General features: G+C 69.1%; 48 protein-coding genes and 1 pseudogene (2 of these 49 cut by a window edge). 21 read left to right on the top strand and 28 right to left on the bottom strand.

Features of this window, described 5'->3' with window-relative positions; translation table 11 throughout:
• Positions 1-692 carry the start of a TonB-dependent receptor gene (locus tag D9R12_RS10195; RefSeq protein WP_122230228.1) on the bottom strand. The gene continues 2479 nt to the left of window position 1, outside the view, so the window shows 692 of its 3171 coding nt (coding positions 1-692); it begins with the start codon at positions 690-692; the stop codon falls past the left edge of the window.
• A gap of 414 nt (positions 693-1106) precedes the next feature.
• Between D9R12_RS10195 and hemL the strand changes: the two genes are divergently transcribed.
• Positions 1107-2393, top strand: a complete 1287-nt coding sequence (hemL, locus tag D9R12_RS10190) for a glutamate-1-semialdehyde 2,1-aminomutase (protein WP_122230226.1) — start codon at positions 1107-1109, stop codon at positions 2391-2393.
• A 209-nt stretch (positions 2394-2602) separates the two neighbouring features.
• The gene (locus D9R12_RS10185) at positions 2603-5362 is read left to right on the top strand and encodes a winged helix-turn-helix domain-containing protein (protein ID WP_122230224.1); all 2760 of its coding nucleotides are present in this window, start codon (positions 2603-2605) and stop codon (positions 5360-5362) included.
• 107 nt (positions 5363-5469) lie between these two features.
• On the opposite strand, the gene D9R12_RS10180 is transcribed toward D9R12_RS10185, so the two are convergent.
• The 5 genes from D9R12_RS10180 to D9R12_RS10160 form a co-directional block, all read right to left on the bottom strand.
• Positions 5470-6696, bottom strand: a complete 1227-nt coding sequence (locus D9R12_RS10180; protein ID WP_122230222.1) for a pyridoxal phosphate-dependent aminotransferase — start codon at positions 6694-6696, stop codon at positions 5470-5472.
• Between the two features lie 30 nt (positions 6697-6726).
• Entirely contained in the window at positions 6727-7230 is a 504-nt protein-coding gene (locus D9R12_RS10175) for a RidA family protein (RefSeq protein ID WP_122230220.1), read from the bottom strand.
• Between the two features lie 39 nt (positions 7231-7269).
• Positions 7270-7713 (bottom strand): c-type cytochrome, encoded by a 444-nt coding sequence (locus D9R12_RS10170; RefSeq protein ID WP_122230218.1) that lies wholly within the window; start codon positions 7711-7713, stop codon positions 7270-7272.
• Positions 7710-9296, bottom strand: coding sequence for a flavin monoamine oxidase family protein (locus tag D9R12_RS10165; RefSeq protein WP_122230216.1), 1587 nt, complete (start codon positions 9294-9296; stop codon positions 7710-7712). Before D9R12_RS10165 ends, D9R12_RS10170 begins: the two co-directional genes overlap by 4 nt.
• Positions 9297-9461: 165 nt before the next feature.
• A complete protein-coding gene (locus tag D9R12_RS10160) occupies positions 9462-12245 on the bottom strand; it encodes a TonB-dependent receptor plug domain-containing protein (protein WP_122230215.1) in 2784 nt (927 codons plus the stop codon).
• Between the two features lie 359 nt (positions 12246-12604).
• Here D9R12_RS10160 and D9R12_RS10155 point away from each other — a divergent pair, with 359 nt between their 5' ends.
• Together D9R12_RS10155 and D9R12_RS10150 are read left to right on the top strand one after the other, a co-directional pair.
• Positions 12605-13246, top strand: a complete 642-nt coding sequence (locus tag D9R12_RS10155) for an HAD-IA family hydrolase (protein WP_122230213.1) — start codon at positions 12605-12607, stop codon at positions 13244-13246.
• Positions 13247-13250: 4 nt separating this feature from the next.
• Positions 13251-14375, top strand: a complete 1125-nt coding sequence (locus tag D9R12_RS10150; RefSeq protein ID WP_122230211.1) for a trans-sulfuration enzyme family protein — start codon at positions 13251-13253, stop codon at positions 14373-14375.
• Positions 14376-14498: 123 nt separating this feature from the next.
• Here the strand turns inward: D9R12_RS10150 and D9R12_RS10145 are convergent, their stop codons facing one another.
• From D9R12_RS10145 to D9R12_RS16130, 5 genes are all read right to left on the bottom strand, one after another.
• The gene (locus D9R12_RS10145) at positions 14499-15077 is read right to left on the bottom strand and encodes a YceI family protein (RefSeq protein WP_014159506.1); all 579 of its coding nucleotides are present in this window, start codon (positions 15075-15077) and stop codon (positions 14499-14501) included.
• Positions 15078-15096: 19 nt separating this feature from the next.
• Positions 15097-15768, bottom strand: a complete 672-nt coding sequence (locus tag D9R12_RS10140) for an IS630 family transposase (protein WP_122230209.1) — start codon at positions 15766-15768, stop codon at positions 15097-15099.
• Positions 15768-16211, bottom strand: coding sequence for a helix-turn-helix domain-containing protein (locus tag D9R12_RS10135; RefSeq protein WP_122230207.1), 444 nt, complete (start codon positions 16209-16211; stop codon positions 15768-15770). The genes D9R12_RS10140 and D9R12_RS10135 overlap by 1 nt, the downstream gene beginning before the upstream one ends.
• Before the next feature lie 139 nt (positions 16212-16350).
• On the bottom strand, positions 16351-16941 hold the full coding sequence (locus D9R12_RS10130) for a malonic semialdehyde reductase (protein ID WP_014159505.1): 591 nt from the start codon (positions 16939-16941) through the stop codon (positions 16351-16353).
• 46 nt (positions 16942-16987) lie between these two features.
• Positions 16988-17110, bottom strand: a complete 123-nt coding sequence (locus tag D9R12_RS16130; protein WP_280518444.1) for a hypothetical protein — start codon at positions 17108-17110, stop codon at positions 16988-16990.
• Between D9R12_RS16130 and D9R12_RS10125 the strand changes: the two genes are divergently transcribed.
• Positions 17109-18062 (top strand): mitochondrial fission ELM1 family protein, encoded by a 954-nt coding sequence (locus D9R12_RS10125; protein WP_122230205.1) that lies wholly within the window; start codon positions 17109-17111, stop codon positions 18060-18062. The genes D9R12_RS16130 and D9R12_RS10125 overlap by 2 nt on opposite strands.
• 108 nt (positions 18063-18170) lie before the next feature.
• Here D9R12_RS10125 and glnE read toward each other — a convergent pair whose 3' ends face one another.
• The 12 genes from glnE to D9R12_RS10065 form a co-directional block, all read right to left on the bottom strand.
• A complete protein-coding gene (gene glnE, locus D9R12_RS10120) occupies positions 18171-20963 on the bottom strand; it encodes a bifunctional [glutamate--ammonia ligase]-adenylyl-L-tyrosine phosphorylase/[glutamate--ammonia-ligase] adenylyltransferase (RefSeq protein ID WP_122230203.1) in 2793 nt (930 codons plus the stop codon).
• A 181-nt stretch (positions 20964-21144) separates the two neighbouring features.
• Positions 21145-21861 carry a lipoyl(octanoyl) transferase LipB gene (gene lipB, locus D9R12_RS10115; protein ID WP_425479093.1) on the bottom strand — a complete coding sequence of 239 codons (717 nt, stop codon included), beginning with the start codon at positions 21859-21861 and terminating at the stop codon, positions 21145-21147.
• Positions 21849-22127 (bottom strand): DUF493 family protein, encoded by a 279-nt coding sequence (locus tag D9R12_RS10110; protein WP_014159501.1) that lies wholly within the window; start codon positions 22125-22127, stop codon positions 21849-21851. Before D9R12_RS10110 ends, lipB begins: the two co-directional genes overlap by 13 nt.
• 112 nt (positions 22128-22239) lie before the next feature.
• On the bottom strand, positions 22240-23226 hold the full coding sequence (locus tag D9R12_RS10105) for a CsgG/HfaB family protein (RefSeq protein ID WP_122230364.1): 987 nt from the start codon (positions 23224-23226) through the stop codon (positions 22240-22242).
• Positions 23227-23403: 177 nt separating this feature from the next.
• Positions 23404-24597 (bottom strand): D-alanyl-D-alanine carboxypeptidase family protein, encoded by a 1194-nt coding sequence (locus D9R12_RS10100; RefSeq protein WP_122230201.1) that lies wholly within the window; start codon positions 24595-24597, stop codon positions 23404-23406.
• A 94-nt stretch (positions 24598-24691) separates the two neighbouring features.
• Positions 24692-26074, bottom strand: a complete 1383-nt coding sequence (locus D9R12_RS10095; RefSeq protein ID WP_122230199.1) for a septal ring lytic transglycosylase RlpA family protein — start codon at positions 26072-26074, stop codon at positions 24692-24694.
• On the bottom strand, positions 26071-27228 hold the full coding sequence (gene mltB, locus D9R12_RS10090; protein WP_122230362.1) for a lytic murein transglycosylase B: 1158 nt from the start codon (positions 27226-27228) through the stop codon (positions 26071-26073). The genes D9R12_RS10095 and mltB overlap by 4 nt, the downstream gene beginning before the upstream one ends.
• A 113-nt stretch (positions 27229-27341) precedes the next feature.
• Positions 27342-28445, bottom strand: coding sequence for a rod shape-determining protein RodA (gene rodA / locus D9R12_RS10085; protein WP_122230197.1), 1104 nt, complete (start codon positions 28443-28445; stop codon positions 27342-27344).
• The gene (mrdA, locus tag D9R12_RS10080; RefSeq protein WP_122230195.1) at positions 28442-30523 is read right to left on the bottom strand and encodes a penicillin-binding protein 2; all 2082 of its coding nucleotides are present in this window, start codon (positions 30521-30523) and stop codon (positions 28442-28444) included. The genes rodA and mrdA overlap by 4 nt, the downstream gene beginning before the upstream one ends.
• A gap of 4 nt (positions 30524-30527) precedes the next feature.
• Positions 30528-31007, bottom strand: coding sequence for a rod shape-determining protein MreD (mreD, locus tag D9R12_RS10075; RefSeq protein ID WP_122230193.1), 480 nt, complete (start codon positions 31005-31007; stop codon positions 30528-30530).
• Positions 31004-32212: a rod shape-determining protein MreC gene (mreC, locus tag D9R12_RS10070; RefSeq protein ID WP_122230191.1), complete on the bottom strand. Its 1209-nt coding sequence runs from the start codon at positions 32210-32212 to the stop codon at positions 31004-31006. Before mreC ends, mreD begins: the two co-directional genes overlap by 4 nt.
• A 197-nt stretch (positions 32213-32409) precedes the next feature.
• On the bottom strand, positions 32410-33456 hold the full coding sequence (locus D9R12_RS10065) for a rod shape-determining protein (protein WP_014159492.1): 1047 nt from the start codon (positions 33454-33456) through the stop codon (positions 32410-32412).
• A gap of 292 nt (positions 33457-33748) precedes the next feature.
• Here D9R12_RS10065 and D9R12_RS10060 point away from each other — a divergent pair, with 292 nt between their 5' ends.
• The 3 genes from D9R12_RS10060 to D9R12_RS10050 all read left to right on the top strand — a co-directional run bounded on the left by D9R12_RS10060 (position 33749) and on the right by D9R12_RS10050 (position 37441).
• Positions 33749-34681 (top strand): carbohydrate kinase family protein, encoded by a 933-nt coding sequence (locus tag D9R12_RS10060; RefSeq protein ID WP_014159491.1) that lies wholly within the window; start codon positions 33749-33751, stop codon positions 34679-34681.
• 264 nt (positions 34682-34945) lie between these two features.
• The gene (locus D9R12_RS10055) at positions 34946-36448 is read left to right on the top strand and encodes a lipopolysaccharide biosynthesis protein (RefSeq protein ID WP_014159490.1); all 1503 of its coding nucleotides are present in this window, start codon (positions 34946-34948) and stop codon (positions 36446-36448) included.
• A gap of 3 nt (positions 36449-36451) precedes the next feature.
• Positions 36452-37441: a glycosyltransferase family 2 protein gene (locus D9R12_RS10050; RefSeq protein WP_014159489.1), complete on the top strand. Its 990-nt coding sequence runs from the start codon at positions 36452-36454 to the stop codon at positions 37439-37441.
• A gap of 28 nt (positions 37442-37469) precedes the next feature.
• Here D9R12_RS10050 and D9R12_RS10045 read toward each other — a convergent pair whose 3' ends face one another.
• The 5 genes from D9R12_RS10045 to flgA form a co-directional block, all read right to left on the bottom strand.
• The gene (locus tag D9R12_RS10045; protein ID WP_170159223.1) at positions 37470-38588 is read right to left on the bottom strand and encodes an OprO/OprP family phosphate-selective porin; all 1119 of its coding nucleotides are present in this window, start codon (positions 38586-38588) and stop codon (positions 37470-37472) included.
• A gap of 318 nt (positions 38589-38906) precedes the next feature.
• Positions 38907-39638 carry a hypothetical protein gene (locus D9R12_RS10040; RefSeq protein WP_122230188.1) on the bottom strand — a complete coding sequence of 244 codons (732 nt, stop codon included), beginning with the start codon at positions 39636-39638 and terminating at the stop codon, positions 38907-38909.
• 56 nt (positions 39639-39694) lie between these two features.
• Positions 39695-40042: a hypothetical protein gene (locus D9R12_RS10035; RefSeq protein WP_014159486.1), complete on the bottom strand. Its 348-nt coding sequence runs from the start codon at positions 40040-40042 to the stop codon at positions 39695-39697.
• 1 nt (position 40043) lies between these two features.
• Positions 40044-40355: a flagellar biosynthesis anti-sigma factor FlgM gene (flgM, locus tag D9R12_RS10030; RefSeq protein WP_014159485.1), complete on the bottom strand. Its 312-nt coding sequence runs from the start codon at positions 40353-40355 to the stop codon at positions 40044-40046.
• Between the two features lie 97 nt (positions 40356-40452).
• Positions 40453-41115, bottom strand: a complete 663-nt coding sequence (gene flgA / locus D9R12_RS10025; RefSeq protein ID WP_122230186.1) for a flagellar basal body P-ring formation chaperone FlgA — start codon at positions 41113-41115, stop codon at positions 40453-40455.
• A gap of 377 nt (positions 41116-41492) precedes the next feature.
• Here flgA and flgB point away from each other — a divergent pair, with 377 nt between their 5' ends.
• The 13 genes and pseudogenes from flgB to fliD all read left to right on the top strand — a co-directional run.
• Positions 41493-41870: a flagellar basal body rod protein FlgB gene (flgB, locus tag D9R12_RS10020; RefSeq protein ID WP_014159483.1), complete on the top strand. Its 378-nt coding sequence runs from the start codon at positions 41493-41495 to the stop codon at positions 41868-41870.
• A 13-nt stretch (positions 41871-41883) separates the two neighbouring features.
• The gene (gene flgC, locus D9R12_RS10015) at positions 41884-42291 is read left to right on the top strand and encodes a flagellar basal body rod protein FlgC (RefSeq protein WP_014159482.1); all 408 of its coding nucleotides are present in this window, start codon (positions 41884-41886) and stop codon (positions 42289-42291) included.
• 47 nt (positions 42292-42338) lie between these two features.
• Entirely contained in the window at positions 42339-43028 is a 690-nt protein-coding gene (locus D9R12_RS10010; protein ID WP_122230184.1) for a flagellar hook assembly protein FlgD, read from the top strand.
• Positions 43029-43077: 49 nt separating this feature from the next.
• Complete coding sequence (gene flgE, locus D9R12_RS10005) at positions 43078-44298, top strand: flagellar hook protein FlgE (protein WP_122230183.1); 1221 nt, start codon at positions 43078-43080, stop codon at positions 44296-44298.
• A 656-nt stretch (positions 44299-44954) separates the two neighbouring features.
• The gene (locus D9R12_RS10000) at positions 44955-45701 is read left to right on the top strand and encodes a flagellar basal body rod protein FlgF (RefSeq protein WP_122230181.1); all 747 of its coding nucleotides are present in this window, start codon (positions 44955-44957) and stop codon (positions 45699-45701) included.
• 31 nt (positions 45702-45732) lie between these two features.
• On the top strand, positions 45733-46518 hold the full coding sequence (gene flgG, locus D9R12_RS09995) for a flagellar basal-body rod protein FlgG (RefSeq protein WP_122230179.1): 786 nt from the start codon (positions 45733-45735) through the stop codon (positions 46516-46518).
• A gap of 5 nt (positions 46519-46523) precedes the next feature.
• A complete protein-coding gene (locus D9R12_RS09990; RefSeq protein WP_043290878.1) occupies positions 46524-47309 on the top strand; it encodes a flagellar basal body L-ring protein FlgH in 786 nt (261 codons plus the stop codon).
• 11 nt (positions 47310-47320) lie between these two features.
• The gene (locus tag D9R12_RS09985; protein WP_122230177.1) at positions 47321-48433 is read left to right on the top strand and encodes a flagellar basal body P-ring protein FlgI; all 1113 of its coding nucleotides are present in this window, start codon (positions 47321-47323) and stop codon (positions 48431-48433) included.
• A 2480-nt stretch (positions 48434-50913) separates the two neighbouring features.
• Positions 50914-51996: pseudogene (flgJ, locus tag D9R12_RS09970) on the top strand (flagellar assembly peptidoglycan hydrolase FlgJ); the annotation flags it as partial.
• Positions 51997-52117: 121 nt separating this feature from the next.
• Positions 52118-54013: a flagellar hook-associated protein FlgK gene (gene flgK, locus D9R12_RS09965; RefSeq protein WP_170159222.1), complete on the top strand. Its 1896-nt coding sequence runs from the start codon at positions 52118-52120 to the stop codon at positions 54011-54013.
• 12 nt (positions 54014-54025) lie between these two features.
• A complete protein-coding gene (flgL, locus tag D9R12_RS09960; protein WP_122230167.1) occupies positions 54026-55228 on the top strand; it encodes a flagellar hook-associated protein FlgL in 1203 nt (400 codons plus the stop codon).
• 501 nt (positions 55229-55729) lie between these two features.
• Positions 55730-56893 (top strand): flagellin, encoded by a 1164-nt coding sequence (locus tag D9R12_RS09955; RefSeq protein WP_014159471.1) that lies wholly within the window; start codon positions 55730-55732, stop codon positions 56891-56893.
• A 223-nt stretch (positions 56894-57116) separates the two neighbouring features.
• Positions 57117-57502 carry the 5' end (the start) of a flagellar filament capping protein FliD gene (gene fliD / locus D9R12_RS09950; RefSeq protein ID WP_014159470.1) on the top strand. 964 nt of this gene lie beyond the right edge of the window, so the window shows 386 of its 1350 coding nt (coding positions 1-386); it begins with the start codon at positions 57117-57119; its stop codon lies beyond the right edge, outside the window.

Genomic DNA, 57502 nt, shown 5'->3' with positions numbered 1-57502 from the left:
CCGCCATTGGAGCGGCCGTATTGCGCGCCGTAGCCGCCGGTGAAGATTTCCTGCTGGTCGATGGCACCGTACGGCAGGGTCAGGCCGCCGAGGTTGTTCTGCGTGTTGGTGGTGTTGAAGCCGTTGAGGTAATAGGCGTTTTCCGAGGCGGCCGAACCACCGAAGCTGGGCAGCGAGCCGCCCAGCGGGCCGTTGTCGAAACCTCCGCTGTTGACCACCACGCCCGGTGCCAGCAGTGCGATGGCCTCGGCGCTGCGGCCGAGCGGCAGCTGCTGCAGCTGTTCGGAGGTGATGACGGTGCGGGTGTCGACGCTGCTGACGTCGATCGGCGAGATCATCCGTGTGCCCTTGACCGCCACCGCGCCCAGGGTGGTGGCGCCATCGGCCGACAGCCCCACCTCGGTGCCGGCACCGACCAGGATCGATACCCCATCGCGGGTATCCACCACGGCGCCGTCATGCTTGAGGGTGACCGTGTAGGTGCCCAGCGGCAGGCTGCTGAGCGAATAACGACCGCCTTCGACCTTGACCTCGCGCGAGAAGCCGCTGCTGCTTTCGACCAGTACCGTGTCGGCATCGCCGGCGCCGCTGACGGTGCCGAAGATCCGGCCCGTGGTGGACTGGGCGTGGGCGGCGCTGATGGCCACCGTCAAGGCAAGCGCCAAGGCGCTCCTGCGGATCAGTCGATTCATGCTGTTTTTATTCCCCAAGTTAGGTCGGCATGCTGAGAGATGCGTCGTTTCACCCCTGAGAACGACGCTGGATGACACGGTGCAGAGCCTGTGCGCCGCTGGCCAATGGCCGTTATTGATGAGCTCATGCAGCGACATGCGCCATGGATGCTAGGGAACGGGCAGGATCGGCGACAGCCTTTCGACGGGTAGGTCCCGGCTGGATGGGTAGGTCGGGTCTGCGCCGGTGGCCCTGGCGGGCGGCAACCGCGACAATGGGCAGGTCTGGGGCGCCGAAAGACTGGTCGCCAGCCTTCAGGATCCAGATACGGTCGATGTGGCCGGTGGCCCTGTCATGCCGACCTCGCAACTGGCGTCCGACGCCTGGCCCGCCTCTTCCGGACCCGCCCCTCCGCTCAAGCACAGGATCCTTCGATGCAGCACGCCCGCTCCCACGACCTTTTCGCCCGCGCCCAGGCGCTGATCCCCGGCGGGGTCAACTCGCCGGTGCGCGCGTTCAAGTCGGTGGGCGGCGAGCCGTTCTTCGTCCAGCGCGCCGATGGGGCGTATCTGTTCGACGTGGACGGCAACCGCTACATCGACTACGTGGGCTCGTGGGGGCCGATGATCGTCGGCCACAACCATCCGCACGTGCGCGAAGCGGTGGCCAGGGCAATCGGCGACGGGCTGTCCTTCGGCGCGCCCTGCCCGGCCGAGGTCACCATGGCCGAAACCATCACCGGCCTGGTGCCGTCCTGCCAGATGGTGCGCATGGTCAACTCCGGCACCGAGGCCACCCTCTCGGCGATCCGCCTGGCGCGCGGGGCCACCGGGCGCCAGCGCATCGTCAAGTTCGAAGGCTGCTACCACGGCCACGGCGATTCGTTCCTGGTCAAGGCCGGCAGCGGCATGCTGACCCTGGGCGTGCCGACCTCGCCGGGCGTGCCCGCGGGCCTGAGCGCGCTGACCGCCACCCTGAGCTACAACGACTTCGACGGCGCCACGGCACTGTTCGATGAGATCGGTCGCGAGATCGCCGCGGTCATCATCGAGCCGGTGGTCGGCAACGCCAACTGCATCCCGCCGCGGGCAGGCTACCTGCAGCACCTGCGCGCGCTGTGCAGCCAGCATGGCGCCGTGCTGATCTTCGATGAGGTGATGACCGGCTTCCGGGTCGCGCTTGGGGGGGCGCAGGCGCACTACGGGATCACCCCGGACCTGACCACCTTCGGCAAGATCATCGGCGGCGGCATGCCGGTGGGTGCCTATGGCGGCCGCGCCGAGCTGATGCGCCAGATCGCCCCGGCCGGGCCGATCTACCAGGCCGGCACCCTGTCGGGCAATCCGGTGGCCATGGCCGCCGGCCTGGCAATGCTGGAGCTGGTCCAGGCGCCGGGCTTCCACGCGCGCCTCACCGCTGCCACGGCCAGCCTGTGCGCCGGGCTGGAAGCGGCTGCGGCCCAGGCCGGCGTGGCGCTCACCACCAACCAGGTGGGGGGGATGTTCGGCCTGTTCTTCACCGACCAGAAGGTGGAGACCTACGCCCAGGCCACCGCCTGCGACACGGCCGCGTTCAACCGGTTCTTCCACGCCATGCTCGAGCGCGGGGTGTTCCTGGCGCCGTCGGCCTACGAGGCCGGATTTACCTCCAGTTCACATGATGAAACGGTCATTGCGGCGACCTTGGAGGCAGCACGCGCGGCGTTCCTGGCCATCGCCTGACCCGGCGCGGCGCGACCGGTCACATGGCACGGGCTTGGCAAGTGACCGCTTGGTGACATAACGTAACGGTCAGGTACCTAGGGACAGGTATGGGCGGGGGCCCTGTCACAGCATCCGAGCGGCGCGGCGCCTGATGGCGCACTGGCTTGCGTGCTCGACGTCCTGGCTCGATCTTCTTCGAGAAGATCGGCCCGTCAGCGGAGACGCACGTGCCTGCTGCAAAACCCGTCGCACTGATCGGACCGCGTCCCCTCGCCCTGCGCGAAGGGGCCATCGCGGCGGACTGGATCCTGCCGGACAAGCTCGAGCCGCCGCGCCTGCACGTGGACGCGGTATCGCGCGCGCGCCTGCTCGAGACCCTCGATGCCGGCATCGCCCTGCCGCTGACCCTGCTGCTGGCGCCACCGGGCTTCGGCAAGACCACCCTGCTGGCGCAGTGGCACGCGCACCTGCTGGCGACCGGCCAGGCCCAGGTCGCCTGGCTGTCGCTGGACGAGGGCGATGCCGAACCGGCGCGCCTGCTCGCCTACCTGGCGCTGACGCTGGGACTGGGCGCCTTCGACAACAGCACCTTGCCGCTGGGCCTGGCCCACTGGCGCGAACTGGACACCGCCACCACCCGCACCGCACTGCTGCGCGCGGTCCGCTGCGCGCAGCAGCCGCTGGTGCTGATCCTGGACGACTACGACCGCGCCGCCTGCCCGGCCGCCGACGAAATCATCACCCTGCTGGTCGAACACGGCGGCCCGCTGCTGCACGTGCTGGTGGCCACCCGCCGCGCACCGGCACTGCCACTGGCGCGCCTGGACGTGCACGGTGCGCTGCAGCGCGTGGACGCCACGCAGCTGGCGCTGGACAGCGGCGAAACCCAGGCCGTGCTGGGCGCGACCTCTTCGCAGCACGACGCCCGCCGCCTGCGCGAAAAGACCGAAGGCTGGCCGGTGGCCGTGCGCCTGGCGGCGCTGTGGATCTCCGGCGATGGGCGCCGCAGCGAGGACGTGGCCCGGTTTTCCGGACGCACCGCCGGACTGGCCGCCTATCTGGCCGAACAGGTGGTCAGCGACCTGGCCCCGGCGCTGCGCGCGTTCCTGCTGGAGACCGCGGTACTGGAGCGCTTCAACGCGGCCCTGGCCGATGCGGTGCGCCAGCGCCGGGACAGCGGCCAGCTGCTGGCCGGCCTGGGCCACTTCCATGGCCTGCTGGTGCCGCTGGACGATGACCAGGAATGGTTTCGCTACCACCCGTTGTTCGCCGAGTTCCTGCATCAGCAGCTTGATCGCCAGTCGCCCGGCCTGGTCGGCGGCCTGCACCAGCGCGCGGCGCGCTGGTGCGCCGAGCACGGTCACCTGCCCGAAGCGGTGCGCCACGCACTGGCCGCGCACGATGTGCCGCTGGCGGCCGACTGCATCGGCCAGGCTGGCAGCTGGCAGATGCTGCTGCGGCACGGCACCGCCTCGGTGGCCGCGCTGCTGCGCCAGTTCGATCCGCGCCTGGTGCGTGACACGCCGGCGCTCAACCTGACCCAGGCCTACCTGCACATGCGCCTGGGCGAGTTCAGCCATGCCCAGACGCTGCTGGAGCGCTTCCGCGATTTCCCGGAAAGCCAGCGCGCGCCGCTGGAACGCGACTACGTGGTGGTGGTGGCGCTGCTGCGCGGCCTGCTGGACCAGATCTGCGGCAACGCGCGCGGCATCGCCCAGCTGTCGGCGCAGGCGCGGGCACTGGATGAGGACGACCACCTGGGCCGCGGCACGCTGCTGTGCATCTGCGCGACCACGGCGCTGGGCCGTGGCGACTTCCCCGCCGCCCAGGCGCTGGCGCAGGACGCTGCCGAGGTCATGACCCGCAGCCAGACCCCGGCCACTGTGGGTTATGCCCTGGTCCACCTGGGCCAGGGCCAGTTCTACCGCGGCGCCCTGGACCAGGCCGAAGCGAGCTACCGCCGCGCCCTGCAACTGGCCCATTGCGCAGATGCCGCCGATGCCACGCTGGTCGCTGCCTGCCGCTGCCTGCTGGCCCAGTTGCAGGCCGAGCACGGCCGCTACGACGAAGCTTCCGACCTGCTCGACGGTGCACTGGACACCCTGGAACGCGGCGACGGCTGGGTCGATGCCTACGTGGCCGGCTACGCCACCGCGCTGACCCTGGCCCGCCAGCGCGACCGCAGCGGGCGTTCGGCGCACGCGCTGCTGGCCCGCATCGATGCCCTGGCCGCGCGCCGGCACCTGGTCCGCCTGGCCGAGCTGGCCGCCGCCTGGCGCCTGGACCTGCTGCTGGACCTGCCCGGCAGCCACGCCACCGACGCGATGATCGCCCGCTGCGGCGGCGAAGCCGCATTCGACCACGCCCTGGCCAGTGGCCACGGCTGGCGCCAGGCCCATGCGCTGGGCTTTGTCCTGGCGCGCTGGCACGCCCAGGCCGGACGCGCGGGCCAGGCGCTGGCGATCCTGCGCAAGCAGCAGCAGGCCGCCGAAGCGGCCGGCGACCAGTACCACCTGGGCCGCGTGCAGCTGCGACTGGCCCTGACCCTGCAGCAGCGTGGGCAGATGGAATCGATGCTGCCGCCGCTGCGCGCGGCGCTGGACCACATCGCCGGGACCCGCGCCTGGCAGGTGGCGCTGGAAGTGGGCTTGCCGGTCAAGGCGCTGCTGCGCAGTGCGCGTCAGCTGGACCCGCAGGCCGCCGCCGGCACCACCCGGGCGCTGACCATCCAGACCCTGCTGGACAAGCTGTCCTGTGAACAGGCACTGGTCACCGAACTGTTCAGCGAACGCGAGCTGGAAGTGCTGGCCGAGCTGGCCCTGGGCCATTCCAACAAGCAGATCGCCCGGCGTCTGGCGGTGTCGGAAAATACGGTCAAGTTCCATCTCAAGAACCTCTACCGCAAGCTGGAAGCGAGCACCCGCGAGGCCGCGCTTGGCATTGCCCTGCAGCGCGGCCTGATCGCCGCGGCCAGGCCACCGGCATGACCCGCGGCCCGGCGCGCCCGCCGAGCCGGCCAGCCGCGTAGGGCGGGTCTCGACCCGCCACCGCCTTGCCGCGTAGAGCGGGTCTCGACCCGCCACCGCCGTGCCGCTCAGGCGTAGGCGGTCACACTGCCGTCGCGGCGTTCGTCCTGCAGCATCGCGGTCTTGACCGGCAGCGGGCCGCGCTGGCCGGCCATCACCTTGGCGAAAGCGTCCTTGAAACGTGCCATTTCCGGCGCGGTGCCAACGGTGATGCGCGACCAGGTCGGCCACACCGGCCAGGCGCGACCGACGAACACCCCGTAGGTCGCCATGGCCTGCATGAACTCCGGTGCCGGGCGCTTGACATCGACCATGAAGCAGTTGCTCTCCGAGGTCGTGCACGCATGGCCCTGCGCGGTCAGCCAGGCGGTGACCTCGTCGCGCAGCACGGCGTTGGTGCGCTGGCGGGTGGGCACCAGCTGCGGATCGCGCAGGCTGGCAAGGCCGGCGGCCATGGCTGTCACCGGCAGCGCATTGATGCCGAAATAGGTCATCTTCTTGAGCAGGTCCGGACGCGCGGCGGCATAGCCCAGGCGGATGCCGGCCATGCCGTAGAGCTTGGAGAAGGTGCGCAGGACCACCACGTCCTGGCCCGCCGCAACCAGGTCCACGCCGCTGACCGCGCTCGGCGAGAGGTGGATGTAGGCCTCGTCCAGCACCAGGATGCTGCCCTTGGGCTTGTGCGCCAGCGCGTACTCGATGTCCTTGCGGGTGGTGATCGAACCGGTCGGGTTGTTGGGATTGCACAGGTAGAGCATGCCGGCGCCGGCATCGGCTGCGCACATGGCCTGCACGTCATGGCTGTAGTCGGCGCGCAGCGGGATCTTGTGGACCGGCGCCTTGGTCGACTCGGCCACCCGCCAGCCGGCTTCGAACGTGGGGTCGGCGGTGACCAGCGAGGCACTGGGTGAGGTGAAGGCCATCACCGTGTACTGCAGCGGCGGGGTGGAACCGACGTAGGGCACGATGTGCTCGGGCTTGAGGCCCAGCTGGGTGGCCAGTTCCTGGACCAGTTCCTGCGCCAGCTCACCCAGGTAGCGCCCGCCCTGCGGGGCGATGCCGTTGATCGCCTTCAGCGCGGCCTCGCTGGGACCGAGCGGATTTTCGTTGGCGTTGATCATCACCGGCGCCAGGCCCAGTGCGGCGGCGGCGTCAGGGTCCACCGCAAGGCGCGCCGGGCCGGCACGCTGGGCCAGGGCTGCGCCGGGCAGGGCCAGCAGCGGGGCGCCGACGCTGGCGCCGGCGGCAAGGGCGGAATTGCGCAGGAACTGGCGACGGGAGAAGGGCATGTTCATCGGACGACTCCGGTACGGGAAAGGGATCGATCAGGGACGCACGGCGATCACTTCGATCTCGATGCGCATGCCCGGATTGCCCAGCGCGGCGATCTGGAAGGCCGAGCGCGCCGGCAGGTTCATCTGCTTGGCGTCCTTGCCGAAGAACTGGGTGTAGCCCTCCATGAAGCCCTTGAAATCCATCTTGCCGCTGGTCTCCGGGCCGCCGACCAGGAAGGCCTGCATCTTGACCACGTCCTTCATCCCCAGGCCCATGCCTTCCAGCTGCTTCTGGATCTGGGTGAGCACGCTGATGGTCTGGGTCTTCATGTCGCCAAAGGCTTCCACCGAATCCTTGGGCGCCGCAGGATTGGTCACTGCCGGCACCTTGCCGCTGAGGTAGATGGTGGCCTTGCCGGCCGGTACTTCCACCGCCGCGGCAATCGGAAAATCGCTGCCGGGAATCGGCACGCGCACCACATCGGCGGCCTGGGCAGCCAGCGGCAGCAGCAGGGCGGTCAGCAGTGGGAGACGCAGGGAACGGGACAGGGCCATGGGAACTCCGTAAAGAAAGGTAATGGAAGAAGGCACAGCTCAATCTGCGGATGCGGTGGCCAGCGAGGCGCGCAGGGCCTTGACGTCCTGCTCGGTCACCACATCGTCGTACCGGTTGCCGAAGTGGGTGCGGACATACGTGGTCACTTCGGCCACCTGACGATCGCTGAGCATGCCAGCAAAACCGGGCATCGCGCCGTTGCCCGACAGCACCATCATCTCCACGTAGGGCGCGGCGGCCAGCTTGGGGTTGGCGGCCAGCGCGGGATATTCGCCCGCACCGCGCGCACCCTGGCCGTCAGGCATGTGGCAACCGGCACAGATGGTGGCATAGACCTGGGCGCCGTCGGCCTGCGCGAAGTCGCGGGTGTTGGCCAGGCCGGTGGCATCGGAGCTCTGCGCGCGCACCGGCGCGGCCAGCCAGGCCGGCCCGGCCAGCAGCGCGCTCGCCAGCGCGACCACGATCAGGACACGGGCGTTCATGCGCGGCCTCCGGTGGCCATCACCTTGGCATGCAGGCGGCCGATGACATCGTGCGCGGACAGGACCGCGCCCTCCTGCCAGGCCGGGATGTAGGAAATGTGCTCGCCGGCCATGGCGATGCGGCCGTCGATCTGGCAGGCCGCCTGGTAGTGCTGGGCGCGCAGGTCCTCGGTCCAGGTGCCAAAGCAACCGTGATTGCCCGGCACCCGGTGCCAGGCCACCGAGATGCCGTTGTCGAATTCCTTCGGGTACTGCGGGTGGATCTGGCTGCCATAGGCCACCGTGCGGCGCACACGTTCGGCCGGGCTGTGCGAGGTGAAGTCGAATGCATCCAGGCCCCAGACATAGGCGCCCAGCAGCACGCCCTTGCCCGGCGCATGGAAGCCGGTGCTGGGATAGCTGATGTTGCTGATCGGCAGGTTGGTGTAGCTGATGCCGCCGTAGATGGCCTCATCCTCTTCCCAGAAGCGGCGCTTGAACTGCAGCCCCACTTTCACCGAGGAGGCATAGGGCAGCTTGGTGATCGCATCGGCCATGGCCGGGCCGACCTTGACCGGGATGCGGCTGAGCACCGAGAACGGGATCGTGCATACGCACCAGTCGGCGGTGGCCGTGTGGGTGCTGCCCGGCGCACCGGTGTCTTCGTAGGTCACGGTGACGCCGTGCTCGTCCTGGTCGATGCCGGTGACCCTGGCGTTGTACTGGATCACGCCCGGGCCCAGCGCGCGCGCGAACGCCTTGCCGAGCTGGTCCATGCCGCCCACCGGCTGGAACATGCTGGTCTGCATTTCGATGTTGGTGCCGGCCGCCAGCTGCTTCCACAGGCGCGAGCGCAGCACGTCCTCCAGCGACAGCGGCGTCGACAGCTCCGGCTTGCCACCGAGGCCGCCGCCGGGGTATTTGGCATAGCCGCGGCGCAGGTTGCTGTCATCGCCCGCCACGTAGGCCATGTTGCGGTCCAGCGCGCCCCAGCTGCGCAGCGATTCCAGCAGCAGCTCCTGGTCCTGCTTGGTCACCTGCTGGTCCAGCGCACCCTGCGCGGTGGCCTTGGCCAGCAGCTCGGACACCTGGCCCTTGTAGTCGGCATCGATCTCGCGGAAGCGCTGCGGCTTGCCGCCGAAGGCCTCGGTGTTGTGCAGGAAGGCGTTGTAGTTGACCTGCACGAACGATTCCAGCGGCACGTTGAACTGCTTGCAGTAGGCCAGCACCGCGCGGTGGTGGTGCGGGATCCGCCACGGGCCCGGATTGATGTAGAGCCCTTCGTCGAAGCCGCAGTGCTGGGTTTGGCCGCCCAGCTCGGTATAGGTATCACCGCCGCGCAGGGTCCAGTTGCGCCCGCCCGGACGTGCGTTGTATTCGAGGATCCTGACCTGGTAGCCGGCCTTGCGCAGCTCGAAGGCGGTGGTCATGCCGGCCAGGCCCGCGCCCAGCACCAGCACGCTGGCGCCCCTGGGACTGCCCTCCAGCCGCACGGGCCCCTTGTAGCCGGATTCGGCGGCAAACCCCAGGCTGGTCATGGCCTGGTACATCATCGTGCCACCTGCGGCCAGGCCGATGCGGCCCAACAGCTGGCGACGACTCATTCCACTTCGGACACGGTCTTGCATTGCGTTTGATTGCCTTGTGATGGATGCCGGTGCGGGGGCGGAAAAATGCGGCGGACGGCGCCCTGACCGTCCACCGCAACCGAAGCACCTTGAGCTTGAGGAAAGCGCGCCGGCGCGGCCCGCGAGCCGGCGCCGGATCGATCAGAAGCGGTAGGTCAGCTTGGCGTAGTAGCGGGCGCCGAAGTAGCCGACCGGGCTGCCGGTCAGATACTCGTTGTTGCCGTTCTGGTAGTTGGCCACGTCGTAATCCCACACCGGCGAGGGGATCTTGTCCGGGTATTCGTTGAAGATATTGTCGCCACCCACGGCCAGGGTCCAGGCGTCATTGGGCTTGAAGCTCAGGTCGAAGCCGGTCAACGCCATCGTGCCGATCTCCTGCTTGTAATAGGCGCCGCCGTCGAGGGTGACCGTGTCCAGCTGGTCGGCAAACTGCTCATAGCCGCTCAGGCTGGCCACGGTGTACTGCGGCCCGTAGATGGACTCGCGCAAGGTCAGGCTGAACTTGTCCCAGTTGACGGTGGCGGCCAGGTTGACGCGGTACTTGGGGCTGTTGTGCTCGATGTCGGAGACGTTGGCGGCGGTGAACAGCGGGATGGTCTCGAAGCCCGGCGCGCGGCCGGCGCGGGTGACCTCGGTCTCGTTGTAGTTGGCCGCCAGCAGCCAGTCGATCGAGCCCCAGGCGAACTCGCTCATGTAGTTTGTCACCAGGTCCACGCCGGTGCTCTTGGTGTCCAGCACGTTGCTGAAGAAGCTCATATTGATGTTGGCGCGCGCGGTCTGGTCGAAGCTGCCGCCCGGCGCGCTGGGATCCATCGGGTCGCTGATGAAGCCACCAGCCACCAGCGCGTCACCGAGGATCTGGTTGTAGCTGTCGTCCGGGACGCCGTCGCCATCGGTGTCGGCCGGATCGGGCAGGTCGGCGTTCCAGCTGCCGGTGGTGCGGCCAGTCAGCGTGTCGGCCGCCTGGGCGGTGGAGTAGGCGAAGGAGCCGATGTAGGTACGGTCCTCGATCTTGATCTGGTAGGCGTCCAGGGTCATGGTCAGGTTCTGGATCGGGTTGAACACCAGTCCCAGGGAGATGTTTTCGCTGGTTTCCGGCTTCAGGCCGTTGCCGACCGTGGCCCCGGCCAGGGTCGCGGTGGCGCCGACCGGACTGACCTGGATGGCCGAGTAATAGTTCTCGCCCATGTTCGGCGCGCGGAAGCCGGTGCTGTAGGTGCCGCGCACGGCGAAGGTGTCGGTGAAGTCGTAGCGGGTGGTGATCTTGCCGACCGACTTGCTGCCGAAGTCGCTGTAGTCCTCATAGCGGCCGGCCAGGTCCACCAGCCAGTTCTCGGTCGGATTCAGCACCACATCGGCGAACACCGCGTAGTTGTGACGCGAATAGTCACCGGTGCCCAGCGGGTTGTAGCCAGGGAAGGACGAGGCGCCGGCGCCGTAGTACGAGGCCGGCTCGCCCGGTTCGATGCCGTATTCATCACGCCGGTACTCCACGCCGGCGTTGAAGAACAGCGGTGTGGACAGGCCGACGTCGAAGTCCTTGCTCACGCTCAGGTCCGTGGTCCACTGCGTGCTGTAGAAGGTGCCGTCGTAGAAGTCCTCGGGCGATGCACCAAAGTCGTTCCACAGGCTGAAATTCATTGAGTTCAGCGTGTAGACGTCCATTTCGTTGCGGCCGTAGGACGTGGATGCATCCCACGCCCAGCCGGCGAGGTCGCCCTTCAGGCCCAGGGTCAGCTCGTAGTCCTCCTCCTCGGAGGCCTCGGAAGGATTGAAGCCATACGGATACTTGTGCTCGCCGGGGTCGCTGACGTCGCCGTCGCCGTTGAAGTCGTGGCCGCCATCCTGGGAAGGACGCCGGTAGTTTTCTTCCGACTGGGCTTTCTTCTTGCCATAGCTGCCGACGGCGTAGAAGTCGATGCCGTTCTCGAAGCTGTAGCCGGAATTGAACAACAGCGCCTGGCGATGCACCTGCGGTGGGTTCAGCCAGCCGTTGAGCGCCGGGAAGCGGCTGTTGAGGATGGCGCCCTGGTCGTTGGCGATGCGGCTGAGCAGGTCGCCGCGGCCGTTAGCCGTCGCATACGCCTGGCAGGCGGCAATGTCGAGCAGGCAGTTGGCGTAGCTGGGATTGGAGAAGCGGTAGACCGACTTGCGGTTCTCGACCTCCAGGCTGATGTTGACGAAGCCGGTTTCGTTGCCCAGGCCGAGGTTGGCGCCCCAGGAATCAGTGCCGCCGCCGCCATCGGAATAGCCCGCGTAGCCGGCGTTCAGTTCGCCGCCGGAGGCGTCCTTCTTCAGGATGATGTTGATCACCCCGGCGATGGCGTCCGAACCGTACAGCGCCGCGGCGCCATCGGTCAGCACTTCGACATGGTCGATGGCCGACTGCGGGATGTAGGACAGGTCGGTGGCCATTTCGCCGTTGCCGGCCACGCCGAAGTTGGAGGTGACGTGGCGGCGCTTGCCGTTGACCAGGATCAGGGTGTGGTTGGCGGTCAGGCCACGCAGGGCCGCGTTCAGGGTCTGGCTGGCCATGTCGCCGCCGACCTGGGACGCGTTGTAGGAGGGAACCTGGTTGGCGATCGCGTTCTGCAGGTCGGGCGCGGCGGATTTCCTGAGCAGTTCGGCGCTGACCAGCTGGATCGGCGCCGGGCTGTCGGACACGGCCATGTTGGCCTTGCGGGTGCCGGTGGAGATCACCGAGACCGCATCGAGGGTCTTGGCCTGGTCCTCGGCGGCCGGAGCGACGGCGACTGGCGTCTCTGCGGGCGGGATTTCGGCGGCGGGGGTCTCGCCAGCCTGGGCCAGTTGTGCGGCGGTGGCCAGCAGCAGGACCGAGGACAGGCTGCGCAGCCCGGCCGACGAAGGGCGCAGCGAGGTGGCGACGGCGAGAGCGAGTGGACGGCGGGTGGGACGACTGCGCATGAGCTGGACTCCTGGCAAGGCGAAGCAAACAAGCGGTGAGATGGAGGCGAGGTAGTGGCCCGGATCCCCTGAACCGGCGTCCTGGGTGGACATGGCCAACGGTTCACCCAAACCTAACCTTCGTCACGCCCCAGGCCGCCATGCACGGCGGGTAGGTCCCGCCTTGCTGGGTAGGCAGACCGTCCACGGCGGCCGCAGCGCCGCCCACCCGCAACCCAAGAACCGCCGCGAACCCACCAGCACGCGCGTGCCACAGGCGACCTACCGGCGGGGAATGGCTATCCTCGAGCGCTGGTCTTCCCCCACCCCCGAACTGCCATGACGTGCCCTTGCCCACGCGCCCGCCGCGCCCTGCCCGCATGACCCGGCTCGCGCGGCCGCGCCGGCGTCCACCTGCCTTGGTGCTGTTCGACCTGGACGACGTGCTGGCCTGCTACGACCGCCGCGTGCGCCTGGTCGAGCTGGCCCGGCGCAGCGGCACCAGCCCGGCGGCGGTGCAGGCCGCGCTTTTCGACTCGGGGCTGGAACACGAAGCGGACATCGGCCTGTGGCCCCCGCAGGACTACGCCGATGAACTCTCGCGCCGGCTGGGCGCGCGCCTGACCCTGCAGGACTGCATCGCTGCGCGCACGCTGGCCACGTCGGCCGAACCGGCCATGCTTGCGCTGGCCGGCGAAGCGGCCCGGCGCACCCAGGTGGCGATCTTCACCAACAACGGCCCGCTGCTGACCCTGCACCTGGAGCGCATCTGCCCGCCGCTGTTTCCGCTGTTTGCCGGGCGCGTGGTCGGCGCCGGCGATGTCGGCATCGCCAAGCCTTCAGCGCAGGCCTACCTGCGCTGCGTGGCGCTGCTGGACGTGGCGCCGGCCGACACGCTGTTCATCGACGACCGCGACGAGAACCTCAGCGGCGCGCGCGCCGCCGGACTGGATGCGATCGGCTTTTCCAACGCGGCCACCCTGGCCCGCGTGCTGCACTTCTACCACCTCACCGGAACCTGACCCCATGCGCCTTGAAACCCTCGCCATCCACGCCGGCGGCCAATACGACCCTGAAACCGGCGCGGTCACCCCGCCGATCCACCTGACCACCACCTTCCGCCACGGCCCGGCCGGCGAGCGCATCGCCGGCTACGAATACCAGCGCGAAGGCAACCCGACCAACGACCGCCTGCGGGCGGCGGTGGCCGCGCTGGAAGGCGCCGCCCAGGCGCTCACCTTCGCCTCGGGGATGGCCGCCATCAGCGCGCTGCTGGACACCCTGCGCCCCGGCGCGCGGCTGATCATCCCCGATGACTGCTACGCCGGGCTGCGCCTGCTGGCGGCCGAGTTCCTGCCCGAGCGCGGCGTGCAGGTGCTGCGCATGGACCTGACCGACCTGGCCGCGGTCGGCGCCGCCTGCGCCAACGGGGTCGACGTGATCTGGGCAGAGACTCCCTCCAACCCGATGCTGAAGATCTGCGACATCGCCGCGCTGGCCGAGTTGGCACACGCCCAGGGCGCGCTGCTGGTGGCCGACAACACCTTCGCCTCGCCGGTGCTGCAGCAGCCGCTGGCGCTGGGCGCGGACATCGTCATGCATTCGACCACCAAGTACTTCGGCGGCCACAGCGACGTGCTGGGCGGTGCGCTGGCGTTCGCGCGCGAGGATGCGCTGTACCGCGCGGTGGCTCATCGCCTGCACATCACCGGTGCGGTGATGGCTCCGTTCAATGCCTGGCTGACCCTGCGCGGCTGTCGCTCACTGCCGGCGCGCATGGCGTTGCATTGTTCCAATGCCAGGGCGCTGGCCCAGTTCCTCAGCGCGCAACCGCAGGTCCAGGCCGTGCACTACCCCGGCCTTGCTTCGCATCCGGCCCACGCGCTGGCCATGCGCCAGATGCGCGATGGTGGCGGCATGCTCAGCGTGCAGATCAATGGTGGCCGGCAGGCGGCGCTGGCGGTGGCCGGCGCGCTGCAGATCTTCACCAATGCCACCTCGCTGGGCGGCTGCGAATCGCTGGTCGAACATCGCGCCTCGGTCGAAGGGCCGGCGCCGGTGACGCCACAGAACCTGCTGCGCGTCTCGGTCGGGCTGGAGCACATCGACGACCTGATCGGCGACTTCGCCCAGGCGCTGGCCAGGGCCTGAGGCCCGTCATGTGGGAGCCGATTCATCGGCGATGACGCACACAGCAACGCCGCCGGCATCACCCCCCGGCGGCGTTGCTGTTTTGCAGATGGGGCCGATGCAATCACCGGCCCCATCGCGACATCACTTGGCCTTCGGCACGTCGGCTTCGGTGGTGATGGTCAGCTTCACCTCGTCGCTGACCATCGGCGCGTAGGCGCCCAGGCCGAAATCCGAACGCTTGACCATGGCGGTGGCGTCAAAACCGATCGAGGCGGTCTTCTTCACCGGGTGGTCGGCGGCCTTGTTCAAGGTCACATCCAGCACCACCGGCTTGGTGATGCCCTTGATGGTCAGATCGCCGGTGACCTTCAGCTTGTCCTTGCCGGCTGCTTCGACCTTGGTGCTCTTGAAGCTGGCAGTCGGAAACTTGGCCGAATCAAAGAAGTCGGCGCTGTTGAGATGGGTGTTGAACTTGTCGGTGAACGCTTCCAGGCCGCTCAGCGGCAGGGTGACGGCCACGCTGGAAGCAGCCACGTTGGCCGGGTCGTAGGTCAGGCTGCCATCGACATCACCAAAGTGCGCGCTGGGGTTGGAAAAACCGAAGTGGCTCCAGCTGGCGATCACGTCGGTGTGGGCAGGGTCGAGCGTGTAGGTGGTCGGGGCGGCCAAGGCCGGGGCGACCAGGGCGGACAGGGCGGCGGCGAGCAGGAACTTGCGCATGCGAAGATCTCCTAGTACATCAACACGAAAGTTTCGAAACGTAATGCCGACCGAGCTTCTGATCTGCATCCTGCCGAGTGAACTTCCATTCGATGGTTCGCTGCTGGGCGTTGCGCACCTGTTGCCAAGCATCGACTTCTCGGCGCAGTACCTGTTGGCTGGCCACGCGTCGATCCAGGCATTGACGGCTGAGGATGCCGATCTCGATCTCGGCCATGTTCAGCCAGCTCGCGTGCTTGGGCGTGTGGTGGAACTCCACCCGGCGCAGGAGTTTGGCAGCGGCAGGTTCACCCAGCACATCGTCGAAGCATTTCTTGAAGTGGGTGTTCAGGTTGTCCAGGACCAGATGCACCCGACGCGCCTTGGAATACGCGCCGACAAGCAGCTCTTGGATGAAGGCGACGAGGTCGGCCTTGCCGCGATGGTCGGTGACGCTGACGATTCGCTTTCCCGCCTTGGGCTCGACAGCGACGAACAGGTTGGTCGTACCATTTCGCGTGTACTCATAGTCGTGCTTGGCCGCGCTGTACGAGGTCATGGGCAGCGGTGCTCGGCTGTGGCCGAGAAGCTGCAGGCTTTTTTCGTCAATGCAGATGACCGGCTCGGCTTTGGACAACGGCCGCGCATACAACTCGAGCAACGCGTACATGCGGCTGCGGTATTCCTCGGTGAGCGATCCGATGCACCACATCAGCCTGCGCCAGGGCTTGAGGTCGTTTTTTTTAGCATGCGCCGGACGGTTTCGCGACTCACGCTGCCCAAGCCGGGTTCCCGGCGCGCGGCCCGTTCGAGCTCTACCATCGTCCAGCGCTGGCGGCCCGTTGGCGGCGCTGAACACGCCAGTGCCGTCACCCGCGCCTCGGCGTCGGTGTCGTACTGCCGAGGTCGGCCCGAGCGCGCCAGGTCGAACACCGCCGACTGGACACCCCCTTGCAGGTACGCCGCACGGGCGCGCCATACGGCCGTGCGTCCCACGCCCAGCACCGCCATGATCTGGGCCTCTGGCACGCCTCGGTCCAAAGCGGACAGAATGTGCGCCCGATTGACCTCTCGCGAGTAATGCAGACCTTTGCTGCGAATCTTCTCCACGACCAAGCGATCCTCGTCGGTCAAATGCAATTCCGTCTGACGCATGACAACCCCCTGTACATCGAGTGGCGATGTTGAGAGTGTTACTCATGCTTCGTTATTTTTGTGCCAATGTACTAGTGTGGTGTGGCGGCGAAGGGAACAGCATTGACGTTGCTGTCAGGTGAAGCCAAACAACTGCGCGTCAGACGATCCGCGCAGCCTCATCGAAGGACAACCGTGGCAGACGCGGAAACACGCCGGCAGGATCGCCATGGCCCAGGTTGACCAGGAAGTTGGACTTGATCGAAGTCCCGGCAAAGAACGCGGCGTCCACCAGTGCGTTGTCGAAGCCGGACATCGGGCCGGCATCCAGGCCCAGCGCGCGTGCGGCCAGGATCAGGTAGGCGCCCTGCAGGCTGCCGTTGCGCAATGCCGTTTCCACCCGCCCTTGCTGCGGGCCATCGAACCAGGCCCGGGCATCGGCGTGCGGAAACAGCCTGGGCAGCTGCTCATGGAAATCCAGGTCGTGGCCGACGATCACCGTCACTGGTGCGGCCATGGTCTTGTCCACGTTGTTGGCCGCCAGCGCCGGCTTCAGCCTGGCCTTGGCCTCGGGCGAGGTGACGAACACCAGGCGCGCCGGCGCGGCATTGGCCGCGGTCGGTCCCCACTTCATCAGCGCGTACAGCGCGCGCAGCTCGGCCTCGGTGACCGGCTGGTCGGTGAAGGCGTTGTGCGTGCGGGCACTGCGGAACAACTGGTCCAGCGCGGAAGCATCAAGGCTTTGGGACATCGGGCAACTCCGGCACGAAGGATCGAAGGCGCGCGGTGCGGCGGCTTCACGCCGCGCCGGGCGGCAGTGTAGGGTGTGGCCACAGCTGCAACAGCAAGGCGATCCGCAACGGATTGTTTTGCAGAACAATCCCGCCCGCATCGAGCCTGTCTGTTTCGTCATCACCCATGACTTCCCCGGCGCACACCTGGACCCTGACCGACGGGCATGCCGGCAACGTGCGCCAGGCCACCGCGCTGGCCCGCGCCCTGGGCCTGCCCACGCGCGACTGGGTGCTGCAGGCGCGCGCACCGTGGAAGCAGCTGGCGCCGCGCCTGCTGCCCGGCAGCGAGCACGCCTTCGGTCCTGGCTTCAACGCGGCGCTGGCCCAGCCGCCGGCCCTGGCGATCGGCTGCGGGCGCCAGGCCGCGCTGGCCACGCGGTTGCTGCGCACCGGCAGCGCGCGCGCGATCCAGATCCTCGATCCGCGCATCTCCACGCTGCACTGGGACCTGGTCATCGCGCCCAGCCACGACCGCCTGCGTGGCCCCAACGTGCTGCCACTGCTGGGCAGCCTGAACCCGGTGGACGAGGCATGGCTGGCCGATGCGCGCCACCGGTTTTCGCACCTGGGCCGCCTGCCCGGCCCGCGCACTGCGCTGCTGGTCGGCGGCCCCAGCGCGCACCTGCGCCTGGGTGTGCCCGACATCGACACCATCCTCGCCACGCTCGATGCGGCCGTACGCAACGAAGGCGGCACGGTGATGGTCAGCGCCTCGCGACGCACCCAGGCCGAGCTGGTGGCCCGGCTGCGCCGCCACTACGCCGACGGCCCGCACCTGCTGTGGTGCGAGGAACGTGATGGGGTCAATCCCTACCCCGGCCTGCTGGCCTGGGCCGAGCGCATCGTGTGTACCGCCGATTCGGTCAACATGCTGTCCGAGGCCTGCGCCACCGACGCGCCGGTGTTCGTGCACGCCCCGCAGCGCGCCAGCGGCCGCCTGCAGCGCTTCCTCACCGCCCTGGCCGAACGCGGCCGCATCCACGCGCTGGCCGACGGCCTGGCGCCCTTTCCGGTCACACCGCTGCGCGAGACCGCACGCATCGCCGAACAGGTCAGGCAACGCCTGGCGATCGGATAGGAGCAGGCTTGATCTGCCTGCCACGCGCCGGCAGCACATGGGCTCGCTCCTTCTCCCCCGCCTGCGAAGATGCCGGCAAGACAGATGAGGGGGCTCGGACTTGCGCGATCAGCGCGGCCCGGCGCGCCCTTGCGGAAAATCCAGGCCATGGTCCCGGCACGCTGCGCTGATCTGCGCGCGTGCCTGCTCGATCGCCGGGGTCGGTGCGCTCAGGCGCGGCCGCTGGTCCAGCGTGCACGACAGGCTGGCGGCCAGCAGCGTGGCATGTGCCTGGACCAGACCGGCGGCGGTGTCGGCGGACAGCACCTGGTGCTCGGCCATGGCCTGCAGCAGTGCGCGCGTGTTCTCCGGGGTGATCAGTTCGGGAATGCGCGCGGCATGTTCCAGCACCAGCGCCTGCAGCAGGAATTCCAGGTCGACCAGGCCGCCGGCGCCCTGCTTGAGGTCGAAGCGTTCGGCGCTGCTGCGGTCCAGTTCGGCGCGCATGCGGGCCCTCATGTGCAGCACGTCCTGGCGCAGCCTGGTCGGCTCGCGCGGCGTGGCCAGAGTGTCGGCGCGGATGCGCTCGAAGGCGTCCAGCAGGCCATCGTCACCGGCGACCCCGCGCGCGCGCACCAGCGCCTGGTGTTCCCAGGTCCAGGCGCGATGGCGCTGGTAGTCGGCGTAGCTGTCCAGCGAGGACACCAGCAGGCCCTTGGCGCCGTCCGGACGCAGGCGCACGTCCACCGCATACAGGCGCCCGGCGCCGGTCATGGTTTCCAGCAGCGCCACCACCTTCTGCGCAAGGCGCAGGTGCCAGCGCGCGGCATCCAGCGGCCGCGGGCCGTCGGATGCCGCGCCGGCCGGGGCGCGGAACAGGAACACCAGGTCCAGGTCCGAACCGAAGCCCATTTCCTCCCCGCCCAGGCTGCCGTAACCGATCAGGGCAAACTCGCCGCCGGCGACCCGGCCGTGCGCGGCCTGGACCGCGCTGTGCGCCATGCGCAGCACCGCCGCGCACACCGCATCGGCCAGCCACGCCAGCTGGCGCGCCGAATCGGCCGGCGGCTGGCGCACGTCCAGCGCGGCCAGGGCGATGCGGAAGCCGAACGCCAGCCGGGTCTCGTTGAGCCGGCGCAGGGCCAGCTCGGGGTCGGCTTCGTTCAAGGCCGCCGCGCAGGCCGCATCCAGCGCCTGGCGATCGGGCAAAGGCCCGGCCGCGCGCGCGTCCAGCAGTTCGTCCAGCAGCAGCGGGTATTGGGCCACGCGCTCGGCCATCCAGGCGCTGCGCGCGACCACATCGACCAGCCGCGTCAGCGCGCCCGGCGCCTCGTCCAGCAGCGCCAGGTAGCTGGCCCGGCGCAGGATCGACTGCAGCAAGGCCAGGCTGCGCTGCAGCGCGGCGTCGGGCTGGCCGCAGGCCGCCGCGGCCTGCAGCACCGCCGGCAGCACCCGGTCCAGACGCGCGCGCGCCACGTCCGACAGGGCGGCCACGCCAGGGGCCTTGAGGAAATCACGCAGCCATGTATCGGCCTGGGCAGCATCGTGGAACCCGGCCCTGGCCAGCGCGGCCTGCGCCTCCTCGCCATCGAGCATGCGCCGGTACGGGGCCAGCGCGTCCGGGTCGTGCGCCTGCGCCGGCGCGGCCATCAGCGGCGCGAACGCAGCCGACACCACCGCCCGCTGCGCCTGCACGGCCGCGCGCAGCTGGGCCACATCGGGGTAGCCCAGCGACAGCGCGATGCGCAGCGCATCGCCGGCGTTGTCCGGCAGGGTGTGGGTCTGCGCATCGCGCAGCATCTGCAGGCGGTTTTCCAGCAGCCGCAGGAACCGATAGGCGGCGCGCAAGCCCTCGGCCAGCGCAGGCTCCAGCAACCGCGCCTGCACCAGTGCGTCCAGGGCCGCGCGCAGGCTGCGCTGGCGCAGGCGCGGATCGCGGCCGCCGTGCACCAGCTGCAGCGCCTGGACCAGGAACTCGATCTCGCGGATGCCGCCGGCGCCGCGCTTGATGTCATCGGCCAGCTCGCGCCGCGCGACTTCGGCGGTGATCATCGCCTTCATCGCGCGCAGGCCATCGAGCGCGGTGAAATCCAGATACCGCCGGTAGACGAACGGCCGCAGCGTCTGCAGCCAGGCCTCGCCGGCGGCGATGTCGCCGGCCACCGCGCGCGCCTTGAGCCAGGCGTAGCGCTCCCAGTCGCGGCCTTCGGTCTGGAAATAACGCTCCATCCCGGCCAAGGACAGGGCCACCCGCCCGGCGTTGCCGTACGGGCGCAGGCGCAGGTCGACGCGATGGCAGAAACCCTCGGCCGTGGTTTCATCCAGCAGCCGCGCCAGGCGCTGGCCCAGGCGCGCGAAGTATTCCTCGGCGGCCAGCGGACGCGGGCCATCGGACTGGCCGCCACTGGCATAGGCGTAGACCAGGTCCACGTCGGAGGAGAAGTTCAGCTCGCCCCCGCCCAGCTTGCCCAGGCCGAACACCACCAGCCGCACGGGCTGGCCCTGGGCATCGCGGACCTGCCCGTGGCGGGCGATGAACTCGCCTTCCAGCGCCGCAAGGCCGCGTTGCAGGCAGGTTTCGGCCAGGCGCGTGCTGCCGGCCAGGATCTCGTCCACGTCCGCGCCATCGACCACGTCGCGCCATACCAGACGAGTGGACTCGGCGCTGCGGTAGCGGCGCAGCAGCGCAGGCCATTGTTCGGGCGCTTTCGCCGGCAGCACCGGCAAGGGCAGCGGTACGGACGCATCGCGCTGGAAGTGCTTCACCAGTTCGGGCTGGCGACGCAGCACCTGCAAGGCGAAGTCGCTGGCCAGTACCAGTTTTTCGAGCGCGGCATGCAGGGCCGGATCGGCGGCGTCGACCAGCGCCGGCGGCAGGGTCGACAGCGCGCGCGCCACCAAGGCATCGGGATCGAAGGCCATGGCGCACAGTGTCGCATGGCCGAATGCCTTCCTGGCCGGGCGTGTCGTGGGAGCGGCCACGGCGGCGATGAAAACTTCCAGGCAAAGCCACATCGCCGCCGTGGCGGCTCCCACCCAGGACAGTGCTCCCACGGCCGCATCGCTGGCGTCCGAGCAGACAGTTGCTCCCACAGGGCGCGGCTCAGCCCAGCACAGGGAGTTCCGCGCCGGCCTGCAACGCAAGCCCGAACAACACCGCGATCCTTTCCAGCAGCACCGCCTTGACCGTCTCCATCGAGGCCGGTCCGCCCAGGTCGGCCAGGGCGATGGTCTGCAGGCCCTGGTAGCCGCAGGGGTTGATGCGCTGGAACGGCTCCAGGTCCATGGCGATGTTGAAGCTCAGGCCATGGAAGGTGCAGCCGCGACGCACGCGGATGCCGAGCGCGCCGATCTTGGCGCCGGCCACGTACACCCCGGGCGCACCCTCCTTGCGCTCGGCCTGGATGTTCCATTCGGCGCAGGTGTCGATGATGGCCTGCTCGATCCGGCACACGTAATCGCGCACGCCGATCTGCAGGCGCTTGAGGTCCAGCAGCGGATACACCACCAGCTGGCCGGGGCCGTGATAGGTCACCTGGCCGCCGCGGTCGACGTGGAGGACCGGGATGTCGCCCGGCGCCAGTACGTGCTCGGGCTTGCCGGCCTGGCCCAGGGTGAACACCGGATCGTGTTCGACCACCCACAGCGCGTCGGGCGTGGCCTCATCGCGCGCATCGGTGAAGGCCTGCATCGCGCGCCACACCGGTTCATACGGCTGGCGCCCCAGGTCGTACACCTCCGCCGGCAGCGGCGCGCGCAAGGCGATGGCCGCATCGGCCTGCGCCGAGGGACCGCAGGCGCCCGCGGCTACAGCGTCCACTTCACTTCCGGGTGATCGCGCAGCGCCTGGTGGGCGGCGTCGTAGCGCGCGCGATCTTCAGCGTAGAAGGCGATGCGCACCGAGACGTACTTGCCGTTGGACGAGTGCTTCCAGCTTACGTGCTCCTCCAGCACCTGGATGCCGGCAGCGACAAGCAGGCGCGGGAGTTCGCGTTCCAGTTCGACCCCGGCCGTGCCCATGGCGCTGAGCTCGAAGGTGCCGGGGAACTGGAAGCCGTGTTCCGGATTGTCGGAGGAGATCTTCATGCCCCGATTATCGGGCCGGCATCGGCCGAACCCAAGCCATGGGCGCCGGCCCCAAGCGAGCGGAGGCCGCCCTGGCGGCCTCCTGATACCCGCTGCATGCGGGGTCTGCGGCTTATCTGGCCAGCTGGATCATGTTCGAGGAAACCCAGCCCGTGTTGCCCAGCTCGTCCTCGACCTCGAACATCGTGCCGTCCTTGACTCCGGTCGGATACACCATCATGCCCGTCTCCAGCTCACGCACCGCGCCGCCAGTGCCCTTGGCCGAGGCCAGCAGACGTCCAGGACGGGTCACACTGAAGGCCTGCTTGACGTTGGCTGCCGAGGCATTTTCGGGCAGGCCACCCAGCTGGGTCACGATATCGGTATAGGCCTGCAGGTAGGCCAGGGTGATGACCTGGCCGATTTCGGTATTGGCGTAGCCGCCGACACCGGCCGCGCCGAAGCCACCGCCGCCGAACAGGCCGCCACCGGCGCCCCAGCCGATATCGTTCTTCTTTGCGTTGCCCTCGGCCATGGCCACCTGCTCGGAAGAGCGCACGTCGGTCACGGTCAGGACCACATCAGCGGTCTTGCTCTTCAAGGTGATGCCACTGGCCAGCGCCCCGGCCCGGCCGCCGATCAGGCCGCCCACCAGCCCGCCCAGTGCATTGCCGCCAGCGTTGCTGTTCTGGCCGATCAGGTCCGGCACCATCACGTAGTCGGCGGCCTTGATCTGGCCCTTGCCGATGTTGGACTGGGCGCGCAGGTCGCCGCTGGAGGCCAGCTCACGCTCGTACTGGGCTGCGGCCATGCCGGCGCCACGATCGACCAGGGTGAAGCAGCGCGACTTGTTGACCAACACCTTGATCAGCTTGGACGGCGCCGGCAGCTGCTGGCCGGTCCACCAGTTCACCGCGTCTTCCGGCTCGAACACCGAGATGCTGCCCAGCGGCTTGGCGCATGTCGGGATCTGGGCGACCCCTTCCTTGCGCTGCTCCTGGGCGGTGCCTTCCTTCTTGAACATGTCCTTGAGGCCTGCCGATGCGGGCGCACTGACCGTGGAAGTGATCAGCGCGGCGCTCAGAGCGAGGGCCGCCGGGCGCGAAATCCAGTTCTTCATCATGTTTCCCTACATAATTTGTGGAATGACCAGACCCCCGCGAACGGGCGCCTTCCCAGATCGCAAGGCCCGCGCAGCGCGTGGGCCTGAACGGATGATAAGCAAAGTTTGCCGGAGAATCAGCTCCTCGCGACACCTTTTACTGATGACCCGAACGACGGAACCGGCATTGCGCGGTCAGACCGATTCCCACCACATCCACAACGCATCCCACAGGCGGCGGAAGAAGCCGCCTTCCTCCACGCCCTCGATCGCCACCAGCGGCGCCTGGGCGATGGTCTTGCCGTCCAGGTTCACCTTGACCGTGCCGATCTGCTGGCCCTTGCTGATCGGTGCCACCAGCTGCCTGGGCACGTCCATGGACGGCTTGAGCTGCTCGTACTTGCCGCGCGGCACGCCGACCAGCAGCGGCGCAGCCACGCCCAGCTGGACCTGCCGGCTGGCGCCCTTCCAGACCTTCTGCGTGGCCAGGGCCTTGCCCGGCTCGTACAGACGATGGGTTTCGAAGAAACGGAAGCCCCAGTTGAGCAGGGCCAGCGAATCATCGGCGCGCTGCTTCTCGGACACATCGCCCATGATCACGCTGATCAGGCGCTGGTCACCGCGTTTGGCCGAATTCATGATGCAGTAGCCGGCCTGCGAGGTATGCCCGGTCTTGATCCCGTCCACGCTGGGATCGCGCCACAGCAGCAGGTTGCGGTTGGGCTGGGTGATGCCGCTGACGGTCAACTCGCGGATCTTGTTGTACGCGTAGGTCTCCGGATAGTCGCGGATCAGTGCGCGCCCGAGCAGGGCCATGTCGTAGGCACTGGAATAGTGGCCGTCGGCGGCCAGGCCGTGCACGTCGACAAAGTGGCTGTCCTTCATGCCCAGGCGCTGGGCATGGGCGTTCATCAACTGGACGAAGGCTTCCTGACTGCCGGCGGCGTGCTCGGCCAGGGCGATGGCCGCATCGTTGCCCGACTGCACCACCATGCCTTTTTCCATGTCTTCCAGGCGCGCGGTCTGGTTGACCGGGAAGCCGCTGTAGCTGCCGTCAGTGCCGGCGCCGCCCTCGCGCCAGGCGCGCTCGCTCATCATCACCTGGTCGTCGCGGCTGATCTTGCCGTTCTTCAGCTCGGCGGCCAGCACGTAGGAGGTCATCACCTTGGTCATGCTGGCCGGGGCCAGGTGCTCGTGGATGTTCTGGCCGGCCAGGACCTGGCCGCTGGCCGCGTCCATGACGATCCAGGCCTTGGCCACCGCCGGGGCCGGCGCGTCGGGGATCTGCACTTGCGGCGGCGGCGTGGTGGTGGGGTCAGGCGGCGTCTGGGCAAGGGCCGCGCCAAGGGCGACGGCCGCCAGGGCGGCGAAGGCAAAACGGAACTTCATCGAGAAAAACTCCCAGGAAATCTTGTTGGATTGAACTTGTTGGATTGAAGAAGGCGCCGCGGCAGGCCACCGACCGTGGCCTGCGTGCGTGGCTTCACTCGCGCACGACCTGCGGGCGCGAGAAGCCCAGGCCGGCGATGCGCGCAGCCAGCGCGTCAGCCCCGGCATTGTCCGCCGCACCGACCCGCACGCGCCACAGGGTGCGGCCGCCGGCGATCACATCGCTGAGCGAAGCGGTGGGAATCCCGGCCGCGACCAGCTTGGCCACGGTCTTTTCCGCATTGTCGCGGCTGGCGAAGCTGGCCACCTGCAGCAGCACGGCCATGGCCGTTTCGCTGTAGCTGGGGCGGTGGTCTTGGCCCGCGCTGGCAGCAACCGGGCTGGCCGAGGCCACGGCGACCTGGCGCGCGGCCGGCGCGGCGGGCGTGGCGCTGGGCCGCACCGGCGCGGCCGCCGGGATACCGGGCCTGCCGGTGGCCACATGCACGCCCTGGGCCTGCATCCAGGCCTGGAAGCGATCGGCGCTGGCCGGCTCCCCGGTGTTGGGAATGACGTGGTAACGCAGCGAGGGGTCGCTGGGCGCGGCCTTGGCCGCAGCGACCGCTGGCCTGGCCACAGGCGTGGCGGGCGTGGGCGCCACGGCCGCGGCGCTGGCGCCCTGCGCGCGCGCCGGCAGGCCGCCGACCAGCTGGTCCATGCCCGAAAGCCCGACCGCGGCCGGCCTGCCGGTGGCGATGGTGGTCGGCACGCCGGTGGCCACGGTGGTGGCAACCGCGCCGGCGCCCCGCCCGCGGGCGGCCAGCAGCGCCGGCAGCTTGGGATCGTCCGGATGCAGCGCCCTGACCTGGACCCGACCGGTCCCGCGGCCGGTGATGCCCAGCTTGACCGCTGCGGCGTAACTCAGGTCGATCACCCGGCCCTCGTGGAACGGGCCGCGGTCGTTGATGCGCACGATCACGTCCCTGCCGTTGTCCAGGTTGGTCACCAGGGCGAAGCTGGGCAGCGGCAGGGTCTTGTGCGCGGCGGTGAACTGGTACATGTCATAGACCTCGTGGTTGGAGGTCTTGCGGCCATGGAACTTCTGCCCGTAGTACGACGCCAGGCCGGTCTCGTCGTAATCGGCCGCCGTGTCCAGGACCCTGTAGTCCTTGCCCAGCACCGAGTACGGCGAGCGATTGCCGTGGGCCGACGGCGGTTCGGCCGCGATCCTCGGCTCGGCGATGCAGTCCACGTCCGGCACCTCGGCAGGGGTGCTGTCGGACACGCCGGGCTTGTACAGGCCGCCGGCGGTGTAGTCGCCGCGGGTGGACAGGTCTTCCCGGGCCGGTGCATAGCGGCCGTGGCATCCGGCCGCGGCCGGCCCCCGCGCGCCGTTCGCTGCCGATATCAGGGCATCGCCCGGACCTGACCCCCTGCGTGGCGCGCTGCTGCACGCAGCCAGCGTCACCACCACCAGCAGGAGCAGCCAACTCCTCATGCCGGCGGCAGCGCCCGGCCGGCGATCGCTTCGGAAAGCTGCCACACGGCCATCGCGTACATCTTGGAGTTGTTGTAGCGGGTGATGGCGTAGTAATTGCGGAAACCCAGCCAGTACTGCGGGCCGTTGGCCGCCGCCAGGGTCACCGGCGTGGCGGTTTCGCCCTGCGGCACCGGCGCCATCGGCGTATAGCCACGGGTGGCCAGCTCGGACAGGGTCCAGGTGGGCGTCCAGTCCAGCGGCTCGAACGGCTCGCGCCCCGGCGCCAGGGTGGCCTGCACTGCGACCGGGCCGCCGCGCTTCCAGCCGTAGGCGCCGCCCTTGTTGACGAAGTAGTGGGCCACCGAGGAGAAGACATCGTCCAGGTCGGTCAAAAGGTCGATGCGCCCATCGCCATCGCCGTCCACGCCGAACTGGCGGTAGCTGGAGGGCATGAACTGGCCCAGGCCCATCGCCCCGGCGTAGCTGCCGGTGAGCGCGGTCAGGTCCAGATCCTGCTCCCTGGACAGGACCAGCAGTTGGGCCAGTTCGTCGCGGAAGAACCGCTCGCGCCGGGCCTCGTACTGCGCCCGCGCCGGGTCGCCGGTGCGCGGGTAGCGGAACGCCAGCGTGTACAGCGCATCGACCACCGGGGTCTTGCCGGTGTAGCCGCCATAGCTGGTTTCCACGCCCAGGATGGCCACGATGATCTCGGCCGGCACCCCGGTGCGGTCCTGCACGCGGGTGAGTTCGGCGCGGTGGGCGGCGAGGAATTTCTGCCCGGCGGCGATGCGCGATGCGGTGATGAAGCGCGGGCGGTACTCGCTCCAGCCGATGGTGCGCTCGGCCGGCCTGGACATCAGCTTGATGGTGTCCTCGCGCCACTGGGCACGAGCCAGGATGGCCTCGATCCAGGCCGGCTCCAGGTTGAAGCGCGCGGCGGTGTCGGCGATGAAGTTGGCCCGCGCGATCTCGAATGGCACCGGGGTCAGGTCCAGCACGGCGGCATCGGTGCGCTGCTCGACCGCGGTCTCGGCCGGCTTCGCCGCGGGCACCGGCAGCGGCGGCCGCGCGGGCTGCTGGCCGGTCTGTTTCGGCGGGGTCGAGGGCTTGGGCTGGCTCGCACAGGCGACCAGGCCAAGCGTGAACAGGCAGGCAAGCGCGCGTCGGATCATCGGCGGCGAGGTTAGCACGCAGCGCGCCGAAATGAACCCTGACTTGTCAGTCACTTGGCCGCGCTTGTTCATGTGCAACCACCTCTTTCGCAGGCCACCGGCGGCGGGCCGCCTCAGCGGTTCACCGGGCGGTGCGAGCGCACCGCCATCACCAGCCCCAGCCCGGCCAGCAGCGACACCGCCGAGGTGCCGCCGTAACTCATCAGCGGCATCGGCACGCCCACCACCGGCAGCAGCCCGGAGATCATGCCGCCGTTGACCAGCACGTAGACGAAGAACGCCAGCCCCAGCGAGCCGGCCAGCACGCGCGAATAGGTGTCGCGCGCATCCATCGCGATCCACAGGCAGCGCCCGACGATCACCAGGTACAGCGCCAGCACCGTGGCCACCCCGATCCAGCCGAACTCCTCGCTCAGCACCGAGAAGGCGAAGTCGGTGGTCTGCTCGGGAATGAAGTTCAGGTGCGACTGGCTGCCCAGGCCCCAGCCCTTGCCGGTCAGGCCGCCCGAACCGATCGCGATCTTGGACTGGATGATGTTCCAGCCCGCGCCCAGGGCGTCGTCCTCCGGGTTGAGGAACATCAGGATGCGGTCCTTCTGGTAGGGCCGCAGCAGGAAAAACCAGGACAGCGGCGCGGCGCTGGCCACGCCGGCCACGCCGATGCCCACCCACCACCACGGCAGCCCGGCCAGCAGCAGCGCGAATGCACCGGACGCGGCGATCAGCACGCCGGTGCCGAAGTCCGGCTGCAGCATGATCAGCGCGGTGGGAACGCCGATGATCGCCGCCGCCACCAGCACCGAGGCAAACCGCGGCGGCAGCGCGATGCGATGCAGGTACCAGGCCATCATCATCGGCAGGGTGATCTTGAGCAGCTCGGCCGGCTGCAGGTAGAAGACCTTCAGGTCCAGCCACTGGCGCCCGTACTTGCCGGTCCCCAGCACGAACACCGCCAGCAGCGGCAGCATCGACAGCGCGTAGATGGTCGGCGTCCAGCCACGCAGGCGCGGCACCTGCACCCGCGACAGCGCCCACATCGCGCCGGCACCGATCGCAAAGCGCACGCCCTGGGCGATCACCAGCTGGGTGCCGCCGGCGCTCTTCATCACCGCCAGGCCAAAGCACATCACCCCCGCCAGGGCCAGGCACAGGATCCAGTCCAGGCTGCGCAGGAAGCGCCAGGCCAGATCGCCCAGATAGCGCACCAGCACGCTCATCGCCGCGCCTGGCCGGAGGCAGGCGCGCGCGGCTGCGCGGCCCGGGGCTGGACGGGCGCCGAGGTCGCGGGCGCTGAGGGTGCCGGCATGCCGGGCGCGGGCGGCTGGCTCGCCGCGTCCACTGCCTGCGGCGCCTGGGCCTGCTCCGGGTCGATGTCGTCCACGCCCGGCGCCTCGGCATCGGCCTGCTCGCCCTGCAGTTCGGTGGCCAGCACCTCGCCGGCGTTCTCGTCGGTGCCGGGCATCTTGCCCAGCAGCCAGGCATCGAAGATCTTGCGCGCGATCGGTGCGGCCGAGCTGGTGCCGAAGCCGCCGGCCTCCACCGCCACGGCCACGGCGATGGTCGGCGCCTCGGCCGGTGCGTAGCCTTCGAACAGGCCGCGATGGCGCAGGTGCATCGGCAGGCTGCGCGGGTCGACCGCGGCGCTGCCCTTGCGGCTGGCGACCTGGGCGGTGCCGGTCTTGCCGGCCATCTGGTACGGCGCCCCGCCGGTGATGGCATAGCCGGTGCCGCCCGGACGCATGGCGTCCATCATGCCTTCGCGCACCCACTGCAGGTTGGCCGGGTTGTCGCTGATCGGCTTGCTCGGCCCCGGCGCGGTGGGCTGCCAGGGCTGGTCGAAGCCGGTGCGCTGGGCCATCACCAGACGCGGGGTGCGCAGCTGGCCGTCGGCGATACCCGCCACCGCGCGCACCAGCTGCAGCGGGGTGACCTTCCAGTCGCCCTGGCCGATGGCGATGTTGACCGTGTCGCCCGGATACCAGGGTTCCCTGCGGCTTTTCATCTTGTAGGCCGGCGAAGGCACGATGCCGCCGATCTCGCCGGTCAGGTCGATGCCGGTGGGCGCGCCGAAGCCGTACCTGGTCATGTACTCATCGACCTTGGCGATGCCCATGTCGATGGCCAGCCTGTAGTAGTAGGTGTTGACCGACTGGGCGATGGACTTGCGCAGGTCGGTCCAGCCATGGCCGCCGCGGTGCGAGTCGCCCCAGCCGCGGCTCACCCCGGGCAGGTAGAACATGCCGGTGGACAGGATCCTGTCCTGCGGCTTGCGGGTGCCGCTGTCCAGGCCGGCCAGGCCCATCAGCGGCTTGATCGTCGAACCCGGCGCCACCCCACCCAGGACCAGCCGGTTGAACTGCGGCCGCGAGGGATTGTCGTTGAGTGCCTTGAAGTCCCTGGACGAGATGCCGTTGACGAACAGGTTGGTGTCGAAGCTCGGCAGGCTGACCATGGCCAGGATCTGGCCGCTGCGCGGATCCATCGCCACCGCCGCGCCCTCGTACTGGCCGAAGGCCTCGGTCATGGCCTGCTGCAGCCGAATGTCGATGGACAGCTTCAGGTCGGTGCCGGCCTGGGCCGGGACCCGCCCGACCACGCCCAGCGCACGGCCTTCGACGTTGGTCTCGACCTTTTCGTAGCCGACCTTGCCGCGCAGCTGCGGCTCGTAATAACGCTCCAGGCCACTCTTGCCGATATGGGTCAGGGCCGAGTTCAGGTCGCTGGAGGCCTCCAGGTCGGCCTCGTCGATCCGGCCGACGTAGCCGATGATGTGCGCGGTCAGCGGCCCGTATGGATAGTGCCGGGTCAGGTATGGCACCACCTCCACGCCGGGGAAACGCCAGCGGTTGACCGCCAGCGCGGCGACCTCCTCCTCGCTCAGCCTGGGCTTGAGGGTGATCCCGCGGAAGCCGCGGCTGACCTTGCGCGTGGCCAGGAAGTGCTGCACTTCCTCCGGGTCCAATGCGATGAGCTTGCCCAGCGGCTCCAGCCAGGTCGCCGGGTCGCCGGCCTGGTCGGGCACCACCTCCAGGCGGTAGGCCGGGATGTTCTCGGCCAGCAGCACCCCGTTGCGGTCGTAGATGCTGCCGCGCGCCGGCACCACCGGGCGCAGCTTGATCCGGTTGGCTTCCGAGCGGGTGGCGTACTGGGCGTGGTCCAGCACCTGCAGCTTGAAGTACCACCCGGCCAGGCCGGCCAGGCACACGAACACGCCGATGAACCCCAGCACCGCGCGGCGGCGGAACTGGTCGGCCTCGGCATGGGCGTTCCTGAGCGGGCGGCGGCGCGAGGTCATGGGTTCAGGCGCGACGCCCCAGGCGCAGCGCGTCCAGCAGCAGGAACAGCGGCGGCCACAGGGCCATGCCCAGCAGCGGCGCCCACCAGTAGGCCCAGGGCAGCAACGGCTGGCCGATGAAGAAATGGATCGCACTGGCGACGACGCGGTCGTTGAGCAGCAGCCCACCGATGGCCAGTGCCTGCTGGGACAGCGGGAAGAACCGCAGCCGCGCACGGAAGCGCTGCAGGATGAAGGCCATCACCACCAGCCGCAGCGCCTGTTCGCCCAGCAGCCCGCCGAAACTGATGTCGGCCACCAGCCCGACCAGGAAGACGAAGCCCAGGCCAACCCGCTCGGGCTCCTCGATCACCCAATAGGCCAGCACCAGCGCCAGCCAGTACGGACGCAGCGGCTGCACCACCGGCGGCAGCGGCAGCAGGGCCAGCAGCAGGGCCAGCAGCACGCTGGCCGGCAGCACCCAGGCGTGGCGGGTACGGCTCATGGGGCGGGAGCCGGGGGAGCGGGTGGAGCCGGGACCCGGGGCCCAGGACCCGGGACCCGGGAAGGCGGGGATTGCGGCGTCTGGGCGGACGCTGGCGGTGGCGTTTCGGTTGGAGCAGCCGGGACTCGGGACGCGGGACTCGGGGCTGATGGAGCCGGGATCCGGGGCCCGGGACCCGGGTCCCGGGAAGGCGGGGATTGCGGCGTCTGGGCGGACGCTGGCGAGACCGTTTCGGCCGCAGCAGCACCGCGGTTGCTGTTGCCCTCCCGGGTCCCGGGTCCCGGGTCCCGGGTCCCGGCCTCACTGTCCCCGGTCCCGGCTTCCGAGGCTTCCCCGGCCCCGAGCTGCCCCACCCCCGGCGCCACCGCCGCGGCCTTGAGCAGCAGCACGTTGCGGCCGCGGTCCAGGTGCGCGGCCGGGCGCAGTTCGCCGACCAGGAAGGTGCGGCTGTCGTCGGCGTGCAGGTCGGTCACCGTGCCCACCGGGAAGCCGGGCGGAAAGCGCCCGCCCAGGCCGGAAGTCACCACCACGTCACCATTCCTGATGTCCGCGTTCAGCGGCACGTCGACCAGCTGCAGCTGATCGCTGCGACCGTTGCCATAGGCCAGCAGGCGCACGCCATTGCGCTGGACCATCACCGGCACGGCGTGGTCCGGATCGGTCAGCAGCAGCACCGTGGAATAGCGCGGCATCACCTGCACGATCTGGCCCAGCAGGCCGCCGGCATCGATCACCGGCTGGCCCACGTAGACCCCGTCGCGGCTGCCAGCATCGAGCACCAGGCGCTGGCGGGTCGGGTCCAGGTCGATGTTGAGCACCGCGGCCAGCTGCACGTCCAGGCCGCGATTGCCGGCCGCGCCCAGCAGTGCGCGCAGCTGGGCGTTGTCGGCCACCGCCGCGCTGAGCCGGATCAGGCGTGCGTTGGAGACCAGCAGCTCATCGCGCAGGCGACGGTTCTCGGCGGTGAGCTGGCCCAGCGTGGCCGCGTCATCCTTGACCCGCATGCCCAGCCGCCCGGGCAGGCCGGCGACCCACCACAGCGGCTGCGCGGCCAGGCCCGCCTGCTGCCTGGCCCGGGCCAGCCAGCCGCCGCGATGGTCCAGGATCACCAGCGCCAGGCCCAGCGCCAGATAGGCCAGCAGCCGCAGCGAGCTGGCGATCTCACCGGGACGGGGGGCAACAGGGGGACCGGCGTAGGAAGGCACGGGCTGCTAGGGAATGGGGAAGGGAGAGAAAGCCGGGACTCGGGGCCCGGGACCGGGGACCCGGGCAAGCAACTGCAACGGCGGTGGCGCGGCCGGCTTCAGCAGTGCGATCACCGCTCCGGCGCCGGCCCCTTGCCTTTCCCGGGTCCCCGGTCCCGGGTCCCGGGTTCCGGCTGCTTGCTCTCCCCGCCTCGGCTTCATTCAGCGGCGAAGAACTCGTTGCCGTGCATGTCCACCAGCTCCAGCGCACGGCCGCCACCGCGGGCCACGCAGGTCAGCGGATCGTCGGCGACCTGCACGTGCAGGCCGGTTTCCTCGGAGATCAGCTTGTCCAGGTCGCGCAGCAGGGCGCCGCCGCCGGTGAGCACGATGCCCCGCTCGGCCACGTCGGCACACAGTTCCGGCGGAGTCTGTTCCAGCGCCAGCTTGACCGCGCTGACAATCCCCGACAGTGGCTCGTGCAGGGCTTCGAGCACCTCATTGGAGTTGATCTTGATCATCTTGGGCACGCCCTCGGCCAGGTTGCGGCCGGAGATCTCCATCTCCTCCATTTCCGGCTGCGGGTAGGCGCAGCCGATTTGCAGCTTGATGCGCTCGGCGGTGGCCTCGCCGATCAGCATGCCGTGGTTGCGGCGCACGTAGTTGGTGATGGCTTCATCGAAACGGTCGCCGCCCACCCGCACCGACTGCGAGTAGACGATGCCGTTGAGCGAGATCACCGCCACCTCGGTGGTGCCGCCGCCGATGTCGATGACCATTGAACCGCGCGCCTCGGTCACCGGCAGGCCGGCGCCGATCGCGGCGGCCATCGGCTCCTCGATCAGGTAGACATCGCGGGCACCGGCTTCTTCGGCCGATTCCTTGATTGCGCGGCGCTCGACCTGGGTGCTGCCGGCCGGCACGCACACCAGCACCCGCGGGCTGGGGCGCAGGAAGCGCGACTTGTGCACCTTCTTGATGAAGTGCTTGAGCATGGCCTCGGTGTAGGTGAAGTCGGCGATCACCCCGTCCTTCATCGGCCGGATGGTGGTGATGTGGCCCGGGGTGCGGCCGAGCATCTGCTTGGCCTCCGCGCCCACCGCGGCGACCGAGCGGGTGCCGCCGATGGCGCGGTCCTGGCGCACGGCCACCACCGAGGGTTCATTGAGCACGATGCCCTGGCCGCGGACGTAGATCAGAGTGTTGGCCGTGCCCAGGTCAATGGACAGGTCATTGGAAAACATGCCGCGCAGCTTCTTGAACATCGGGGGCCGGAATCCTTCGGAAGAAATGCAAATGCCCAGCGCCGATGGCGAAAAAATGGGCAAAAAGGGGATCGGCTAGCCTAGCAACCGCCCCTGCGGCATACAAGGAAAATCGCAGCATGAACAAGCCCGCCGGCAACACCGTGACTGGCGCCGGGCCGGCCGCTCGGCTGGCCCCGCCCGGCATCAGCCGGTAACCTTGGCCGCTCCTGCCGGTCCCGCACCGGCGTGCCATCAACATCCTCGGTGCAAGCAGCGCGCGTCGGGGCTGCGCCATCCTGTCAAGGCCGCCATGTCCGCACTGATCTGTGGTTCCCTCGCCTACGACACCATCATGGTGTTCCCGGACCAGTTCAAGAACCACATCCTGCCGGACAAGGTCCACATCCTGAACGTGTCCTTCCTGGTCCCGCGCATGCGCCGCGAGTTTGGGGGCTGCGCCGGCAACATCGCCTACAACCTGCACCTGCTGGGCGGCAAGCCGATCCCGATGGGCACCGTCGGCCAGGACTTTGGTCCCTACCGCGAGCATTTCGACGCCCTGGGCATCGACCTGTCACGGGTGCGAGTGATCGAGGAGCTGTTCACCCCGCAGGCGTTCATCACCACCGACCACGACAACAACCAGATCACCGCCTTCCACCCCGGGGCGATGATGCGCAGCCACGAGAACCACGTCCGCGACGTCCCGGGCGTGACCCTGGGCCTGGTCGGGCCGGACGGGCGCGAGGGCATGATCCAGAACGCGCAGGAATTCGCCGAGGGCGGCGTACCGTTCATCTTCGACCCGGGCCAGGCCATGCCGCTGTTCAATGGTCCAGAGCTGCGCACCTTCATCGAACAGGCCGACTACGTGGTGGTCAACGACTACGAGTCCAACCTGTTGCAGGAGCGCACCGGCTGGGACGAGAACGCCATCGTCAGCCGGGTCAAGGCCTACATCACCACCCAGGGGCCCAAGGGCGCGCTGCTGCACACCCCGGACCGGACCTTCGATGTGCCGCCGGCGCACGAGCGCCGGGTGGTCGACCCGACCGGCTGCGGCGACGCCTTCCGCGCCGGCCTGATCTTCGGCATCGAGCGCGGCTGCGACTGGCTGACCATCGGTCGCATGGGCAACCTGATGGGCGCGCTCAAGGTCGAGCACCCGGGCACCCAGAACCAGCGCTTCGACTTCGACCAGTTCAACGACCAGTTCCGGCAGCAGTTCGGCTACGCGCTCTAACGCGCGGGCCGCTGCGAGCAGGCCGAAGGCGGCCTGTTTCGGGCGCGCGCGTGGCCGTGGAGACCGCTTGCCGGCACCGTCCGGGCCCCCCGATTGCCGGTCCCCAGGTGCAGGCCGCCGCCGCGACCTGGCTGAAGCACGGTTCATCCGGCAGCTGGCAAGGCGCGTCCTGAAAAGCCCCTCCTTGGCGTTACGCTTGGGGACGCACCACCCAACCTTCCCCAGGCGAACATGACCCGCTCTCCCTCCGTTCGCACGAACGCCTTGGCCAATTACGTTGGCCAGGCGGTGACCACCCTGGTCGGCATCGTCTTCGTTCCGTTCTACCTGCGGTACCTGGGTGCTGAAGCCTACGGCCTGGTCGGCTTCTTCGTGGTCCTGCAGCTCTGGCTGGGGCTGCTTGACGTCGGCCTCTCGCCGATGCTCAACCGGGAAGTGGCCCGCGCGCGCGCCGATGCCAACGGCTTCACCGACTTTCGCCGGATCCTGCGCAGCGTGGAACTGATCTTCGCCGGCATCGCCCTGGCCACCGGCCTGGCCATGACCCTGGCCAGCCCGCTGCTGGCCGCGCACTGGTTCAAGGTGCAGTCGCTGGACCCGGCCCAGGTCAGCCAGTGCCTGATGCTGATGGGCTGGATGATCGGCCTGCGGTTCTTCGCCTCGATCTACCGGACCGCACTGAACGGGATGGAGGCCCAGGTCTCGCTCAACGCGATCAACGTCGGCTTCGCCGTGGCCAAGGCGGTCGGTTCGCTGGCGGTGCTGCGCTATGTGAGCAATACGCCGCTGGCGTTCTTCCTTGTCCAGCTACTGCTGGGACTGCTGGAGCCCATCGTGCTGGCCCAGCGCAGCTACCGCGTCTTGCCGCCAACCACCGAACGCATCGGCCTGGCCTTCGCCAAGGCCCAGCTGATCACCGCCATGCCCTTTGGCCTGAGCATCGCCTACACCTCGATCCTGTGGCTGCTGCTGTCCCAGCTGGATCGGCTGCTGCTCTCCGGCCTGCTGCCCCTGGACGAATATGGCTATTTCTCGCTGGTGATGGCGTTGACCTCGGCTGTGACCCTGGCCGCCTCGCCGCTCAGCAGCGCGCTCATCCCACGCCTGACCTACCTTCATTCCAAGGGCGAGATTGACCAGCTGATCCGGCTCTACCGCAATGCCACCCAACTCACCGCCGTACTGATGATCCCGCTCACCGGCATGGTGGCGCTGTTCGGCAAGGAACTGATGTACGCCTGGACCGGCAACCTCGCCGCGTCCACCTGGGCCTCGAACATCATCTTCTGGTACATGCTGGGCAATACCTTCCTGACCTTCACCTCCTACCAGTACTACCTGCAGTACGCGTACGGGGACCTGGCGCTGAACGTCAAGATCAACACGCTGCAGGCGATCATCGGCGCCCCGCTGATCACCCTGGCCGCCTACCGTTTCGGCGCCACCGGCACGGCGATCGTCTGGTGCCTGCTGCAGGCGGCGACCTTCGTGGTGTCTCCGCCGCTGGTCCAGCGCAAGCTGGCGCCGGGCCTGTACCGGCCGTGGATGCGACAGGACCTGCTGCCCGTGGCGACAGGTGCGGTGCTGGTGCTGGCGGTGCTGTCCCTGCTCTCGGGTGACCTCATCGCCCGCTTCAACCGGCTCGAGATCTTCCTGGCCCTGAGTGTCATGGGCGTGTGCGTGGTGGCCGGCGCGGCGGCGGGCAGTTCGCTGCTGCGCTCCTACCTGGCCCGCATGACCCATCTGGCCCCCACAGGACATCAATAACCCATGGATCCCATCGCCTCAATCGTGGTGCCTGCCTACAACGCGGCCGGATTCATCGGCCGCAGCATTGCCTCGATCCGGCAGCAGACCTTGAAAGACCTGGAAATCCTGGTCGTCGACGACGCCTCCACCGACGATACGGTGGCCACCGTCAAGGCCTTGCAGGTCCACGACCAGGACATCCGGCTGTTCGAGCAGGACTGCAACGGTGGCGCGGCCGTGGCGCGCAACACCGGCATCGCCCAGGCCCGCGGGCGTTACATCGCCTTCCTCGATGCCGACGACATCATGCTGCCGCAACGGCTCCAACACCTGATCCGGCACGCCGAGGAACAGCAGCTGGATATCGTGGCCGACAACCAGGTGCTGCATGATTCATATCTGGACCGGCAGGTCGGCCTGCTGGCCTTCAATGAAAGCCAGCACCCCCAGCCATTGACCGCGCTGTCCTTCCTCAAGGGATCCAGCAACGTCCCGAGCCTGCGCGAGATCCTGTCCGGCAGCCGCGCCGCCTATTTCCCGCTGATCAAGCCGATCATCCGTCGCGCGTTCCTGACCGAGCACCAGCTCCGCTACGATCCCGCCTGCCGCTTTGGCGAGGATTTCGACATCATCATCCGTTGCCTGCTGGAAGGCGCCAGGGCCAGCATCGTGCCGCAGGCCTACTACGTCTACACGCTGTCACACAGCGACGTCTCCAACACCCGCTCGCCGCATTCGCGCACGCGCTTCAACATGCAGCCGGTCATACAGAACGTGGACCACCTGTTGCGCACCTACGCCCACGCGCTGACCCCGCAGATGAGGCAGGCGCTGATCCGCTGCAGGGACGGCTGCCAGGGCCTTGAGCAGTTCGAACAGTTCAAGGCCGAGCTCTACGGCCGGCGCGCGCGCGCGGTGCTCAGCCTGCTCACCACGCCGATGCTGTGGCAGTACGTGGCCCGCTCCACGACCATCAAGCTGCGCAACCTGTCCACGCGCCGTTTCGCCTAGCGCATCGCGCGCGGCACGCCGGCGCCGGTCAGAACATCACCTGCGCGCGGATCCCGAATGCGTTGGGGTCCACCTCCACCCCGGCACGGCGGCTGTTGGCCTTGATGTAGTTGACCTGCACCTTGAAGTGGCTGGTGAAGTAGTAGTTCGCACCCACGGTCCAGTCGTGCTGGTAGCCGCCTTCCAGGCCGGCATCATTGAGGTCCAGGTCGCTGTAGCGCAGCAGCAGTTCCAGCGCGCCGGCCGGACCCTTGGGCGTCACGTTGCCCAGCGTGCCGGTGTAGGGGCGCGATTCGCCGGTCACCACCCAGCTGCCGTAGACGGTGTTGCCCTGGGCGTTGAAGTCGGCAAAGCCCTCGCGCGCCACGGTCTGCTCCAGGTGCTCGGCCAGCACGGTGAACGGGCCGGCGATGCGGATGAACTCCAGGCCGGCGCGTGCGATGTGGGTGGTGCCGGGCAGGGCGCCGCTGTCGATCAGCCGGGTGTCGGTCAGGCCCGCCTCGATCTTGCTGCGCACCCGGCTGGAGCTGGCGTCCGGGTTCTCGACCGAATACCCCACGCCCAGGTGGAGCACGTCGCCGGCGGCCTTGTGCGGGGTCCAGGTGAAGTGCCCGGCCACGGTGGTGCCCTCGTTGTCGCCTTCCACGTCCTGGCCGGCAAAACCCTGCAGCTGCAGGTTCCAGGTCTTTCGGGTCAACGCCCACTCCACGCCGGTGCGGCGCCCCTCGTAGATGGCCTGGGTGGCTAACGGCGCTTCCAGGAAGGAGATGGTGCGCGAGGAACCCACCGAGTCCAGGCCGATCGGGGTCTTGAAATAGCCGGCCCGGACTGCGCCGTAATCCTTGCCGAACAGCGCCTTGGTCTGCACCCGGGTGTAGATGTCCAGCCACAGGTGCGCCTGGAAGTCGTACTGGGCGCCCATGTCGAATACGCCATCGCGCCTGTAGAAGGCGCCGAATTCCTTGCGGCGGAACCGGTCGGCGTTTTCGAAACGCGCGTCGTCGCCACTGAAATGGTTCTGGTCGTAGGCGTAGGCGCCGGTCAGGCCGATCTGGTCGCCGTTGTCGAATTTGTAGCTGGTCGGCCAGTCGGCCGCCGCGGCGCTCCCGGCAACGCCCATCAGCCCCACGATCAGCAATGCCCGCATGTCCGTCTCCCTGCGTTGGTGAACCCGCGTGTCAACAAGCCGGCACGCACCTTTGGGCGCGCGGCCGCCCGCGTGAGGTATCTGGCAACCCGAAGACCAGATCGCTTGCGGTCGCCGGCGTTGGCCGGACGTAGCCGCCCGCGGACACCGTGGGCGCAGCGTACACGCCGCAAGTTGAGCATGTCCGCCGGCGCGCGATGATCGCGTTTTGGCATGTCGGCAGGAGCAATCGTCATCGGCTGGTTCCGCAACGCGCCGGGCGGGTGCGCGCGGGGCCGGGCCCGTGGGGTCGGTGCGAGGGGTCGGTGCGCTGCAGGCCTACGCGCCCGCGTCCCAGCCCGGCATCTGCGCCGGATCCAGGCCGCCGGTGTCGAACGCGGCCGTGCGGGTGCCGCCGGCCTTGACCGGGAACGCGATCTTCAAGGTCCTGGCGTGGGCGGCCAGCTTCCACAGCGCCTTGTAGTCGGTGATGAACAGGGCAATGGCTTCGTCGGTGTCCGGACGCCAGGCGTCCATCGCCCTGGGCTTGCCGTCATCGACGGTGACCTTGACCTTGCAGCCCTGCAGGCACGGGAAATCGCCGGCCTTGAGCACCAGATAGGCGCTGCGCTTCCACTCGGGATGGTCGCGGAAGACCAGCTGCACGGGCTGCTGCTTGCCGCTGCCATCGGTGTCCAGCGGCGCGCGGCTCATGATCGCGGCCGAGACCTGCGCGCCCTGGCCGATCATGACCTGGTTGTAGGTCCACAGGCCCGCCAAGCGGCGGGCTTCGCGCGCTTGCTCGGCCTTGGCCTTGGCCTCTTCATAGTGCGCCTGGATCTTCTGCGCGGCCGCGGTGTCGGGGTACTGCTGGAGCAGGGCGCTGCCATGGACGCGGGCCAGGTCCCAGTTGCCCGCGGCATAGGCGGCTTCGAACTGGCCGGCCAGGGTGTCGGCGGCCTGGGCCTTGGCGGCGGCCTGGCGGGCGGCCTGTTCCTGCAGCTGGGCCTGACGGTCGGTGCAGCCCAGCAGGGCCAGGGCGCACAGGGCGCCGGACAGGATGCGTTTCATTGCAGGCAGCTCCAGAGGCGTGGCAGGGGCGGGCCCGGCCAGCGCGTGGAGCGCGGTCAGACCACAGCCAAGCTGCGTCCCTGCGCGCGCGAGCCGGCCAGGCCCGCGGCATTGTACGTGCCGGTGGATTCGACGCGACCCAGGTGGCGCAGCGCCCAGTCCACTTCGCGACGGCGGCGGGCCAGCAGGACGCCGTTGGCCTGGTTGAGCTGGCGCAGGGCGTCCACGCGCTCTGCGGCCGAGCGGTCCGGCGGGCTGGCTTCGGCCTGGCGCAGGGCGCGGACCTTGGCTTCGGTGGAGGCCAACAGGGCCAGCACATCGTTGTCCAGCAGCGCGCGGCGCTCTTCCTGCAGGGCCAGCTCCAGGGCGCCCAGCGGGCTGGAATCGAGGAGTTCGGTGCTCATGTCAGCGTCCCAGTTCGCGGTCCAGGTCCAGCATGCGCGCGGCGATGGCCTGCGCGTCGATCTTGTAGCTGCCCTCGGCGATGGCAGCCTTGAGCGCGTTCACCCGGCCCATGTCGATCCCCGCCGGAGCGGCGCCCAGTTCGCGTCCCATGGCTTTGAGTCCTTCGGCATCACCGGTCAGGCTGAGGCGATCTGTCTCGGCGGTGGCCGAGATGGGTTCATTGCGGGCGCCACCGGCGCGAGTGGCGGCCACGGCAGCCGCGACATCGGCCACCCGCGCGGCGGGCGGCATTGGGTCGATCTTGTAGCTCACAGGGCACTCCGAAAGTTCTGCTGTCGAGCCCGGTAACGGCGGGTCGACGGGGAACTTGAGGGCAAAGTGACATTTTTTGTCAGTCGCGCGTTGCGCTTCACTGAAGGACTTCAACCACGCCCGGCTCGGACGAAAGCCGGCCACGAATCACCTTGTTGGAAGCGGTGTTCTGCACCGCCACGCGCTGGCCGACCTGGGCGCTGCCCAGGGCCACGCCCGGCATGCGGATTTCCGCCCCGGCCACCCGCGAGACCAGCACCACCGGATCGCCGCGACGCAGGGGCTGGCCCTGCTGCAGGTCACTGGCGGTGACGATGTCGCCGGCGCTCAGCGCGCGCGCGGCGATGGCACCGGCCAGCTGGTCCGGGCTGGCGAACGTGGCCCCGTCGGTGCCGCCCAGGTCGCGCTTCTGCACGATCAGCTGGCCCGGCGCGATCGCCTGACCCATCCGCACCGGGCCGTTGACCACCACCACCTGGGCTTCGCGGCGCACGGCCACCGGGACGAAGATCTTCCAGCCCGGACTGTCATCGCAGCGCACCTGGGCCAGGCGGGTGCCGGAGGCCACTGCCTGCAACGGCTGGCGGCAGGCGGCCAGGCGCAGGCTGGAATCCAGGCGCGCCTGGCCCTGGGCACCAGCGCCGCCGACGGCCTGCAGGGCGGCCCTGCGGATGCTGTCCAGCGGCTGCAAGTCGGCGGCCTGGGCCTTGCAAGCCGCCAGGATGATGAGGGACAGCAGGATGCGGGTTGTCCGGTTCATGGGCGGGATGGGTGCAAGAGCCGTGCCTTGGTTTCCTCCTGTCGAGAAGCGGCAAGCAGCTTTCACGCCTGCGCCGCGACCTGAGTTTGTCTCGGCAACGTAGGCGCTGGACGATGTCGCGTCCCACCGGGTGCGCTTCGGGAAGTCCCAGCGTCGGATTCTTGGCGAAGGGCCCTGCTGGATCACGCTTGTCGCGGTGCTATGGCCTGCGCCGGATCAGGGCCTGAAGCCGGTACATCAACAAGCAGCGCGCGCGGGGCGGGCGATTTGCCGGGGCGGCCGGCGCCCGCCGGGAACCCGACGCCGGCCGCGCCCACCGACCCGTGGCACGGCGCTTGCCTTGATTCCCGGTGATCCTTGTCTCCCCGGAGCGTCCCATGTCCGATTTCCTTGGTCTCCACGGCACCGCCCTGGCCCTGCGCGAGCAGCGGCTGCAGCTGCTGTCGGCCAACATCGCCAATGCCGACACCCCGGGCTACCAGGCCCAGGACCTGGACTTCAATTCGGCCCTGGGGGTGGCCCTGCAGGCGCCCGGCGCCGGCGGCAACGCGCTGGAAGGCGGCGCTGCGCTCGGCCAGGCCGGCGCGGCGGCGCACTTCTACCGCCCGTCCAGCCAGCCCAGCCTGGACGGCAACACCGTGGACGGCGACCGCGAGAACGCGGCCTTCGCCCAGGCGACCCTGGAGTACCGGGCCTCGCTGTCGTTCATCGAATCCAGGGTGCGGTCGATGCTGACCGCCATCACCGGCCAGTAAAGGGAACCGCGCCATGAGCAACCTGCCCATCTTCGACGTCGCCGGTTCGGCGATGAATGCCCAGTCGGTGCGGCTGAGCACGGTGGCCTCCAACCTGGCCAATGCCGACTCGGTCTCCGGCGATCCCAACACCGTGTTCCGCGCCAAGCAGCCGGTGTTCGCCACCGAGCAGGTCGGCAACAACCCGGCGCTGGTGGGCGTGCGCACGGCGGCGGTGCAGGACTCCACCGCCGCGCCGATCAAGCGCTACGAGCCGGGCAACCCGCTGGCCGACGGCAATGGCTACGTATACGCGCCGGACATCGATCCGGTGGCGCAGATGGTCGACCTGATCTCGGCCACGCGCAGCTACCAGGCCAACGTGGAGGTCTTCAACAGCGCCAAGGAAACGGCGACCGCCACCCTGAACATGGGCCGCTGACGGCCTTCCCTTTCTTCCGATCCACGCCCCCACATGAGCGCCTGTCCATGGCCACTGTCGACACTTCCACCCTCGCCTCGCTGGGCCTGACCAGCGCCACCAAGGCCGCCAGCACCACCGGAAGCTCCTCCGGCGCGATCGGCCAGGCCGATTTCCTGACCCTGATGACCGTGCAGCTGAAGAACCAGGACCCGCTCAAGCCACTGGACAGCCAGCAGTTCCTGGGCCAGCTGGCGCAGTTTTCCACTGTCCAGGGGATCGAGCAGATGCAGGCGGCGATGGGTTCGATGGCCAGCGTCATGGAATCGGACCAGACCCTGCGCGCGGCGGCACTGGTCGGCCACGACGCGATGGTGGCCGCCTCCTCGGTGACCCTTGCACCCGGCGCGCCGCTGGACGGGGAGATCACCGCCACCTCGGCCGGCCCGCTGACCCTGGAGATCACCGATGCCAACGGCAACACGGTGCGCACCCTTTCGGCCACCGCGGCGACTTCCGGCGCGGTCGCTTTCCACTGGGACGGGCTGACCGATGCCGGCGCCGCCGCCACCGGTGGCACCTACACCATCAAGGCCGTGGCCGGCACGACCGCCGCCTCCAGGGCCGCTTCGGCAACGGCGCTGGACGTGGGGCTGATCGCCCATGTGGACAGCGTTTCCATCGAGTCCTCCGGGCTCACCCTGAACCTGGCCGGCGTCGGCGGCTTCCCGCTGTCGTCCATCCGCCGGGTCAGCTGATCCAGCTCCCGACCCATACGCAGCTTCCTTCCTTCACGGGGACACTTCCATGAGCTTCCGCATCGCCCTGAGCGGCATGAACGCCGCCTCTTCCGACCTGAACGTCATCTCCAACAACATCGCCAACTCCAACACCACCGGGTTCAAGGAAAGCCGCGCCGAGTTCGGCGACGTGTTCGCCGTCTCGCCCTACGGGGTGGCCACCAACGCCACCGGCGCCGGCGCCCGCCTGCAGCGGGTGGCCCAGCAGTTCAACCAGGGCAACATCGACTTCACCGGCAACGCGCTGGACATGGGGGTCTCCGGCCAGGGCTTCTTCACCCTGTCCAACAACGGGGCGATGGTGTATTCGCGCGCCGGCAACTTCAGCACCGATGCCTCCGGCTACGTGGTCAACCCGTCCGGCCAGCGCCTGCAGGTGTTTGCGGCCAACCCCGACGGCACCACCTTCAACACCAGCAAGCTGACCGACATCCAGCTGACTACCGGCGACGCCCCGCCGCAGGTCTCCACCAAGGTCCAGGCCGACCTCACCCTGCCGGGCAACGCCACCGTGCCGGTCAAAGTCCCCTTCGATGCGGCCGACCCGACCACCTACAACCACAGCACCTCGCTGACCGTGTATGACTCGCTGGGTGCTTCGCACAGCCAGTCGCTGTATTTCACCAAGACCGCAAACCCCAACGAGTGGACCATGCAGGCCCAGATCGACGGGGTCGACGTGGGCACCCCGCAGACCCTGGCCTACGATGCCACCGGCGCGCTGGTCAGCCCAGCTGGCGGCGACATCACCCTGCCGCCCTATACCCCGCCCGGCGGCGCCGCACCGATGAGCCTGACCGTGGACCTGGGCAACTCGGTCCAGTACGGCCAGAAGTTCGCCGTCTCGGCACTGAACCAGGACGGCTCCGGCACCGGCAGCCTGTCCAGCATCTCCGTTTCGGCCGAGGGCGTGATCCAGGCGAACTACTCCAACGGGGTGACCAGGTCGCTCGGCCAGGTCGCCCTGACCATGTTCGCCAACCCGCAGGGCCTGCAGCAGAGTGGTGACAACGCCTTCTCCGAAACCTACGCCTCCGGCCAGCCGCTGCATGGCGCGGCCGGCACCTCGCAGTTCGGCCTGGTCCAGGGCGGCGCGCTCGAGGCCTCCAACGTCGACCAGACCGCACAGCTGGTGAACATGATCACCGCCCAGCGCAACTTCCAGGCCAATGCGCAGATGATCCAGACTCAGGACCAGGTCACCCAGACCATCATCAACCTGCGGTAAGCGCGGTGGCGGCAGGCCTGCCGGCCGGCCGCGTGCGAGATTGAAGGGAGCCAGGGATTGGCTCCCTTTTTTCGTGGGCTTGGCTTCTGCCCCCTCCCTTGCGCAGCAGGGGAGGGCTGGGGAGGGGTTGCTGTTGCTTGGTGGTGTTGCCGTCGCGTCCCCAAAAGCACCCCACCCCGGCCCTCCCCTTCGCGATGCGAAAGGGAGGGGGCAGCGCCGAGCGCCCCACCCCCGGCCCTCCCCTTCGCGATGCGAAAGGGAGGGGGCAGCGCCGAGCACCCCACCCCCGGCCCTCCCCTTCGCGATGCGAAAGGGAGGGGGCAGTGCCGAGCGCCCCACCCCGGCCCCACCTTCGCGATGCGAAAGGCAGGGGGCAGCGCCGAGCACCCCTCCCCGGCCCCACCTTCGCGATGCGAAAGGCAGGGGGCAGTGCCGAGCACCCCTCCCCGGCCCCACCTTCGCGATGCGAAAGGCAGGGGGCAGTGCCGAGCACCCCACCCCGGCCCTCCCCTTCGCGATGCGAAAGGCAGGGGGCAGTGCCGAGCACCCCTCCCCGGCCCTCCCCTTCGCGATGCGAAAGGCAGGGGCAGCGCCGCGCGTGCCGACTCCCGTGCACCGAAGGTCCCTCGCGGCACGGCCCTTGCAAGGCCCTGTGCATGGACAGAGCCCTCTACATCGCCATGACCGGCGCCAGCGCAACGCTCAAGGCGCAGGCCACCCATTCGCACAACCTGGCCAACGCCAGCACGGTCGGTTTCCAGGCCACCCTGAGCGCGACCCAGGCCATGCCGGTCACCGGCGCCGGGCTGGCCTCGCGCGTGGCCACGGCCGAGAAGCTGGTTGGCGTCTCCGATGCCAGCGGCGCGCTCAGCACCACCGGCAATCCGCTGGACGTGGCGCTCGCGCCCGGCCACTGGTTCGCGGTGCAGGACAAGAACGGCGGCACCGCCTACACCCGCGCCGGCGACCTCAGGCTCACCCAGAACGGCCTGCTCACCACCTCCAGCGGCCTGCAGCTGCTGGACGCCGGTGGCGCGCCGATGGTGATCCCGCCCAACGACGGCATGGACATCGGCGCCGACGGCACGATCTCGGTGATCCCGCAGGGCTCGCCGGCCTCGTCGACGACCCAGGTCGGTCGCCTGCAGGTGGTCCAGACCCGCACCACCGACCTGGTACGCGGGCAGGACAGCCTGATGCGCCAGGCACCCGGCGCGCCGGCACCCACGCCTTCCACCGGCGCGGTGCTGTCCACCGGCGTGCTGGAAAGCAGCAACGTCGATGCCACCGGCGCGCTGGTGTCGATGATCGCGCTGGCGCGCCAGTTCGAGATGCAGGTACGGGTCTTGCACAGCGGTGATGAAACCGCGCAGAGCGCCAACTCGCTGCTGTCCTCGCGCTGATTTCCCGACTTTTCCCCGACGGAGAACCGCCATGACCCAGGCACTGTGGATCGCCAAGACCGGCCTCGACGCGCAGCAGACGCGCATGGCGGTCATTTCCAACAACCTCGCCAACATCAACACGACCGGCTTCAAGCGCGACCGTGCCAATTTCGAGGACCTGCTCTACCAGACCCAGCGCCAGCCCGGCGGTGCCAGCTCCGAGCAGACGATGCTGCCCTCGGGCATGTCCACCGGGACCGGCGTGCGCGTGGCCACCACCGCCAAGTCCTTCGTCCAGGGCAACCTGAGCCAGACCGGCAACGCGCTGGACGTGGCCATCAACGGCCGCGGTTTCTTCGAGGTGCTGATGCCCGACGGCAGCAGCGCCTACACCCGCGACGGCGCCTTTCAGGTCAATGCCGACAACGAGCTGGTCACCAACGAAGGCTATCCGGTGCAGCCGGGCCTGCAGATCCCCGAAGGCGCCCAGAGCATCACCATCGGCAGCGACGGCACGGTCAGCGTGCAGCTGCAGGGCCAGGCCGCCGCTACCCAGGTCGGCCAGCTGACCATCACCGATTTCGTCAATCCGGCCGGCCTGCATTCGCAGGGCGGAAACCTGTACACCGAGACCGGTGCCTCCGGCCCGGCCCAGGCCGGCGCCCCGGGCGAAAACGGCGCCGGCCTGCTGGTCCAGGGCGCGCTGGAAAACTCCAACGTCAACAGCGTCGAGGAGCTGGTGTCGATGATCGAAACCCAGCGCGCCTACGAAACCAATGCCAAGGCCATCAGCACCGTCGATTCGATGCTGGGCTTCCTCAACCAGAACCTGTGATCGCCATGCGCCTGCTACTTGCCACCGCCGTCATCGCCTGTCTGGGCACGCTGTCCGGCTGCGCCACCGTCATGGGCGATGTACGCCCGTTCGCCGAACAGCCGCCGGCGCCCAATGGCCTGGTGCCGCCGCCGGCGGTGCCGCCGGGCTATGCGCAGCCGGCCCCCGGCCAGGGCCAGCCCGGCATGGTTGCACAGGGCTACGCGCGGACAGGCGTGGGCGATGGCGGCGGCTCGATCTTCGCCAGCGCGGCCGACGGCAGTGGCAACCGCGGCATCCGCCTGTTCCAGGACAACAAGGCGCGCGAGGTCGGCGACCTGCTGACCATCGTCCTGGTCGAAAGCACCAGTGCCAGGTCCAACGCCAAGACCGGGATCAGCAAGGACGCCTCGATCGCCATGGCCGCGCCGACCATTCTGGGCCAGGGCGTCACCTACAACGGCAAGAACCTGCTGCAGGCCGAAGTGGACGCCAAGCGCGGCTTCAACGGTGCCGGCGACACCCAGCAGAGCAATTCGCTCGATGGCGATGTCACCGTGACCGTGATCGAGCGGCTGGGCAACGGCAACCTGCGCGTGTCCGGGCAGAAGCAGCTGCGCCTGAACCAGGGTGATGAGCTGGTCCAGGTGCAGGGCATCGTGCGCATCGCCGACATCGGCCCGGACAACCGCGTCACTTCCGATCGGGTGGGCAACGCCCAGATCGTCTATGGCGGCCGCGGCGCCGTGGCGCGCTCCAACGCCATGGGCTGGCTGGGCCGCTTCTTCAACTCCGCCGCTGCACCGTACTGAGCATCGCCATCATGCGCGTGACCCTGTTCCGTTCCTTCATGTCCCTTGCGGCCGCGCTGGCGCTGATCCCGGCGCCGGCCCACGCCGAACGCATCAAGGACCTGGCCCAGGTGGCCGGCGTGCGCGGCAACCAGCTGGTCGGCTACGGCCTGGTGGTCGGCCTGGACGGCAGCGGCGACCGCACCAGCCAGACGCCCTTCACGGTGCAGAGCCTGAAGACCATGCTCGACCAGCTGGGCGTGACCATTCCGCCGGGCACCAACCCGCAGCTGAAGAACGTCGCCGCGGTGGCCATCCAGGCCGAGTTGCCGCCCTACGCCAAGCCCGGCCAGACCATCGATGTCACCGTGTCCTCGATCGGCAACGCCGGCTCGCTGCGCGGCGGTGCGCTGCTGATGGCCCCCCTGCGCGGTGCCGACGGCCAGATCTACGCAGTGGCCCAGGGCACGCTGGTGGTCAGCGGCTTTGGCGCCTCGGGCAGGGACGGCTCCAAGATCTCGGTCAATGCGCCCAACGGCGGCAGCATCCCCAACGGCGCCACGGTCGAGCGTTCGGCCCCCGGCGGCGGCGGCGACACCGGCGTGGTCACCCTGAACCTGCACGAGGCCGATTTCACCACCGCCTCGCGGATCGTCGATGCGGTCAACCGCACCTTTGGCGCCGGCCGGGCCCAGGCCGTGGACCCGGTGACGATCCAGATCGCCGCCCCGCCGGGCAACCGGATCGGCTTCATGGCCCAGCTCGAATCATTGGACGTCAGCCCCGGCGCGGCCGCGGCCAGGGTGGTGATCAACGCCCGCACCGGCACGGTGGTGATGGGCGGCAACATCTCGGTGCTGCCGGCGGCGGTCTCGCACGGCTCGCTGACCGTCTCGATCACCGAGAACAACCTGGTCAGCCAGCCGGAACCCTTCTCCCGCGGCGGCCAGACCGCGGTGGTGCCGCAATCCACGGTCAGCGCCACCGCCGACGGCGGCAAGATGTTCATGTTCCAGGGCGGCACGTCGTTGGAAGCGATCGTCCGCGCGGTCAACGCCGTGGGGGCGGCGCCCGGCGACCTGGTGGCGATCCTGGAAGCACTCAAGCGCGCCGGCGCCCTGCGCGCGGAGCTGGAGATCATCTGAGGCTGGGCTGGCGAAAGCTGCCCGGATCGGCAGCCCCCCCCCCCCTGCGAAGCGACAGCTCTTGGCCCCCCTCCCTTTTGCGCAGCAAAGGGGAGGGCCGGGGAGGGGTCGCTTTTGCGCTTCCAGCGCAGAGCCAAAGCACCTATAAGCAGCGAAGCGACCGCTTTTCGCCCCCCTCCCTTTTGCGCAGCAAAGGGGAGGGTTGGGGAGGGGTCGCTTTTGTACTTCCAGCGCAGAGCCAAAGCACGAGCAACCCCTCCCCAGCCCTCCCCTGCTGCGCAAGGGAGGGGGCCAAGCAGTGGCCGTGGAGCCGGCGCCTGGTGAGCCGGTGGCGATCCTGGAAGCGCTCAAGCGCGCCGGCGCCCTGCGCGCGGAGCTGGAGATCATCTAAGGCTGGGCCTGGCGCAGGCTGCCGGGATCGGCAAGGCCTCTGCCTGCAACATCGAAGCGACCGCTTTTCGCCCCCTCCCTTTTGCGCAGCAAAGGGGAGGGCCGGGAAGGGGTCGCTTTTGTGCCTCCAGCGCAGAGCCAAAGCACAAGCAACCCCTCCCCAGCCCTCCCCTGCTGCGCAAGGGAGGGGGCCAAGCAGTGGCCGTGGAGCCGGCGCCTGGTGAGCCGGTGGCGATCCTGGAAGCGCTCAAGCGCGCCGGCGCCCTGCGCGCGGAACTGGAGATCATCTAAGGCTGGGCCTGGCGCAGGCTGCCGGGATCGGCAAGGCATCTGCCTGCACCATCGAAGTGACCGCTTTTCGCCCCTCCCTTTTGCGCAGCAAAGGGGAGGGCTGGGGAGGGGTCGCTTTTGTGCTTTCGGCACAGAGCCAGAGCACAAGCAACCCCTCCCCAGCCCTCCCCTGCTGCGCAAGGGAGGGGGCCAAGCAGTGGCCGTGGAGCCGGCGCCTGGTGAGCCGGTGGCGATCCTGGAAGCGCTCAAGCGCGCCGGCGCCCTGCGCGCGGAGCTGGAGATCATCTAAGGTTGGGCCTGGCGCAGGCTGCCGGGATCGGCAAGGCCTCTGCCTGCAACATCGAAGCGACCGCTTTTCGCCCCCTCCCTTTTGCGCAGCAAAGGGGAGGGCCGGGGAGGGGTCGCTTTTGTCGCTTCCAGCGCAGAGCCAAAGCACAAGCAACCCCTCCCCAGCCCTCCCCTGCTGCGCAAGGGAGGGGGCGGAGCAGTGGCCGTGGAGCCGGCGCCTGGTGAGCTGGTGGCGATCCTGGAAGCGCTCAAGCGCGCCGGCGCCCTGCGCGCGGAGCTGGAGATCATCCAAGGCTGGGCCTGGCGCAGGCTGCCGGGATCGGCAAGGCCTCTGTCTGCACCATCGAAGCGACCGCTTTTCGCCCCCTCCCTTTTGCGCAGCAAAGGGGAGGGCCGGGGAGGGGTCGCTTTTGTGCTTCCAGCGCAGAGCCAAAGCACGAGCAACCCCTCCCCAGCCCTCCCCTGCTGCGCAAGGGAGGGGCCAAGCAGTGGCCGTGGAGCCGGCGCCTGGTGAGCCGGTGGCGATCCTGGAAGCGCTCAAGCGCGCCGGCGCCCTGCGCGCGGAGCTGGAGATCATCCAAGGCTGGGCCTGGCGCAGGCTGCCGGGATTCGGCAAGGCCTCTGCCTGCAGTCGAAGCGACCGCTTTTCGCCCCCTCCCTTTTGCGCAGCAAAGGGGAGGGCCGGGGAGGGGTCGCTTTTGTGCTTCCAGCGCAGAGCCAAAGCACGAGCAACCCCTCCCCAGCCCTCCCCTGCTGCGCAAGGGAGGGGCCAAGCAGTGGCCGTGGAGCCGGCGCCTGGTGAGCCGGTGGCGATCCTGGAAGCGCTCAAGCGCGCCGGCGCCCTGCGCGCGGAGCTGGAGATCATCCAAGGCTGGGCCTGGCGCAGGCTGCCGGGATTCGGCAAGGCCTCTGCCTGCAGTCGAAGCGACCGCTTTTCGCCCCCTCCCTTTTGCGCAGCAAAGGGGAGGGCCGGGGAGGGGTCGCTTTTGTGCGTTCGGCGCAGAGCCAGAGCACAAGCAACCCCTTCCCGGCCCTCCCCTGCTGCGCAAGGGAGGGGGCGGAGCAGTGGCCGTGGAGCCGGCGCCTGGTGAGCTGGTGGCGATCCTGGAAGCGCTCAAGCGCGCCGGCGCCCTGCGCGCGGAGCTGGAGATCATCCAAGGCTGGGCCTGGCGCAGGCTGCCGGGATCGGCAAGGCCTCTGCCTGCAGTCGAAGCGACCGCTTTTCGCCCCCTCCCTTTTGCGCAGCAAAGGGGAGGGCCGGGGAGGGGTCGCTTTTGTGCGTTCGGCGCAGAGCCAAAGCACGAGCAACCCCTCCCCAGCCCTCCCCTGCTGCGCAAGGGAGGGGGCCAAAAAGCAGGAGGGCTCCTGATGTGGGGTCGACTTCCCGGGTCGTTGTCCAGGCCTTGGAGACGCCTGCGCCGCGCGCCTGCGACGGAAATCCGACAGGCCGCGGCACGGGACTTGCCTGAGAACAGCACACACCTTCCGCGCCCTTATCTGGTCCTCCCGCCATGACCCTGCAGCTGCCCGGCACCACGGCACTCTCGCTAAGCAAGTCGAATACGGCTTCGCCCGAGCAGATCAAGCAAGCCTCGAAGGAGCTGGAGACCCAGTTCGCCTCGATGCTGGTCAAGTCGATGCGCAGCACCACTGGCGGCGATCCGCTGGGCGGGGGCGATACCAGCTACCGCGACATGTACGACCAGCAGCTGGCCCGGGAACTGACCAGGGGCCGCGGCCTGGGCCTGCAGGCGATCATCCAGAAGCAGCTGCGCGGCGACAACGGCGGCAGTGAAGCCTCCACGCCGGTGGACACCACCCTGCCTTCGGCCAGAGCCACGGCCGGCGCGCCGATGCCGCTGCGTGCGCAGGCCCCTGCCAGGGCCTTCCCGTTCACCGCCAGCCAGCTGCCACTGCGCGCGCCGACCAGCGCCAGCGCGGTGCCGGTGGCCAGCGGTGGCACCCTGCCGCTGGCCGCGTCCAGTGCGGGCGTGTCGCTGCAGGCCATACCGATGCAGACCCAGATGCCGGAACCGCCGCAGCCGCTCGACCCGGGCGACTGCCAGCTGGACTGCAGCAGCCCGGAAGCCTTCGTCCAGTCGATCTGGCCGCATGCGCAGAAGGCCGCGCAGGCCCTCGGTGTGCCGGCCAAGGCGCTGGTCGCTCAGGCCGCGCTGGAAACCGGCTGGGGCCGGCGCCTGGCCGGCAAGCAGGGCGTGAGCTCCAACAACCTGTTCGGGATCAAAGCCGGCAGCCGCTGGGACGGCGATTCGGTCAACGTCGCCACCACCGAATACGTCAACGGCGTGCGCCACGCCGAGCGCGCCAACTTCCGCGCCTATGATTCGGCCGCCGACAGCTTTGCCGACTACACCCGGCTGCTGGGCAACGACCGTTATGCCGCTGCGCGCGGCACCGGCCAGGACACCCACCGCTTCGCCCGGGCCCTGCAACGCGCCGGCTATGCCACCGATCCGCACTACGCGGCCAAGCTGACCGCGATCGCCAATGGCAGCACCATCAGTCGCGCCCTGGCCAACATGCCCGATGGCGGCGTGCCTTCGTCCCTCTATGGCTCCGACGCGCGCCTGGCCGCGGCCGCGCCGGCGTCCAGCACGCAACTTGCATCGGCCCAGGGCAGTGGCGTGGACACCTCGGTCTTCGCCGCACTCGGCGCGCGTTACCGCGCCGTGGCCGGTTACTGAAGGACTTGCCATGACCAGCATGCTCTCCACCGGTAGCTCGGCGCTGATGGCCTTCCAGCGTGCGCTGGGCACCATCAGCAACAACGTGGCCAACGCCACCACCGAAGGCTACAGCCGTCAGCGGGTGGAGCTGTCCGCGCGCGTGGGCACCTCGGTCGGCAACGGCCTGGGTTACACCGGCCAGGGCGTGGACGTGAGCGCACTGCAGCGCCTGGCCGATGGCCTGGTGTTCGGCCGCCAGGTCAACAGCAGCAGCGAAGTCGGCCGCCTGACCAGCCTGTCCTCGATGGCCGGGCGCGTGGACAGCCTGCTGTCCGATTCGGCCACCGGCCTGTCCGTGCCGATGTCGGCCGTCTTCAACGCGGCCAGGGGTGTGAGCAGCGACCCGACCTCGACCAGCGCGCGCGAGGCACTGCTGGCCGCCGCGCAGTCGCTGTCGGCGCGTTTCAATTCGGTGGACGGCCAGCTGTCCACCATCGACGATGAAACCAACGAGAACCTCAAGAGCAAGGTCGCTGACGCCAACCAGCTGGCCAGGGAGATCGCCGACCTCAACAAGACCATCGCCGCCTCCGGCGCCAACGCCTCGCCCGACCTGCTGGATGCGCGCGAACTGCGGGTGACCAGGCTGGCCGCGCTGGTGGGCGCCACCACGGTGACCCAGGACGATGGCGCGCTCAACGTGTTCACCATCGGCGGCCAGCCGCTGGTGCTGGGCGCCAAGGCCAACACCCTGACCGCGCTCCAGGACCCGGACCGGCCCGAGCGCTCGCAGGTCGGCCTGGACACCGGCAACGGGAGGGCGGTGCGCCTGCCGGACGCGTCGATTTCTGGCGCGTTGGGCGGCCTGCTTGAATTCCGCACCAGCGTGCTCGACCCGGCCCGCGCCGAGCTCGGCCGCCTGGCCACCGCTACCGCAATGAGCTTCAACCAGGCCCAGGCCGCGGGCGTGGACTACAACGGCAACGTGGGCAGCGCGCTGTTCTCCATCGGCGCGCCGAGTGTGAGCCGCAACGCGGCCAACACCGGGATCGCGGCCTTCACCACCGCGGTGAGCGATGTCGGCAGTCTCACCGGCAAGGACCTGGTGCTGCGCTACAGCGCCGGCGGCTGGACCGCGCAGCGCGCCGACACCGGCGTGATCGTGCCGATGGCCGGTGACGGCTCGGCGGCCAACCCGTTGCTGGTCGAAGGCGTGCGCCTGACGATGTCCGGCAGCGCCGCAGTCGGCGACAAGTTCACCCTGCATCCGACCGCCGGCGCGGCCGGCAGCCTGGCGGTGGCGATCACCGACCCGACCCAGGTCGCCGCCGCCGGCGCGATGTCGGCCAGCGCCAGTCCCGCCAACCTGGGCAACGCGGCGGTGGCCGCCACCACGGTGACCAATGCCACCGCGTTTGCCGGTTTCAGTGGCGCCCAGATCGACTTCATCGACGCAGCCTCGTACACCATCAACGGTGGCCCGCCGCAGAGTTACACCGTTGGCGCGGCCATCACCGATCCGGCCACCGGCTGGTCGATCACCCTCAGCGGCACCCCGACCGCAGGCGACCGCTTCAACCTGGCCGCCACGCCGGCGCGCTCGTCCAGCAACGCCAATGCGCAGCTGTTCTCGGCGCTGGATGGCAAGCCGCTGCTCAGCGGCGGCACCCAGTCGCTGACCATGGCCATGAGCCAGCTCACCGCCAGGGCCGGCACCGAGGCCAGCCACGCCCAGCTGAGCCTGGACGCCCAGCAGGCCATCAACGCCCAGGTCAGCGCCGAGCGCGAGTCGGTCAGCGGCGTCAACCTGGACCAGGAAGCGGCCGACATGATGAAGTTCCAGCAGGCCTACCAGGCCGCCGCGCAGGTGGTCAAGACCGCCGACACGATGTTCCAGACGTTGCTCGCGGCCGTGGGCCGCTGACCGGGGATTGCCATGACGCTCCGCCTTTCCACCATGGGCATGCACCAGCAGAGCCTGACCGCGATGCTGGCCCAGCAGTCCAGGGTCGCGCGCTCGCAGCTGGAATTGACCACGCAGAAGAAGCTGATCACCGCCGCCGACGACCCGGCCGGGATGGCCCAGGCCCAGCGCCTGGACCATGCGATCGCGGCCCTGGACCAGCAGGACAAGGACGCGGCGTTGCTGGAGCACCGCTTGCGTTCGCAGGAGCAGGCGCTGACCGACGTGGGCACCCAGCTGGACCGTGCGCGCCAGCTGACCATCCAGGCCGGCAACGACACCCTCAACGCCGCCGACCGCACCTCCATCGCCGCCGAACTGCGCCAGATCCGTGAGGCCGTCCTGGCCATCGCCAATCGCGATGACGGCACCGGACACCCGCTGTTTGCCGGTTCGCGCGACGCGGTGATCCCCTTCACCCAGGATGCCAGCGGCAACGTCAGCTACGTCGGCGACGATGGCCAGAACCGGGTCGAAGTGGCGCCCAACCTGAAAGTGGCCGGCACCGATGCCGGCAGCACCCTGTTCCTGCGCATCCGCACCGGTGACGGCACCAGCGTGGCCACCGCCGCCAGCAGCAACACCGGCAGCGGCGTCATCGGCGGCAGCGCGGTGACCGACAACAGCCTGTGGAACGGACAGTCGGTCACGGTCAGCTTCACCGCCACCGATGCTTACCAGATCCTGGACAGCGCCGGCACCGTGCTGTCCACCGGCAGCTACACCGCCGGCAGCACCATCAGCGGAGCCGGCATCCAGATGACCCTCAGCGGCGCGCCGGCGGTCGGCGACAGCTTCAGCCTGGGCAAGGCGCCAAACCAGGACATCTTCAGCACCCTGGACACCCTGGCCGATGCCCTGGAAGCCCCGGCCACCACCGATGCGCAAGTGGCCACCCGCCGCAATGCGCTCAATCGCGCCCTGGGCGACATCAGTACCGCGCAGGACCACTTCCTGCTCAGCCGCTCGCAGACCGGCTCGCGCCTGGCTGCACTGGACGATGCCACCGACGTGCGCAGCGCCTATGGCGTCAGCCTGCAGACCACCCTGTCCACCCTGCGCGACGTCGATCCGGCCGAGGCCGCCAGCAATCTTTCGCTCCAGCAGATCGCACTGGAAGCGGCACAGAAAACCATGCTGGCGGTGCAGAGCAAGTCGCTGTTCGACCTGATGTAGGTGCACTGCACTTGCAGAAAACAACTCGCACCAACTGCTTGATCGTCGTTCCCGCGAAGGCGGGAACCCGGGCTGGGGCAGTTGCAGATCGCCACAACCCGCTGTATCGCAGCCTGACCGTCCTCCAGCATGGATCCCCGCCTGCGCGGGGATGACGGCAACACGCTCCATTTATCCCTGTCAGGCGCCACACCTGCGTCTTCGCAAGGCCTTTTGAACCGGCCTCAAGTCCGCGTCCTCGCTGCCGCTATCTGGTTTGAGCGCATTCGTGTCGATCCACGACACACATGACACGGCCGGACGCGCCAGCAACTGGGCAATGTCTTTGAAAGTGGCCCGGCAAGAAACCTCGAAAGAATGTTCGATCCAGGGCTAAAGGCAACGCACCTTGTGCCGTTAAACCTATCAGCAGCGGAGAGGGCCAATCCCGGCCACACCCTGCCTCAACCCGGCCGAGCCCTCTCAGTCGCCGCCGGACCACCCAACCAGGAGAGCTTTCCCATGTCCTCAGTCATCAACACCAACGTGTCGTCGCTGAACGCCCAGCGCAACCTGACCGCGTCCGGCAACGACCTCGCCACCTCGCTGCAGCGCCTGTCCTCGGGCCTGCGCATCAACAGCGCCAAGGACGACGCCGCCGGCCTTGCGATCAGCCAGCGCATGACCAGCCAGATCCGCGGCCTGGACCAGGCCGCGCGCAACGCCAACGACGGCATCTCGCTGGCCCAGACTGCAGAAGGCGCGCTGAGCACCATCGGCGACAACCTGCAGCGCATCCGTGAGCTGGCCGTCCAGGCGTCCAACTCCACCAACTCGCAGGACGACCGCGACGCCCTGAACCTGGAAGTCACCCAGCTGAAGGACGAGATCCAGCGCGTCGCCTCGCAGACCAAGTTCAACGGCCAGTCGCTGCTCACCAGCACCAATCCTTTTGTTTTTCAGGTCGGCGCCGATGTCGGCCAGACCATCTCGGTCAGCGGCGTTAATGCCCAGACCGCAGCCCTGGGCGGCACTTACACCCGCGCCACCACCACCATCGCAGCCTCTTCCATCACCGGTTACGCCACTGCAATTTCCGCTGGCGGCCTGACGATCACCGGCACTGGCCCCGACGGGCTTCCTGCCACCGTTGACGTCGGCGCCATCCCGGTTGCTGCCAACTCGCAGGAACGCGCCAGCCAGTTGGCTGAAGCGATCAATCGCGTTTCGGCACAGACCGGCGTGGGCGCGTCGTTCGATGCCGTGAGCGGGCAGCTGACCTTGAGTGGCGCCACCATCACGATCGGCGGCACCGCCGCTGCGGCCGCCAAGGGCTTCACCGACGGCGCCGTCAGCACCACCACCAGCAGTATCGGCATCTCTACCACCAGCGTGAGCAGCTTCACAGACGCCCAAGCCGCGATCGGCCAGATCGACAACGCCCTGAAAGCAATCAACTCCGCGCGCGCCAATCTGGGTGCGGTGCAGAATCGCTTCACCTCGGTCGTGTCGAACCTGTCGACCACCTCGGAGAACCTGTCGGCCGCCCGCAGCCGCATCCAGGACACCGACTATGCCAAGGAATCGGCTGCACTGACCCGCAACCAGATCCTGCAGCAGGCCGGTACCGCGATGCTGGCCCAGGCCAACCAGTCGACCCAGTCGGTCCTGAAGCTGATCTCGTAATCCCGCAACACCAGGGCGTGGCCACATCGGCCGCGTCCTGTTCCAAGCGCACGCAACCAGGCTCAGGCGTGGATTTGGAACAGGACGGCATGCATCTTGCCTGTGGCTGCTCGGTGCAGCCGGACTCATCCTCCCATCCTCCCGCTGTACCTTTCCGCGAGGACCGCGCCATGCGCAACGCCAACACGGTGCCAGACGCCCAGCCCCGCGCCAGAGGCCGTGCATGACCACCATTGGCACCACCGGTGGCACGATCGACGCCACGTCGATGGCGTCCCAGCTGGTCGCCGCCGAACGCGCGCCGACCGATACGCGCTACGCAGCAACGCAGACCAAGATCACCGCGCAGGTGTCGGCGGTCGCGACTCTGCGTTCGGCGTTCTCTGCGCTGACCTCCGCGATCACAAGCTTGACCAGCAAGACCACGACGGACGCGCGCGCGGTTTCCATGGGCACCGGCGCCGGATTCACCGCGACGGCCTCCTCCGGCGCGGCGACGGGCAACTATTCAGTCGAAGTGGTCTCGCTTGCGGCTGCGCAGAAGCTGTCTTCCAGCGGTTTTGCGACGCGCGATACCGTGGTCGGCACAGGCTCGCTGACCATCAAATA

The organism is Pseudoxanthomonas spadix, from assembly GCF_003703395.1.
GTDB lineage: Bacteria > Pseudomonadota > Gammaproteobacteria > Xanthomonadales > Xanthomonadaceae > Pseudoxanthomonas_A > Pseudoxanthomonas_A spadix.
The sequence above is the reverse complement of the archived record's forward strand: the minus strand, read 5'-3'. Positions and strand labels throughout refer to the sequence as shown.

What these genes read in the sequence shown, in the direction of transcription:
- hemL (WP_122230226.1), top strand. Translation starts at nt 1,107, where the DNA reads ATGCAGCACGCCCGCTCCCACGACCTTTTCGCCCGCGCCCAGGCGCTG.
- D9R12_RS10180 (WP_122230222.1), bottom strand. Translation starts at nt 6,696, where the DNA reads ATGAACATGCCCTTCTCCCGTCGCCAGTTCCTGCGCAATTCCGCCCTT.
- D9R12_RS10175 (WP_122230220.1), bottom strand. Translation starts at nt 7,230, where the DNA reads ATGGCCCTGTCCCGTTCCCTGCGTCTCCCACTGCTGACCGCCCTGCTG.
- D9R12_RS10170 (WP_122230218.1), bottom strand. Translation starts at nt 7,713, where the DNA reads ATGAACGCCCGTGTCCTGATCGTGGTCGCGCTGGCGAGCGCGCTGCTG.
- D9R12_RS10165 (WP_122230216.1), bottom strand. Translation starts at nt 9,296, where the DNA reads ATGAGTCGTCGCCAGCTGTTGGGCCGCATCGGCCTGGCCGCAGGTGGC.
- D9R12_RS10160 (WP_122230215.1), bottom strand. Translation starts at nt 12,245, where the DNA reads ATGCGCAGTCGTCCCACCCGCCGTCCACTCGCTCTCGCCGTCGCCACC.
- D9R12_RS10155 (WP_122230213.1), top strand. Translation starts at nt 12,605, where the DNA reads ATGACCCGGCTCGCGCGGCCGCGCCGGCGTCCACCTGCCTTGGTGCTG.
- D9R12_RS10150 (WP_122230211.1), top strand. Translation starts at nt 13,251, where the DNA reads ATGCGCCTTGAAACCCTCGCCATCCACGCCGGCGGCCAATACGACCCT.
- D9R12_RS10145 (WP_014159506.1), bottom strand. Translation starts at nt 15,077, where the DNA reads ATGCGCAAGTTCCTGCTCGCCGCCGCCCTGTCCGCCCTGGTCGCCCCG.
- D9R12_RS10140 (WP_122230209.1), bottom strand. Translation starts at nt 15,768, where the DNA reads ATGTGGTGCATCGGATCGCTCACCGAGGAATACCGCAGCCGCATGTAC.
- D9R12_RS10135 (WP_122230207.1), bottom strand. Translation starts at nt 16,211, where the DNA reads ATGCGTCAGACGGAATTGCATTTGACCGACGAGGATCGCTTGGTCGTG.
- D9R12_RS10130 (WP_014159505.1), bottom strand. Translation starts at nt 16,941, where the DNA reads ATGTCCCAAAGCCTTGATGCTTCCGCGCTGGACCAGTTGTTCCGCAGT.
- D9R12_RS10125 (WP_122230205.1), top strand. Translation starts at nt 17,109, where the DNA reads ATGACTTCCCCGGCGCACACCTGGACCCTGACCGACGGGCATGCCGGC.
- D9R12_RS16130 (WP_280518444.1), bottom strand. Translation starts at nt 17,110, where the DNA reads ATGGGTGATGACGAAACAGACAGGCTCGATGCGGGCGGGATTGTTCTG.
- glnE (WP_122230203.1), bottom strand. Translation starts at nt 20,963, where the DNA reads ATGGCCTTCGATCCCGATGCCTTGGTGGCGCGCGCGCTGTCGACCCTG.
- D9R12_RS10110 (WP_014159501.1), bottom strand. Translation starts at nt 22,127, where the DNA reads ATGAAGATCTCCTCCGACAATCCGGAACACGGCTTCCAGTTCCCCGGC.
- D9R12_RS10105 (WP_122230364.1), bottom strand. Translation starts at nt 23,226, where the DNA reads ATGAAGAACTGGATTTCGCGCCCGGCGGCCCTCGCTCTGAGCGCCGCG.
- D9R12_RS10100 (WP_122230201.1), bottom strand. Translation starts at nt 24,597, where the DNA reads ATGAAGTTCCGTTTTGCCTTCGCCGCCCTGGCGGCCGTCGCCCTTGGC.
- D9R12_RS10095 (WP_122230199.1), bottom strand. Translation starts at nt 26,074, where the DNA reads ATGAGGAGTTGGCTGCTCCTGCTGGTGGTGGTGACGCTGGCTGCGTGC.
- mltB (WP_122230362.1), bottom strand. Translation starts at nt 27,228, where the DNA reads ATGATCCGACGCGCGCTTGCCTGCCTGTTCACGCTTGGCCTGGTCGCC.
- rodA (WP_122230197.1), bottom strand. Translation starts at nt 28,445, where the DNA reads ATGAGCGTGCTGGTGCGCTATCTGGGCGATCTGGCCTGGCGCTTCCTG.
- mrdA (WP_122230195.1), bottom strand. Translation starts at nt 30,523, where the DNA reads ATGACCTCGCGCCGCCGCCCGCTCAGGAACGCCCATGCCGAGGCCGAC.
- mreD (WP_122230193.1), bottom strand. Translation starts at nt 31,007, where the DNA reads ATGAGCCGTACCCGCCACGCCTGGGTGCTGCCGGCCAGCGTGCTGCTG.
- D9R12_RS10065 (WP_014159492.1), bottom strand. Translation starts at nt 33,456, where the DNA reads ATGTTCAAGAAGCTGCGCGGCATGTTTTCCAATGACCTGTCCATTGAC.
- D9R12_RS10060 (WP_014159491.1), top strand. Translation starts at nt 33,749, where the DNA reads ATGTCCGCACTGATCTGTGGTTCCCTCGCCTACGACACCATCATGGTG.
- D9R12_RS10050 (WP_014159489.1), top strand. Translation starts at nt 36,452, where the DNA reads ATGGATCCCATCGCCTCAATCGTGGTGCCTGCCTACAACGCGGCCGGA.
- D9R12_RS10045 (WP_170159223.1), bottom strand. Translation starts at nt 38,588, where the DNA reads ATGCGGGCATTGCTGATCGTGGGGCTGATGGGCGTTGCCGGGAGCGCC.
- D9R12_RS10040 (WP_122230188.1), bottom strand. Translation starts at nt 39,638, where the DNA reads ATGAAACGCATCCTGTCCGGCGCCCTGTGCGCCCTGGCCCTGCTGGGC.
- D9R12_RS10035 (WP_014159486.1), bottom strand. Translation starts at nt 40,042, where the DNA reads ATGAGCACCGAACTCCTCGATTCCAGCCCGCTGGGCGCCCTGGAGCTG.
- flgA (WP_122230186.1), bottom strand. Translation starts at nt 41,115, where the DNA reads ATGAACCGGACAACCCGCATCCTGCTGTCCCTCATCATCCTGGCGGCT.
- flgB (WP_014159483.1), top strand. Translation starts at nt 41,493, where the DNA reads ATGTCCGATTTCCTTGGTCTCCACGGCACCGCCCTGGCCCTGCGCGAG.
- flgC (WP_014159482.1), top strand. Translation starts at nt 41,884, where the DNA reads ATGAGCAACCTGCCCATCTTCGACGTCGCCGGTTCGGCGATGAATGCC.
- D9R12_RS10010 (WP_122230184.1), top strand. Translation starts at nt 42,339, where the DNA reads ATGGCCACTGTCGACACTTCCACCCTCGCCTCGCTGGGCCTGACCAGC.
- flgE (WP_122230183.1), top strand. Translation starts at nt 43,078, where the DNA reads ATGAGCTTCCGCATCGCCCTGAGCGGCATGAACGCCGCCTCTTCCGAC.
- D9R12_RS10000 (WP_122230181.1), top strand. Translation starts at nt 44,955, where the DNA reads ATGGACAGAGCCCTCTACATCGCCATGACCGGCGCCAGCGCAACGCTC.
- flgG (WP_122230179.1), top strand. Translation starts at nt 45,733, where the DNA reads ATGACCCAGGCACTGTGGATCGCCAAGACCGGCCTCGACGCGCAGCAG.
- D9R12_RS09990 (WP_043290878.1), top strand. Translation starts at nt 46,524, where the DNA reads ATGCGCCTGCTACTTGCCACCGCCGTCATCGCCTGTCTGGGCACGCTG.
- D9R12_RS09985 (WP_122230177.1), top strand. Translation starts at nt 47,321, where the DNA reads ATGCGCGTGACCCTGTTCCGTTCCTTCATGTCCCTTGCGGCCGCGCTG.
- flgK (WP_170159222.1), top strand. Translation starts at nt 52,118, where the DNA reads ATGACCAGCATGCTCTCCACCGGTAGCTCGGCGCTGATGGCCTTCCAG.
- flgL (WP_122230167.1), top strand. Translation starts at nt 54,026, where the DNA reads ATGACGCTCCGCCTTTCCACCATGGGCATGCACCAGCAGAGCCTGACC.
- D9R12_RS09955 (WP_014159471.1), top strand. Translation starts at nt 55,730, where the DNA reads ATGTCCTCAGTCATCAACACCAACGTGTCGTCGCTGAACGCCCAGCGC.